Here is a 55,833-nt window from a genome sequence, read left to right as displayed (position 1 = left end):
GGTCAGCGGCTGCATGATCGCCACGCTCGGCATGACGCTGACCTTGACCCTGTTTCTGGGCGGCCTGTGGCATCCCTTGACATTCTTCGGCCCGATATTCTTCGTCGGCCTTGGAAACGGCGTCACCTTGCCAAGCGCCAACGCCGGCATCGTCAGCGTCCGCCCGCACCTGGCCGGATCGGCCTCGGGTCTCGGCGGCGCTATGATGATTGGCGGTGGCGCGGCGCTGTCGGCCATTGCCGGCGCGATCTTGTCGATCGAGACTGGTCCCTATCCGCTGATCATTGTCATGCTGGTATCCGGCGCTCTGGGTGTGCTGGCGTCGCTTTACGTGATCCGGGTCGAACGCAGTCTCGCGCCCGATGCAAGGATCGAGCAGACTCCCTGAAGAACATTACCTGCATTGGTTTTGGGTAACCCGGCATTTCCTGTTGCAATCTCCCTTGAAACAGTGGGAATATTCCCCCCAGCGCGGTGAACAACACCAGCGACCAAGCGGAATGCGGCGATCAACAAGCTGCAATCCAGCCAACAGAGAGGACACCCATGCGTATTTCAAGCCGTATAACCCTGGCAATCTCAGCCGCCGCCCTGGCTCTTTCGATGAGCACCGTTGCCCAGGCTGCCAGCCATGGTGGCATGAAGAAGGTCATCATCGGCACCGAAGGCGCTTATCCGCCGTTCAACAACCTTGAATCCGATGGAAGTCTTGTCGGCTTCGACATCGATATCGCCAACGCGCTGTGCGAAGAGATGAAGGTTGAGTGCGAATTCGTCACCCAGGACTGGGACGGCATCATCCCCGCCCTTCTCGCCGGCAAATTCGACGCCATCATCGCCTCGATGTCGATCACCGAGGAGCGCAAGGAGAAGGTCGACTTCACCAACAAATACTACAACACGCCACCGGCCATCGCCGTGCCCAAGGACAGCCCGATCACCGAAGCGACCGATGCCGGCCTGGCGGGCAAGATGATTGGTGCGCAGTCGTCGACGACCCACTCCAACTACGCCGAAGAGAAGCTTCCCTCGGCCGAGTTGAAGCTGTATCCGACGCCCGATGAGTACAAGCTCGACATTGACGCGGGTCGCGTCGACGCCGTCATTGATGACGTTATCGTGCTGTCCGAGTGGCTCAAGTCGGATACCGGCACCTGCTGCAAGCTGCTGGGTACCCTGACCCCTGATCCGGTGATCAACGGCGAAGGCGCCGGAATTGCCCTTCGCAAGGGCGAAACCGAACTGCAGGAGATGTTCAACACAGCGATCGCCGCAATCCGCGAGAATGGCACCTACAAGACCATCAACGACAAGTATTTTGACGTTGATGTCTTCGGTGACTGATCCGCAGATGAGCCGGTAGAGCCGCGCAACCGGACGGCGGATGAGCAATCGTCCGCCGTTTTGGCACCAAGACCGTAAACAAGACGGCAAGGTACAGGGAACAGCATGGAACCAACAGCAACGCTGGGAGAGCAGCTTTATCTGCTTGTCTCCCTGTTCGACCCGTTTTGCGGGCCGATAGGATTTCTCAACCTGCTGCCGGAAAACTCGCTTCTGTCCTGTGGCGATACCGGCTGGGGCGACGAGGTTGCACGCGGTTTCTTCGTCACCATCACGCTGGCAGCCTGCACCTTGCCGATCGGACTGATTATCGGCCTTTTCCTGGCGCTGGCACAGCAGACCGATATCCGCTCGCTGAGGATCTCGGCCAACATCTACACCACCATCTTTCGCGGCCTGCCCGAACTTCTGACCATTTTCATGATTTATTTCGGGCTGCAGATCGCCGTTCGCGAGGCGGCCCTTGCCCTGGGCTATGACCGCGGCTTTGACATCAATTCCTTTGTTGCCGGCACCGTCGCACTGTCGCTGGTCTTTTCCGCCTATGCCTGCGAGGTGCTGTCCTCGGCGTTCAAGGCGATCCCCAAAGGCCAGTATGAGGCAGGCTATGCGCTGGGTCTGCGTCCGGGCAAGACCATGCGGCTGCTCATCCTGCCGCAACTGGTCCGCATCGCGTTGCCGGGGCTGGGCAATCTGTGGATGATCCTGATCAAGGACACCGCCCTGATCTCGGTGATCGGGCTCGGTGACACGCTGCGTCAGACCGGCATAGCTGCCAAGGTCACCAAGGAAGCCTTCTTCTTCTATGGCATCGCCTGCCTGCTGTTTCTGTCACTTGCCATCCTGTCATCGGTGGCTTTCTCGAGGATCGAAACCCGGGTACGCCGGTCGGGGGTGAACCAGTGAGCATTGCCGATAACCTGCTTCCACCACAACCGGCGCCACCGGCCGCAGCATTCCGCTGGAGCCCGATGCGGGTGCTCGGCGCAACTTTGCTCGGCATCTGGGTGCTGGCGGGCATTGCCCTTGTGCTGTGGCTGATCGACGCCTGGGACATCGACAAGGTCACCACCTATGGCCCGAAGTTTCTCTCAGGCCTGGCCACAACGCTGACATTGGTGGGCATCTCGATCACCCTGGGTGCGCTTCTCTCGGTGCCCATCGCCTTTGGCCGGATGTCGTCCAACCGGTTTCTCGCCGCGCTCGCTTACGGCTATGTCTATTTTTTCCGCGGCACACCACTGATCGCGCAATTGTTCCTGATCTATTACGGTTTCGGCAGCTTCCGCGATCAGATGGAGGCCATGGGCCTGTGGGTGTTCTTCCGCGATGCCTGGAACTGCGCCCTGTTCGCCTTCACGCTCAACACCGCCGCCTATCAGGCCGAAATCCTGCGCGGCGCCATCGAAAGCGTTCCGCGCGGTCAGCACGAGGGCGCCGCAGCCCTGGGGCTCAAGCCGGTGCAGACCTTCCACCGCATCATCCTGCCCCAGGCCATGATCGTGGCGCTCAGGCCGTATGGCAACGAAATCATCCTGATGATCAAGGGATCGGCGATTGTCGCCATCGTCACCGTCTTCGACCTGATGGGCGAAACAAGGCGGGCCTATTCGCGCACCTTCGACTTCCAGACCTATATCTGGGCGGCGGTGCTCTATCTGGTCATAGTCGAGGCGCTGCGCAACATCTGGCAAAAGCTCGAACAGCGGTTGACCCGCCACCTCAAAAGGTAGCTTGAGCATTCGTGCCTTGCCGCACCGGCGCCGTGCTGTAAAAGGGGCGCGAAACCTGATCTGGAGCCTCCTATGGCAAAGACCGATGACGACGCCCTGGCGGAAGCCTACAACCGTGCGCTGACGCTGGAGAAATCCGGAGACTACGACCTTGCCGCCGCGGCCTACGCAGAGGTTCTGGCGCTTGATCCCGACGATCATGGCGGGGCCGCCGTGCGGCTTGCCTCAATGAAGCGCGGCGCCGTGCCCGCCCGGGCGCCCGAGGCCTATGTCACCACCTTGTTTGACCAGCATGCCGAAGTCTTCGACAAGGTGCTGGTCGAGGATCTCGGCTACCATGTGCCGCTGCTGCTGCGGCAGCGGCTGGTGGAGCTTGGCGAGACAAGCTTCGAGCATCTGCTCGATCTGGGCTGCGGCACCGGCCTGACCGGCGGCGCGCTGGAAGACATGGTCGACGATGCCGTTGGTCTGGATCTGGCTGAAAACATGGTCGAGATCGCCCATGAAAAAGGCCTCTACGACACGCTCTACGTCGCCGATGCGGTCGATTACCTCGAGGACAATGACGATGGCCCGTTCGACATAGTCGCGGCCACCGACGTGCTGCCCTATCTGGGCGAACTCGAGCCATTGTTTGCGGCGGTGGAAAAGAACGTTCTGACCGGTGCGCTGTTCTGTTTTTCCAGCGAGACCCTGCCAGACGCCGAGTTCGAAGGCCGCCCCTACACCGTCGGCCGCTTCCAGCGCTTCGCCCATCAGCAAGGCTATGTGCGCCGGGCGCTCCAATCCGCAGGCTTCGATTGCCTTGAAGCCGGCGACATCATCGTCCGCCACGAACAGGGCCGGCCGATTGCCGGGCACCTGTTCATCGCAAGGAAACTGTGATCCGTCGGCGAAACGCTTGGGCGAACCGGCCTACATCAGCTTGAACACCGACGGATCAGGGCCGTTGCGCAGGCCCACATCGAGGCCGGCGATGGCCTTCATCTCGTCACCGGTCAACGTGAAATCGAACACATCGAGATTTTCGGCCTGACGCCGCGGATTGACCGAGCGCGTAATCACCGCATGATCAAGCTGGAGATGCCAGCGCAGGATGACCTGCGCCGGGCTCTTGCCGGTTCGCGCCGCGGCAGCCTTGATCGGCTCGGCGTCGAAAGACTTGCCGCTGCCCAAAGGCGTCCAGGCCTGGACAACGATCCTGTGGGCATCGCAGACCGCGCGGAGCTCCGGCTGCTGCAGTTGCGGATTGATCTCGATCTGGTTGAGCACCGGTGCCTCGCCGGTCTCCTTGATCAACCGCGCGAGGTGATCGGCGTTGAAATTTGACACGCCAATCGAGCGCATCAGCCCTTCGTTGCGCATTTCGATCAAGGCCTCCCAGGTCTCCACATACAGGTCCTGGCTCGGCACCGGCCAGTGGATCAGCACCAGATCGAGCTGATCGACGCCGATGCTCTTCAGGCTGCGATCGACCGAAGCACGGGCCCTGTCGCGCCCATGCGCATCATTCCAGACCTTGGTGGTCACGAACACCTCTTCACGCGCAACATCTGAGCGTTTCAGCCCCTCGCACAGACCGGCCTCGTTGCCGTAGATGAAGGCGCCGTCGATCAGTCGGTAGCCGGTGTTCAACGCGCTTTCAACAGCCGCAGCGGTCTCATCTTGCGGGATCTGCCAGATGCCGAAACCGAGCTGCGGGATCGAGTGTCCGTCATGAAAGTCAATCAAGGGGGTGCTGGTCATCGGGGTCTCGCTTTTCTGACAGAAGGATGTTTGAGCCGGATATCGCATGGCTTTCTGGCTGATTTGGCCACCAGCCAGATCACCCGGTCGGCCCGCATTTGCTGTTGAGCTTATAACCGCACAGGTTCATCGGCTCAACCGCCGGAGGCCGCCTCCGCCGGGATGCCTTGCCCTGCTGGCTCAGCTTCCGGGACTGAGCGCCCACACCCCTTCCGGGTCGCTCACATCGGTTGCCGGGATCTCGATCGAGTTCACATCGGCCCAGAGCGGCGCGAAATCGCTGTAATGCCCCGAAAACAGATTGCCGGACTGACCGGTGGTCTGGATATAGGTCGCCCGGTCGAGATCGGCCATGTCGAAGATACCGCGGTAACTCGCCGCGTTGGTGTTGGCATAGGGGTCGTCATCATCCTGGATCTGGGTGCGGCCGCGATCCAGCGTGAACGGCCCGCCACCGCTTTCGACTTCGACGTTGAAGAATCGGCGAAGCGCCGCGACCTCGCCGAACGGGCTGTGTTTGCCCTTGGCGTAATGGGCCTGGCCCCAGCGCCACTTCGATGCATCCTCGCCATAGCGCGCGGTCAGGTCGCTTATGGCAGCCGCAAACGCCTCCGTGACAATTGCCTCGCAGCTTTCCTCTGCCTCAGTGGCTTTGTCATCGCACCAGTTGCGCGCAGTGGTTCCGTCGAGAAGCCGCTCGACAACCTTGCTGCGAATCTTGAACCAGTCCCTGAACAGCATCCCGAGATCATCCTCGAAGGTCTTGATCATGGTTTGCCGTACCCAGGCAACAAACAGCAGCGGCTCCATCCTGTCGCGCGCCATCCCGGCATCCCAGGCCGAAATCTGCTCCACCAGCGCCAGGTCAGACTGTGACAGCACCGCGCGGTCCAAAGCCTTGAGCATGCGCGGCTTCAGCCGGGCGAAAACCGGCGAGAACACATCCGCCTGCATCTGCCGCGACGTCGCTGCGGAGTGCTTGCCTTCAGCGCTGTCGATCAGCGCTTCAATCCGGTTCTGGCGGTCGGAACTTTCCCAATCGAAGGTCAGATGCACCGGATAGTCCGGCCCGACAATCTTGGTATTTGCGGTGGCGATCAGGCCGCTTTCGGGATTGGTCTGGCGCGGCAAATCCTTGTAGGGCACATAGCCGCGCCAGTCATAAATTGCGTTCCAGCCCGGTGCCGGCGCCCGACCCATCAACCGGTTGGCCGGGTCGCGGAGCGGCACCCGGCCGGCGGCGACGAAGCCGATATTGCCTGTAGTGTCGGCAACCACCATGGATTGCATCGGCGTCAGAAAGGCTTCGAACCCGGCCTGGAAATCGTCCACCGTACGCATGTCGAACAAACGCGTACCGGCCATCGCCGTGGTGTCGTCATGCGCAAGCGCCACCCATTGCAGCGCCGCCACCGTATTGTCCGGCAGCAATTTGTCGAACTTCTTGTAGCCCGCCGGAAACACCGGGCCATGTCGGGTCCAGCGACGGGTGAAGACCGTGTTCTCCCCCCCTCGAACCCTGATGATCTCCTCAGCCTGCCCGAACTGGGTCCAGCCGGTCGGCGTCAGGTATTCGTCCGGGTTGTCCGGATTGATCCGTTCGACAAACACATCCTGTGCATCGGTGGCGGTGTTGGTGAACCCCCAGGCAATGTCGTTGCCGCGACCCAGCAGCACATAGGGCGTGCCCGGCAGGGACGGGCCGATCAGATGCCGCGGCTCGTCAAATTCGTGGGTGACCTCGAGATGCGCCAGATACCAGACCGACGGCGCCGACAGCCCCAGATGCGGATCATTGGCGAGAACCGGCAGACCGGATGCGGTGCGCGCGCCGGAAAGAACCCAGTTGTTGGAAGCGCCGGTTGCCAGCATGCCGTCAATCGCGGCGAACGCGTCCTCCGCGAACACGTCCCCCGCGAACGCGTCCTCCGCGAACACGTCCGAGGCATCCGCCGTGGTCGGGTCTTCACCCAGCGGCGTGGTGTCCAGTCCCAGAAGACGTGTCAGATCCGGCATCGGCGGCGGGATGTCGGCATCGAGATAGGGCAACAAATCCTGGATCTCCGCCTCACTGAGGCCCATGCGGGAAAACCCGAGACGCAGCGCCTCCTCGCCCAGATTCTCCGCCAGCGAAATCGACATCATCTTGATCGCAGTCAGCGTATGCGCGGCGATCCAGGGTTCAGGCTTGACCCCAAGGATCAGATATTCCGGCGGCAGTCGCGCCGAAAACACCTGCGGCGTACGCTCCATCCAGGCGTTGACGCCGCGCGCATAGCCGTCGAGCATGGCCATGGTGTCTGCGTCCATGACCCGCAGCGACGCTTCGGCGGCCTCGTAAATCCCCATCGTCCTGAGCCAGATATCAGACCCGACAGTGGCCTCGCCGAACAATTCCGACAGCCGGCCCTGCCCGGCCATGCGGCTGATTTCCATCTGCCAGAGCCGCTCCTGTGCATGGGCAAAGCCAAGACCCGCCGCCACATCGGCCCGTGTTCTGGCCTTGATATGCGGCACCCCGTTGCGGTCGCGGGTAATCGTCACCTCCCCCGCCAACCCGGCAATCTGCATGGCTCCGTCAACCGGCGCTTGTGACCGGGACACCCACAGCATTCCCGCGCCCGCGGCCATCACCGCCAGCGGGATGAGAAAAAGAATGAGCTTGATAAGCCCTTTGAGGATGCGCATCATTGGTCTATGTCCCTCTCAGGGTCTCGCAGGTTACATTACGTAACTTGCAATCAGGTGAGGCGTAAAGCGTATTTGTGACAGAAGGATAGAGGTCATGGCAACAGTAGCATTCATTGGTCTGGGCGTTATGGGTTATCCCATGGCAGGACACCTCAAGGCCAAGGGCGGTCACGAGTTGCGGGTCTACAACCGCACAGCCGAAAAAGCCCGCAAGTGGGCCGACGAGTTCGGCGGCACCGCCTGCGAGACGCCGGCTGAAGCCGCCAAGGGTGCGGATTTCGTCTTTACCTGCGTCGGCAACGACGATGATCTGCGCGCTGTCACGCTCGCTCCCGGCGGGGCCCTTCATGGCATGAGCAAGGGTGCGATCCTGATCGACAACACCACGGCCTCGGCCGAAGTGGCGCGGCAACTGGCCGAAGCCTGTATCGACATGGGCTGCGGCTTTCTCGATGCCCCGGTGTCAGGCGGCCAGGCTGGCGCTGAAAACGGCGCCCTCACGGTCATGGTCGGCGGCGAGGAAGCGACTTTTGCAACAGCCCGTCCGGTGATCGACGCCTACGCCCGCATGGTCGGGCTGATGGGACCGGTCGGCAGCGGCCAATTGACCAAGATGATCAACCAGATCTGCATCGCGGGCCTGGTTCAGGGCCTCGCCGAAGGCATCCATTTCGGCAAGAAGGCAGGCCTCGACATTGAGAAAGTCATCGACGTGATTTCCAAGGGCGCGGCCGGGTCGTGGCAGATGGAAAACCGCTACAAGACCATGGATGCCGGCAAATATGATCATGGCTTTGCGGTCGACTGGATGCGCAAGGATCTCGATATCGTGCTCAATGAAGCCAAGCGCAACGGCGCCACATTGCCGGTGACGGCGCTGGTCGACCAGTTCTACGCTGACGTGCAGACCATGGGTGGCAAGCGCTGGGATACCTCGTCGCTGCTGGCGCGCCTGGAAAAATAACATCGCGCCCCGCCGGCCGCCCCAAAACACCGATTGCACCGTGCCGGATATCCCGGCACGGCTTGGAGCGAATGAGGTCGGCCGGCAACCTCGCCGGTATGGCCCGTGTCGCCATCCAGACCGGCTGCGCCTATGGGGTCGGCAAGGATGACGTCCGGGACCTGACGGACGGCAAATCCCGCGAGCATCTGGCATCAAGACAGCGCCCGACCCGGAACCCTACATCCCCTCGGCCGCGTCGGTGATGATGTCGGAGAGCAGCGCATTGACCGCATCACGCTGGCCACCCTCGGGCAGCAGTCTGAAACCGACGGCGACACGTCCCGGCGTTTCCGCCGCTTCATAGGCAAAGACCACATAGGGGCAATACGCGATGTCACCGATCTCGGCTTCCATCACCTTGCGCGACAGCACAGCCGAGCAGAAGGTGAAGAATTCGGCATCGGTGTACAGCGCCTTTTCGGCATCGACATCATCCGCCGTTCGCTTCAGCATGTCGCCAATAAAACCGTGGTAATCGACCTTGTAGCCACGGTTTAGAATGGCGTTTTCAATGCCGGATGCGACATCGGCAAAGGCCGCATCGCTTTCAATGATTTTCACATCCTCGCCCGCAGCCTGGGCACCAGCGGCGAGGCAAAGAAGAAGAGGTATCGCAGCAAGAAGCGCTCTCATGTCAAAACTCCGATCTTCGCCTGTTTCTCAACATATCGAAATTTTACCATACACCGAAAACGGTGCCGGACTGAGAGAATTCGGCGCAACGCATCGCCCCCTGGCAAGCATTTTGCCGCGATCGCGCCCGTCAGCCGCACCAACGCGCGATGTGGTTGCCGAGCGCGACCCCGGTTCTTACCCCGTCACGGTGCGCCCCGATTGTCAGTTGGCCTCGGCTTTTTCCTTGGCCATCTGCATGTAATCCAGTGGCAACTGGGTGGTGTACTTGATCTGCTCCATGGCAAATGATGACGAGACATCACGGATCTCTATTCTGGCAATCAGCCGTTTGTAGAACGCATCATAGGCGGCGATATCAGGCACCACGACGCGCAACAGATAGTCGACATCGCCGCTCATCCGGTAGAATTCCACCACCTCGGCAAATTCGGTGATCACCTCCGAGAACCGCTTCAGCCATTCGTTGGAATGGGAATTGGTGCGGATCGACACGAAGACAGTGACCTTGGCGTTGATCGCCACAGGGTCGAGCAGCGCCACGCGGCGCCGGATGACACCGTCCTCCTCGAGCTTCTGGATACGCCGCCAGCACGGGGTCGTCGACAAGCCGACCTTCTTGGCGACTTCAGCCACTGCGAGGGTGGCGTCTTCTTGCAACAGGCGCAGAATTTTGCGGTCGAGGCGATCCATTGAAATCTCCAGAAAGAAATATTCTCTCCTACTATCCCGCGGGCAGACTCAACACAAAGTAATATTTTTCACAATTTCACAGTTTGACAGAATCTCATTCCGATGAGGCGTCGACAAGCGATGCGACGCGGCGTTTCAGTTCGGGCAGCAACTCGGCCTCGAACCACGGATTCTTGCGAATCCATCCGCTGTTGCGCCAGGACGGATGCGGCAGCGGCAATACGGGAATCGTCTGGTCCTTGGCGTCAAGGATGGAGCGCCAGTTTCTCACCGTCTCCGTCAGGGACTTCTGTTTCAGCGACCCCAGATGCCAGGCCTGCGCATACTGGCCGATCACCAGGATCAGCTTGAGTTGCGGCATCTGGGCCATGACGCGGCCGCGCCACGCCGGTGCACACTCCTTGCGCGGCGGCAGATCGCCCCCCTTGGCGTCAAGCCCGGGGAAACAGAAGCCCATCGGCACGATGGCAAAATGTGCCGGATCGTAGAATTTGGTTTCATCGACGCCGAGCCAATCCCTCAGCCTGTCGCCGGAAGGGTCCGTGAACGGCATGCCGCTGGCATGCACGCGCGTGCCTGGCGCCTGACCCGCGATCAGGATTGACGCGCTGGAGGAAGCCACACAGACCGGACGCGGCTCATGCGGCAGGGCTTTGGCCGGCCCGCCCGCCGGCGTGTCGCGGCAGATCCGGCAGGCCGAGATTTCGGCAAGCAACGCTTCAAGCGCCACCTCGCTTGCCTCTTTCCGGGCTTCCGGCTCGGTCACAGCGCGGCACTCGGTCTGGACGAAACCGTCTGATACCAGCGCATCACATTGGTTAAATGGTCAGGCCGCTCGATTCGCGCCGGCTTCATGAAATCGAAGGCGATCATGCCGGTGATGTCGGCAATGGTGTAGCGCGCCCCGGCGATGAATTCGCGCTCTGCCAGTTCGGCATCCAGAAGCTCAAGGAAAGCCAGCGCCTTGGGACGGTTGATCTCACCCCATTCGGCAACCTGCGGCACTTCCCATTCCTTCATCGCCGGATGGGTGTGGCGGAAGGCGGCGGCAACGGCGGCGAGAAAGTTGAGCTCCATCCGCCGGTTCCACATCTCGACGATTGCCCGGTCGCGCGCATCCGTGCCCATCAGCGGCGGTTCCGGGTGCAGCTCTTCGAAATACCGGCATATAGCTACCGATTCCGTAATCACGGTTGCATCGTCAAGCACCAGCACCGGCAATCTTTGCAGCGGATTGAGCCGGGTCACCTCGTCGGACTTGTGGCCCAGTTGCCCCATGTCCACCGGTACCTTTTCGACGTCGATACCCTTCTCGGCCAGAAAGACTGTGACCCGGCGCGGATTGGGCGCGCGCCCGCCATCATAGAGTTTCATGCGATTTCCCTCTTTGAGTTTGATCAGGCTGATCAGACACCAAACAGCCGCCGCAGAAAAGCTGTCAGCATCGTCAAGCCGGCATGCAATTCCTCCTGCACGCCACCGTGGATGGCACGCCACTGCTTCGGCGGATCGAACTCACCGGCCCAGAGACCCGCACCCTGCTGCCGCGCTTGCGCCTCGTCAAGATTGTAATCGCCAAACGCAACCGCATGACCCGACCGCACCATCGCGGCATTGAGATCAACCTCGTTGGCAATGCAGCGCACCAGATCACGCCCATACCGGTCCCTCCCTTCGCTGCGGCACGCCACATCATGCCGGCCGATCAGCCCCCTGAGATGGGACGCCGCCTCCGTCCCGCATCCATAGTCAAAACCCTGTTTGCGGCAACGCTGCCTGAGCTCCGGCGCATCAATTCCCTTGAGCCGCAACCGCCTGTCTCCAAGCACCAGGCTGTCGCCATCCACAACCCTCACCTGGCCGCTGAGATCCGCACCGGCGAAGCGTTCGATACGGGCAACAAGAAGGGCAGCACCGGTGATGACGAGAGCCGCGAAACAGACATCAAGCAGCTTGCGTCGCCCTGAGCGACCACCGCGAACCGGCCGTGTCAAAAACTTCATCGTCAAAGATTGAACTCACCTGTTGGCCGGTTGCAAGGCGTTTCAAGCCGGGAGACGCCAAATTGCAAACCGGTTCTTAAGCATTGAGGGCTAGATTTCACACAGGAACCGAAAACATTGAAAGCACACGTGTCGACACCGCTCACCATGACCGACAAACATATTGTCGATCGTTCGCGCCCCCACAAGAACGCGGCGGTGATGAAAACCGTGCGCGCAACCCGCGAACAATTGCAGTACGGCCGTCAGAAGTCACCCGCTTTCGACAACGAGATGCTGCGGCTGCATATCAACGCTGTCCTGCAGGGGGCCGCGGCTCCGCCGATTCTTGTTCTGCTGACCGCGATCGGCGGCGTGTGGTTTGACGAAGCCTTGTGGCTGCTGGCCTGGGCGCTGATGGCGCTGGTCATCTATGCCGGCCTGATTCTGATCGCCCGGCGGGCATCACGCGAATCCTTCGATGAGGAGGCGACCATCCGCTGGCGCAAGCGATTCCTGGTCGTGTGCGCCATCATTGGCCTGGTCTGGGCCGCTTTCGCCTATCAGGAGTGCACCACCTGTCAGGGCGACACTTTCAATTTCTACAAATCGGCCGCCTTGCTGATTGCGCTTGCGGCAACGGCGATGACGACGTTCACCCTGCGGTTTGCGCTGTATCTGGTTGCTGCACCGATTATCGCGGCGCTGGCGCTGCGCGCCGGGATCGGCCGCGAGCTTGCTGATTTCTCGGTGCTGGCGATGATATCGGCGGCAGCTCTGTTCTTCATTTTCATGTCGCAACGGCTCTACACGACCAATCTGAAAATGCTCAGCTTCCAGACTGAAAAAGACGATCTTATTGCCGAGCTTGAAGTCGCCAATTCAATGTCGGACGAAGCCCGCCGCCGCGCCGAGGAATCGAACCTCGCCAAGTCACGTTTTCTAGCCTCCATGAGCCATGAGCTCAGAACCCCGCTCAATGCCATACTCGGCTTTTCCGAAGTCATGGCCGGCGAAGTGCTGGGCCCGATCGACAACAACAGCTACAAGGAATATGTCGGCGACATCCACACGTCAGGTCAGCACCTTCTCAACCTCATCAACGAAATCCTCGACCTGTCGCGCATCGAGGCGGGCCGCTATGAGCTCAACGAGAACTCCCTGGCGCTGGCTGACATCGCCGAGGATTGCATTGCGCTGGTCCAGCTCAAGGCGCGCAGCAAGAACATTCACATCATCAAAGCTTTCGAAAAAGACCTTCCGATGGTCTGGGCTGACGAAAAATCGATGCGCCAGGTGTTGCTCAATCTCTTGTCCAATGCCGTCAAGTTCACCCCCTCGGGCGGCGAGATCCGCGTCAAGATCGGCTGGACCGCCGGCGGCGGGCAATACCTCGCCATCAAGGACAATGGACCCGGCATCGCCGAGGAGGAGATTTCGGTCGTGCTGTCCGCCTTCGGCCAGGGCTCGGTGGCGATCAAGAGCGCCGAACAGGGCACCGGGCTGGGGCTGCCGATTGTCCAGGCTATCCTTGCCAAACACGGTGGCGAGTTCGTGTTCAAGTCGAGACTGCGCGAAGGCACCGAGGGCATCGCCATCCTGCCGCGTCAGCGCGTTCTCGAAAGCATGGCGCCGGTCGCGGGCCTGCCAAGTGCGACTCAGAAGAAGAAGCGCGTCTTCAGCTGAGCTTCAGCAACGGTGCAGCTGACGACGCTCAGTCCTTGCCGGTGACCCCGGCCTGGGCAAAAGTGGCCATTCCGGAATGACACAGCGCCGCTGACTTGACGATGCCCGCCGCCAGCGCAGCCCCCGTTCCCTCGCCCAACCGCATGCCGAGCGCCAGCAGCGGCGTCTTGCCGAGCTTCTCGATTGCCGTCATGTGGCCCGGTTCGGCCGAGACATGGCCGATCAGGCAATGGTCCAGTGCGCTGGAATCAGCCGCGTGCAGCACCGCCGCAGCCGCGGTCGCCACATAGCCGTCGATGATCACCGGGATACGCTCCATCCGTGCAGCCAGAATTGCCCCGGCCATGGCGGCGAGTTCGCGCCCGCCGAGGCGCCGCAGCAGCTCCAGCGGATCGCCCAGATGCGGTTTGTGCAAAGCCACCGCGGCTTCAACCGCAGCCACCTTGCGCCTGAGCACCTCGCCTTCTGCGCCGGTGCCGGGCCCGACCCAGTCGGCGGCCGCGCCGCCATAGAGGCCATGAAAGATCGCCGCCGCGATGGTGGTGTTGCCGATTCCCATTTCCCCGATGCACAAAAGGTCGGTGCCGCCGGCAACCGCTTCCATGCCGAATGCCATGGTTGCCGCGCAGGTTCGCTCATCCATCGCCGCCTCGACCGAAATGTCCCCGGTCGGCACTTCCAGGGCCAGATCAAAGATTTTCAGACCCAGATCATTGGCCACACAGATCTGATTGATCGCCGCCCCGCCAGCCGCAAAATTCTCCACCATCTGCGCGGTCACCGAGGCCGGAAAGGGCGAGACCCCTTGCGCGGTGACGCCATGGTTGCCGGCAAAGATGGCCACCAACGGACGTGTCACCTGGGGGCTCTTGCCTGTCCATGCGGCAAGCCAGTAGGCGATTTCTTCGAGCCGCCCGAGCGAGCCGGACGGCTTGGTCAGTTCCGAATCGCGCGCCCGAGCTTCAGCCAGCGCTGCCGTGTCCGGCCCCGGCAAATTGCGCAGGAGTTCGCGAAAATCATCAAAAGGCATACCGCTGGCACTCATTATTTTCTCCTGAACGTCTCTGGCGCATGACGCGCAACCAAACCCCGTGTAATTGTCTTGGCGCTCGAGGACAACAACGTTGACGACATCCAGCGTCTCGACCCGAACATCAGCGCGGCAGGAAGACTTATGCAGATCAAAGACTATCTCGACGACATTGCCCGCTCGACCGGGTTTCTGAGCCGGCTGCCGATGCCGGCTTCGCGCTTTGCCGGCCATGACGGAACGCTCTCGCGCGCCGCGGGCATGTTTCCTGTCGCCGGGCTGGTCATTGCCCTGGGCCCCTGTCTGCTGGTGGTGCTGTTGTCGGGCCTGAACGCCAACGCCGCGCTGACGATCCTGATTGCGATGTGTGCGATGACCGGTGTGACCGGCGCCCTGCATGAAGACGGGCTGGCCGATTCCGCTGATGCGCTCGGCGCACGCGGCGGACGGGAGCACATGCTCGAGATCATGAAGGACAGCCGCATCGGAACCTATGGCGTGCTGGCTCTCGTCGCCGGTTTCGCGCTGCGCGGTGTGGCGCTCACCATCCTTCTTTCCGTGTCGGGCGGATGGAATACGGCTCTGCTGATGCTGGCTGTCGCCGCCGCCTCCCGCACCGCCATGGTCTGGCACTGGAGCCAGCTTCCCGCCGCGCGCCAGGGTGGCGTTGCAGCTTCTGCCGGTGCACCCGATGACAGCGCGCTCACACACGCCCTGCTGTGCGGGGGCATCCTCTTCGCTCTGTTCGTGACCCTTGCTTCAGGCCCGGCAGCCGCCTTGCTCGGCCTGGCTGTCATTGCCGTGGCCGCCCGGCAATGGACCAATCTGGTGCGCTCCAGACTGCATGGGCATACCGGCGACACCCTGGGCGCAACCCAGCAAATCACCGAAACCCTCTGCCTGACCGCTCTTGCCCTTTTGGCCTGAAACCCCGATATGAAGACGGTAGCGTAGTTTCAAACCGAGCGAAATCACCGATGAGCATTGAATCACCCTGCATCCTGGTATGTTCGATGGATCTGAAAACCGGATATTGTTTCGGGTGCGGGCGAACGCGCGACGAAATTGCCGGCTGGATAGACTACGCACCGGAAACCCGCCGCGAGGTGATGGCCGACCTGCCGTCCCGGCTCGAGACCGTCGAACGCAGGCCGCGGCGTGAAACCAGGCGGCAGCGCATGGCGCGCGAGAAACAGGACACCGGAACCGGATGATCTTCATTCTTGCGCTGATCGTTGCAACGCTTGCTGTGCTGATTTTCAACCATGAGACCGGAATGAGTTTCGGGCTCCCCAATGATGATTTTGCCTCCATAGCCTATCTGGGACTGCTTGCCGCGGTCATAGGCGCCACTGTGGTCGGCGCCCATCGCAATATGGGCGAGATGATCAGAAATCTCCTGACCTGGGCCGCGATCATACTGGGTCTGGCGACGGGATGGCTGTATCAGGATCAGGCGCGGGACATGGTGTTGCGGGTTGCCGGTGGCCTGGCTCCAGGACGTCCCGTCACCGTGACCGATGAAAATGGTCAGGCAGTCCTGATCCGGAAATCGCTCAACGGACATTTCGAAGCGGCCGGCACGGTCAATGGCGAAGCCGTAAGCTTCCTCATTGATACGGGCGCAACCACGATTGCGCTGTCCCACGAGGACGCGCTCCGCATCGGCTTCACCGATAAAGACCTCAGCTATTCGCTGGTCATCAACACCGCCAACGGCCAGGGACGGGCTGCAGCGGTCCGGCTCGATACGGTCATCATCGGTTCGGTTGTCCGCAAGGGATTGCGCGCGCTGGTGGTCGAACCCCGGCAGCTCGAACAAAGCCTGTTGGGCATGAACTTCATGTCCTCGCTCACTGCGTTCGAGATGCGACGCGACGAGGTGGTCCTGCGCGACTGAGCCCCTGGCCTGCGGCCAGCCCTCCTTGCCCTCCACCATCCATTGATCCGGACCGACAGCTCAAGGCCATCGACCTTGCCTGAACGACAAGCCCCGCGCCCCGCGCCCCGCGCCCCGCGCCCGCGGGCGGGGTAAGGAAAGCCTCGGGCAAGCAACCGTGGGCAAGCTGCGCCGGACTCACCTGCAAAAGGTGCGATCCGGTCGGCTTGTCGACTGGTTGTTGAGCACAGGTCACATCATGATTTCGAGTTATCAATCCTTTACATTCTACGCACGCGACATGTCTCAGTCGTTGCAGCGGAAAGCCTCCGACCCGATCATTGCGCGCGATGCCAAATATTACCGCGACACCATCGGTTCAATCAAAACCATCGATGAATTCCTCAACAACGACCGGATCTACACCTATGCAATGAAGGCCTACGGGCTGGAAGAAATGACCTATGCGAAGGCGTTCATCCGCAAGATACTGGAAAGCGATCTGGCCGACTCCAACAGTTTTGCCAACCGTCTTGAAGACAACAGATACAAGGCTCTCGCCGCAGCCTATGATTTTGGCAAGACTGTTGCCACCAAAGTGGTCCAGACCAGCAGCCAGATTGAAAACCTGATCGGGACCTACGATCAGACCATCGCCAGCAATGACACTTTTCTCCAGCAGGAGACCGATTATTTCGTCGCGCTGACGAAAACCTTTACCAATGTCGATGATCTGTTCGCAAACACCCGCACCCGCGACTATGTCTTCAAGGCGTTCAACATCGACCCCAAAACATTCGACTATCAGACAATTAGGAATGTAATCACCAGCGACATCAGCGATCCGGCCAGCTACGTCAACACCGAATTCTTCCCCAAGCTTCTCGAGTGGGACACGATCTTGCTCGACCTGTACGATCAGCGGATCGAGCCCGGAAAAACGCCTGCGGAAAAAGAGAAAATCGACTATCTGATAACGCAGTATTCCAAGCGGATCGACACGGTCAACACCTATTTCGAGCTTGCCGCATCCTTCAACTTCAAGGCCGATGGCAGTCTTGATCCAGCCGTCAGCGTCCAATCCGACGCCCAGCAAAAACTGGTGACGGAACGGTATGTGTTCACGCAGCCGCGCCTGACCCAAACCGGGGCGCTGCTCAACAAGAGCTATTACGAGGAAAAAATTGCCTCCGTCACGTCAATCACCGAGCTGCTGAACGACGGCAGGCTCAGCAAGATGGTGCTGCAGGCCTTCGGAATCTCTCTCAACACCAGCAAGGCGGATGTCGAGTGGGCCTTGAAACAGGACCCGAGCGATCCGGCCAGTCCGATCCATGCCAAGGGAAAGGCATTTGTGGCCTTGGCCAGCGCCTTCAATTTTGAAGCCGACGGCAGTCTCACCCCGAGCAAAACAGCGCAGGATGAAACGCAAAAATATGACCTGCTGTCGAATTACATCGTCAGGTATGACGATGCCGATGAAGAAGCCGATGCCGAGGCCACCACGAAATACAAACGCTATATCGGTCTGACTGCGAATCTGGATGATTTCCTGTCCAGAACAGCGGCTGCCGGCCTCGTGCGCGAATACGCACTCAAGGCACACAACATTTCACCCGATGAGGTCTCGCTGTTCAAGCTCAAGCAGATCCTGACCAGTGACCCCTACGATCCGAAAAGCTATCTCAACAGCCTGAAGGATGAGCGCTTTGTCAAACTGGCCAAATCCTTCAATTTCGCCGCCGACGGGAGCATTGGATCGCCTCGTTTCGCCCAGTCGGAAAACGAGATCACCCGGATCGCGAAAGCCTATTATGCCGAGATGACACGGAATGATTCCAGCCAATCAGCCAAGGACAAGGCTGAAGCCGAGATTTCCTATTATCGCTCGAAAATGCAAACCCTGGAAACGGTGGACGAACTCGTCGCCGACGAGCGCATTTCAAGCCTGCTGCTGACCGCCGAAGGCTTCAAGTCGAAAGAAGTCAATTCGGAGACTCTGCGCAAGATCCTGATCTCGGACCTTGCCGATCCAACCAGTTATGCCAATACGCTCAACGATATCCGGTTTCAGAAAATCACCGGCTCCTTCAACTTCACCAAGGAGGGGTTCATCGATTCAAGCGTCGAGACAGGTGTCCAGACCCAGCGTGGGATCATCGAAACCAGCAACCTCTTTCTTACGCAAATGCTTGAACAGGAGGCTGGCGAGGACAATGTCGGCGCCCGTCTTGCCCTCTATTTCCAGCGCATGGCGCCTACCCTGCGAAGCGTCTATGAAATTCTGGCCGATACCGCCCTTGCCGATTTCGTTCGAACCTCTCTGTCAATTCCTGCTGAAACCGCTGGCGCCGATATCGATGTACAGAAGAAGCTGCTCGAGCGGTATCTCGATATCAATGATCTCCAGGACCCGGAGAAGGTCGACATCATGGTCCGCCGGTTTCTCGCCCTCTACGATATCGAGAACGGCACCCCCGACCCTCTGACGTCGCTTTTCAGCGGCAACAATTCGATAAGCTTCGAGACCGTGGCGGCGTTGTCGCAACTGCGCAACAGCTAAGGCTTCTCGCGCGCACCTGGCTTCAAGTGAGCGGCACCGGAGATGCTGGCATTCAAGGTCTTAGACCGTGGGGACACCGGCTGCAAAAACACCCCGCAACCGGCCTGAACTCACGATCGCCACCTCAGTCGCAGTGGCGGTAGCCGCGCTTGCGGGTTCTCAGATCAAAGTGGAAATGATCCTTGTGGTGGACATCGCTGCCCGGACCCAGCACCGTGGTGAAATACTTGCAGCTGTCGCTTCGAACCGTCTTGAGCAGGCTTTTCTCACGGAATGAGAAGAAACCCGGCTTTCGCACCGAAATCGATTGTCCGCTGTTGAGCGTGATTTTTCCCACATCAATGGCATTGCCGCTCGCATGTTCCGACATCGGCGCGCCGCGTTTCGAGTTCATCGTCCGGCAGGAGTACGACGACAATTGCCGGATCGAGCTCACGCCGGACAGGTAGCGGAGCCGGGCGGCTGGCGCCAGTTCGTTCTTCACCCATTGCGCGAAGGCATCGGTAATCTGGCAATTGAGCTTTGCTGCCGGCAGGATCTTGATCCCGCCGGACAACTGCGTCACCTCGATCGGATAAGGGATATGGCAGCCCTTGCCGCTGTTGATTGCCGGAAGATCCCGGTAGCTGACGCCAAGCCGTTTGAGACGGCTGCGGCAGGCTTTCTCGGCCGCCGGCATCCCGCCTGCCCATTGCGGCGTGCTGAGCGGATTGCTGATCCGCGGCATCAAGCCTGCCAGCCGGACCGGAGACTTCGAAACCGGAGCTTGAGAGACTTGCGCGTTGTCGTCCGGGGTGGCGGCCAGTCGCGGCGTGTCGGTGCCTATTCCCATCACCACCGGCTGGTCGACACGGCCTTCGGGCAAGGCCGACGTCATCTGGTTCATGTCGACCCCAGCCGACACCGGATAGGCCAGCACATTCTGCATCGGCGCATCCGGACCGGTGGGGATCAGCGCCGTGTCCTGCGCCATGTCCGGTCCACTGAACATGCTGCTTGCGACCGGGGCTGCCGACATCATCGGCGCGACGGGTTCACTGCGGATGATCGGCGGCGCCTGCTCCATTCCAAGCAGGTCTCCGGGAGGCGCCATATCGCCTGAACATCCGCCCGCCACAAGCACGACCGCCAGGGCCAGCCCCAGGGGCCGTCGTCCGGAGAGATGCAATCCGGCTACACAATACAACATGGATCGCTCCAGTTCGACGCAATACTGGCCCTATTTATTCATAGAAATGTGAAGGAAGCCTGAGGATGGGCGTTAATGCCTGGGGCAATATTGTGGCGCAAAGCGCCCGAGAGACGGTCTTCTGGGACAGGCCCACGACCCGGCCATCGGCTTGAGCCACTACCAGCCAGCCTTCCCCAGGTTCTCGCCGGCTGAGGCTTCAATTCGCGGCCCTGCCCGGCTACACCTGAGTGCAAGGCATCGAACAAGGATCTGATCATGACCACACCCGCCGGTGAACTGACATTGCGCACGCTGGCCATGCCGGCCGACGCCAACGCCGCAGGTGACATTTTCGGCGGCTGGGTGATGGCGCAGATGGATCTGGCCTGCGGCATCCGTGCCGCGGAGCGGGCCAGAGGCCGGGTTGTGACCGCCGCGGTCAACGAGATGGCCTTCGCCATGCCGGTGAAAATCGGCGACACCTTGTGCATCTACACCGACATCGTCAAGGTCGGCCGAACCTCGATGACGCTGCTGGTCGAAGCCTGGGCGCAACGCTACCTGACACCGCAGATGGACAAGGTCACCAACGCGCTGTTTGTCATGGTCGCACTCGACGCAAGCAACAAGCCGACACCGCTTCCGGCCGAGTGAGCCTGCTCGCCGGGGCCAGCGACACCGCCAATCCATGTCGCACTCAATAAACTTCGTCTGCACGTTCAGCCACATGCATAGGTTCAAAAAGATACAGCGCCGCGCACCCTGAATCTGATTGGCAACGTTCTGGCGCAAGCATTTGATGTCAAAGAGAGTTTGACGCCGAAGGTCGTCGCAACACCCATAGGCCGACAGGTGTCAGCCCGAGGGTTCAGCGCCGCCGTCAGCGGGCGCGCGGCTCTTCATTTCGTAGAGGTAAAGCCGGGTCTTGCGCCGGTCGGACAGCTCCCAGGTCTCGTCAGGCACGATCCCGGGCACCGCAAAGCTGTTGCAAACCAGCAGGCTGCCAGGCTTCATCTCACGCGTGGCCTTGGCATAAAGCGCCGGCATCGGCTCGGGCGAGAGAAAGGCATAGACAATGTCTTCGCGCGAGAGATCGGTCACCCAGATGTCCTGCCGCAGGATCTGGCCCCGCCTTTGAATCTTCGACAGGATGGCAGACAGCAACCACACCATCGGCGCGGATTCCACGCCCCTCGCCCGCCCGCCGCCGCCGGCAAGCGACCGCACCACGCCACCAAGCCCTGACCCCAGATCGGTGAAGCGTTCGGCATGGCGTTGCTGCATCAGCGACACCAAGGCCTGCGTCGTTGGCCGGTTGGTCAGATACAGCGGCACCCGTTCCCGCGCTGTGTTGGCAAACACCAGATACAGAATCACGAAGCCGACGCCGAACGGCCAGGCGGGCAGATCCCCGGCGTTGAGCGCCAGCCACACGGCGACAGGAAACAGCAGCCCGATCCAGACCCACCACACCGGCAGTCCGAGCAATCTCGTCACCATTGCAGCGACCACGCTTTGCACAATGAGCCCCAGCCAGAACAAGGCACGGCCATCAAGGATGCCGGCAAGCGCCAGCAAGGCCGCGATGACAACCGTCGCGGCTGCAATCTGGGCGATTGCCGCGCCGATGATCGGATAGGTGCGAAGTGCATTCATGGCAGATCCCGTAACTTGAGCCTGCAGCCCGAGGCTCTGGTCAGGCTGCGGCCATCAGATCAGCCGGGTCAATCTCCGCAAAGGCCGCGGCGATGACCTCCGGCCCGGCGCCCGGACGGACCGCTTCCGTTGACAGGATCTGCCGGAAGCGGCGCGCCCCGCGGACGCCCTGAAACAGCCCGACCATGTGACGCGTGACATGAATGAGCCGCCCGCCGGAGGCCAGATGCGCGTCCGCATGCGCCATCATTGCCGCACAGACGCGGTCCCAATCGATCTCGGCCGCGTCCAGTCCATAGATCTGCCGATCAACCCCGGCCAGCACGGATGTATTGTGATAGGCGGCGCGCCCGAGCATCACGCCGTCAACATGATTCAAATGCTCAAGCGCCTGATTCAGATCGGCAACACCGCCGTTTATCCCGATGAATAGATTCGGATATTCCCGTTTGAGGCGATAGACTCTGTCATAGTCGAGAGGCGGGATGTCGCGGTTTTCCTTGGGCGACAACCCTTCCAGCCAGGCCTTGCGGGCATGCACCCAGAGCGCATCCACGCCCGCATCGACAACCGCCTTGGCAAACGTTGCCAGCGCCGGTTCGGTATCCTGATCGTCCACGCCGATGCGGCATTTGACCGTAACAGCGACCTCGCTCACCGCTTTCATCGCCGCCACGCAGCGCGCCACCAGTTCGGGTTCGCGCATCAGGCAGGCGCCGAAAGCGCCGGACTGGACCCGGTCGGACGGGCATCCGACATTGAGATTGATTTCGTCATAGCCGTAGTCGCCGGCAATCCGCACCGCTTCCGCGAGCTTGTGCGGATCAGAGCCGCCCAGTTGCAACGCCACCGGATGCTCGCTGTCGTCATAGCCAAGCAGCCGCTGCCGCTCACCATGGATGATCGCCTCGGCCACCACCATCTCGGTGTACAGCAGCGCCCGGCGCGTCAACTGCCGATGCAGGAACCGGCAATGCCGGTCGGTCCAGTCCATCATCGGCGCCACGGCCAGCTTGTGTAACGGATAGCTGTTCATTCGTTGCTGCACATGTCCATTGTCACGTCGGATCTCTGACCCGAACCATCTGGCTGAAATCTGTTCATCGCCTGCCTTGAGCCCTGCGACGGCGACGGGCTGCCCCGCATATACCCCAGATATGGCCGGGACGAAACCACCGTGGAACGCGCTTCAGAGCGTTTTATGCGCGGAACCAATCGGCATCACTGCGCGTTTGAAATCACAAACCAAGGAGAGACCAATGCCAGTCATGAAACGCGGTTCCAACATTGATCCGGTCGACGCACAGGTTGGCGGTGACGCCGATCTGGACGGGATCGCACAGACCATCACGGCAGATGACATCAACGCCGTGCTGCTGTCGCCCGAATCCGTCGACCAGCGGCTCGAGACGCTCAAAGCAATGCGCGGTGAACTGGAAGCCCGCTCGCATGCCGATTTCGGCAACGAAATGGCGCCGCTGATCAACGACATTGACGCCGCCATCGAACAATTGTCGCACAGGCTCTGAGACAGCCACGACCAGACCTCAAGCCGGAGCCCTTCCCCCAACCAGAGAGACACTGACATGGCCAGCAAGGATCACGGACCATCCATCAAGGACGACGACACCTATGAAGCCCTGCGCGACGACGGCGCATCCAAGCAGAAGGCTGCCCGTATCGCCAATGCCCAAGCCAATGACAGCCAGCACCCGTCGGCCAAGGGCGGCAAGGCTCCACCCTATGAGGAGTGGACCAAGAGCGACCTCTATGAGCGCGCACAAGAGCTCGGCATAGAAGGCCGGTCGTCGATGTCGAAAGCCGACCTGATCACCGCCATGCGCAACTCATGACGCCATCGATGCCCATCCATGCCCATTCATGATTAGCGCTGTGACGGCTCGAGCCGGCCGCCCAATCGTGATGGCTTGACCGGTGCGCGCGCCTTACACGCCAAGGCTGGCGATCTGTGCCACCGCGTCGGCCGCTTCCCGGCCCTTCTGGACGAAGTGCGTGGTGTAGAACGCCTCGTGCTCACCCTTGGGCTGGAAGTGATGCGGCGTCAGCGACACCGAGAACACCGGCACCTCGGTCTTGAGTTGCACATCCATCAGCCCTGTGACCACGGCCTGGGCAACAAAATCATGCCGGTAGATGCCGCCGTCAACCACCAGAGCCGCCGCGACGACGGCGTCATACTCACCGGTCTTGGCGAGTTTTTGCGCCAGCAACGGCATTTCGAAGGCACCCGGCACGTCAAAGGCGATGACCCGGGCACCAAGCCCAAGTTCATCAACACGCGCCAGGAAGCCTGCATGCGCCTGATCGACGATATCGGCGTGCCAGCGGGCTTTGATGAAGGCAATTTTAAGGGATTTTGTCATCGCTCGGATCCTTTCACTCATGACAAGATCCCAGAGCGCACAAGCGTTCGGAACAGATCTGCTGATCTGAATCCTCACACCCATTCTCTACCATCCGGACTTTAACCGTCGGCCCTGGAATTCCACCAGTGTCTGCTGACCCACCCGAAGGCGGCGCTCGCGGGCTGTTACCGCCGGTGGGGAATTACACCCCGCCCTGAGAATAGTCTGGTGGTAGTGTTTTGCCCGGCGCAAGTCAAATCGATCCTGTACCTGGCGGGGGCCTTGATCACCCGGGTCCACAGCCCTATCCGACCCGGCGCAAGTCAAATCGATCCTGTACCTGGCGGGGGCCTTGGTCACCCGGGTCCACAGCCCTATCCGACCCGGCGCAGAAAATCGCCGGTGCGCGGATCGTGCGGCGCATCGAAAATCTGGCTCGGCGGCCCCTGCTCGACAATCCGGCCGCCTTCCATGAACACGATCCGGTCGGCGATTTCGCGGGCGAACTGCATCTCGTGGGTGACGATCAGCATGGTCTGGCGCTGCTCGGCCACCCGCCGCATCAAATCCAGCACCTCGCCGACCCATTCCGGGTCGAGCGCCGAGGTCGGTTCGTCAAACAACATCAGATCGGCGCCCAGCGCCATGGCGCGGCCGATTCCGACACGCTGCTGCTGTCCGCCTGAAAGCGCTGCCGGATAGGCGTCGGCCTTGTCGGACAGTCCGGTCTCCTGCAGCACCGCGTCGGCTCTGGCTTCTGCCTCTGCCCGCGATTGCTTCTGGACGGTGATGAGCGCTTCGGTGATGTTTTCGCGCGCGGTCTTGTTGGCAAACAGCGCATAATTCTGGAACACGAAGGCGGTGCGGCGGCGCAGCGCCAGAATGTCGGCCCTGCTGGCTTTCGCCACATTAACGCTCAGATCCCCAACCGTGATGATGCCTGCATCCGGATGATCGAGAAAATTGATCGAGCGCAGAAGCGTCGACTTGCCAGTGCCCGACGGGCCGATGAGCACAACCCGTTCCCCGTCCTTGATATCGAGGTCGATGTTGTCGAGCACGGTGTTGGTGCCGAAACGCTTGGTCAGTCCGCGAACACCGGTCATCGGGAATACGCCTGTTCCATGCGGCCCTCAAGCACGCGCTGGCCATAGGAAAGCACTTCCACGATGATCCAGTAGATGACAGCCACCACGATGAAGCTTTCGAAATAGAGAAAACTGCCGGCGGCTTCCTTCTGGGTGGCGCCCATCAGCTCGGTCACGCCGAGCGTGAAGGCCAAAGAGGTGCTCTTGATCATGTCGATGAAGTAATTCACCAGGGTGGGCGCAGCCACCCGGGAGGCCTGCGGCAGGACAATGCGCCTGAGCATCTGGCCGCGGGTCATGCCGACGGCCATCGAGGCTTCCCACTGGCTGCGGTCAACGCCGATGATCGCGGCCCGGATGCTCTCGGCCATATAGGCCGAGAAATGCAGCGTCAGCCCCATGATTGCCGCAGTGACGCCGTTGATCTGGGTGAGGAACGACACCAGTTGCGGCAGACCGTAGTAGAACAGGAACAGCTGAACCAGCAGCGGCGTGCCGCGGAAAAAGCTGATGAACAGCATCACCGCCTGATCAAGCACCGGAATCCGGATGACCCGTTCCACCGCAAGCAGGGCAGCGAGCACCAGCGCAAACGCCATCGATGCCAAGGCCATCCCCAGTGTCAGCGGCACATACCCGAGCAGCACCGGAACCAGCCCGAGCATGTAATCGACATCAAGCGCTTGCATGAGACTGCCCTATTTGGCCGACGTGATATCCGATGCGAACCACGTCTGCGAAATTTCCGCAAGCGTTCCGTTGTCCCGCAACGCTGTCAAGGCAGCATCAACCCTGTCCCGCTGGGCCTGCCCGGCCTCGTCCTTGCGGAACGGCAAGGCATTGCGGATTTCGGAGAAGGGCTGTCCTGCAAGCGCCAGCGGAAGCGGGCTTTTCTCGATCACCTGGGCCGAAGACACCCGGTCCATCACGAAGGCGTCGACCCGGCCGAGTGCCGTATCCTGCTCGATGTTGGATTCGTAGGTCTTGATGTTGATCTCGCTGGCATAGGGCAACGCGCGCAACAGCTGTTCGAAGTTCGAGCCCAGATTGACCGCCACCGTGCGCCCGCGCAGATCTTCAGGGCCGGTGATGGTGTCCTCATTGCCTTTTTTCACCACCACCTGGGCGCCGTCATAGACATAGGGCTGGGTGAAGACGAAGGCCGCCTCGCGTTCGGGCGTGATCGTGATCTGGTTGGCAATGGTGTCGATCCGCCCGGCATTCAATGCACCGATCAATCCGGAAAACGACATGGTGACGAAGTCGACCTCCATTCCGGCTTCCGCCGCAACCGCATTCATCACGTCAACTTCGAAGCCTTGCAGCTTGTCCTGCTGCACGAAGGTGAACGGGAAGTAGCCGCCGGACATGCCGACACGCAGCGTGTCTGTGTCCTGGGCAGCGGCAATGGAAACGAAACTGGCCGCAGCGAGGGCGGCAATGGCGATCGATTTGAGCATGACTGGTCCTTTGGTGTCAGGGGGCTGGCCCGCGACGGAGCTGTACGATGGAGGATGTGTAAACTGAACGCCTAAGATGGACCCTTGTTCCACTATTGCAATCCCGGGCGCTGCCTCCTCCGGCAATGTGATCGAACGTGACCGGCTGTGACATCAAGCCGGTTCTTTTTCGGTTGAAGCCGGAACTCAAACCTGAGGCATGCGTTGGGTGTCGGTAAGTTCAACGATGCAAGGAGCAAACCATGCCCAACATGGAAAACGCCAAGATCCTGATCATGTCGACCCATGGCTTCGAACAATCCGAACTCGACTATCCGCTGGAACACCTCAAGAAGGCCGGCGCCACGGTTCACGTCGCAACCCTCGACGGCAAGCCGATCAAGGGCTGGGACAAGGACGACTGGGGCACCAGCGTCGATGCTGATCTGAAGATCTCCGACGTCAAGGTGGATGATTACATCGCCCTCGTGCTGCCCGGAGGCCAGATCAACCCGGATCTGCTGCGGGTCGAGAAGGACGCCGTCAATCTGGTCCGCGACTTCGTCACAGGCAACAAGATCGTTGCAGCGATTTGCCACGCGCCCTGGCTGCTGATTGAAGCGGGCGTGATCAAGGGCCGCCAGGCAACCTCCTACCACTCCATCCGCACGGACATGGAAAATGCCGGTGCCAAGTGGCAGGACAGCGAGATTGCCATCGACAACGGCATCATCACCAGCCGCTCGCCCGAAGACCTGGAAGCCTTCGTTTCCAAGATCATCGAGGAAGTCCGCGAAGGCGAACACCGCCGCACCTCTGCCACCGCAGCCTGATGGAGCCAACGCCGCCCTGGTGTTGTGGGCTGCCATCGCGGCAACAGCCCACAACCCGCCACATTGGTCACCATACTGAATTGACCGATATCTGACGAACAGCGGGAGATCGCATGACCAACCTACCAGTTCCTCACAACACCCTCATCGTCGTGGGCACCGGAGAAGGCGCCAAATTCTACCGCAACGCCGGCAAGAGTGGCCAGCTCAAGCTGCAGCACGCCCGTGATCTCGAACCCGGAGATCTTGCCGATCAGGGCCCGGCCGGCAAGCAGCCGCCCGACACCTCCGACAAGGAGTCGATGGAAGCCACCTTCGCCAAGATCCTGGCAAATCATCTCTACGCCATGGCCCAGGACCACAAGTTTGAAAAGCTGATCCTGGTGCTCGACCCGGACACGCTGGGCGAGGCCCGTCCCTGCCTGCATGTCAGCGTCATCGACAAGATCATGCTGGAACTGCCCAAGACATTGATCAACAACACCACCGATCAGATCGAACGCTCCATTCTCGCCGCTCTCTGATCGGCAGCAAGTAGTCCGTGCGGATTCGACGCCCGGCCGGTTTGAGCGTCACACTGTGCTGCAAAGCCGGCAAGGCGGCACCGCCAGGTCTGTTGCCTCGCTGCCATCCGCATGCGAACCTGCAGATTGGAAAACTGTTGGGGGGATCATGAGCGTTAGCTACACAACCGACCGCATGCTGCATTTTGGCGACTGCGATATTTCCGGCACCGCCTATTACCCTTCCTACCTCAATCTGCTCAATGGCGTGATCGAGGAATTCTGGTCAGCCATCGGGTATCCCTGGCATGAGATCATCTGGAAGGAGCGCTGGGGCACGCCAACCGTGCATCTGACCTGCGACTTCTCAAAGCCATCGTTTTTCGGCGACACGCTGACATTCGAGCTGACGGTCACCAAGGTCGGCAAGTCGTCGATGACAGTCGAGCATGCGGTGCTGTGCGGCGGTGAACATCGCTGGTCGGGCAAACAGGTGCTGGCGGCGAGCTGGCTCGACAAGCACACCTCCATGCCCTGGCCCGACGATGTCCGCGCCAAGCTCCTCTCCTTCCTGCCGGCCGAGACCGCGGACTAGATCCACTGTGACATCCGCAGCCCGGCTAATCCGATCGGATCTTCGGTGATTTCTCCGGGATCAATCCGGAGCGGAACTTCTGCAGCACGAATTGCAGGAGCAGACCGACGAGCAGCATGCGGATATAGGACGAGCGGGTGATCCATTCCGGCGGCAACTGGCTGGTGAAGATCTCGGTTGCCGACCATATGAACCAGATGACGATGGCGCCGACGATGGCGCCCTTGTTGTTGCCCGACCCGCCTGCCATCAGCATCACCCAGACCAGAAAGGTGACCAGCAGCGGCTCGGTGGCCGAAGGCGACAGGAACTTGAAGTAATGCGCCGACAATCCACCGGCGAGCCCCATGATGGCGCAGCCGATGACGAAAGTCTGCAAGCGGAACCAGTCGACATCCTTGCCTGCAGCGCGTGCCGAATCCTCATTGTCGCGGATTGCCCGCAAGGTGCGGCCCCAGGGGCTGACATAGAGCCGCTGGCACAGAATATAGACGCCAATCACGCAGGCCCAGACGACGGCGAGATAGACCAGATCGGCCTCCCTGCCCTGCACCAGATTGCCAAACGGACGCGGCACGCCGGCAATGCCGAGACTGCCATTGGTGAGCCAGGATTCGTTGACGATCACCAGCCGCAGGATTTCGGCGATCCCGACGGAGGCCATCGCCAGGTAATCGCTTTTCAGCCGCACGCAGATCTTGGCAACAACCCAGCCGGTAATGCCGGCCACGATCATTGCAGCAGCCAGGCCGAACGGGATCGGCAGCCCAAAGCCGCCCAGATGTTTGGAAGACACCGCGGTGGTTACGATCGCAGACGCATAAGCGCCAACGGCGAAGAAGCCGGCAATGCCGGCATTGAACAGCCCGCCCATACCCCATTGCACATTCAGCGCCAGACACAGCACGGCATAAATTCCGCCGGCGATCAGGATGCTGACGATGTAGAAAATCAGCCCGGTCAATTCCATTACAGAAGCCTCCCCTTGAACAGGCCCTGCGGCCGGAACAGAAGCAGCGCGACCATGATGAAGAAGGCCACTGCGGATTTGTAGGACGGCGAGATGAACGGCTCGTCGGAAAACCAGGTGAACGTCGCGGTTTCCTCGGCAATGCCGATGATCAGCCCGCCGGCAATCGCCCCCATCGGCTTGCCAATGCCGCCCAGCACCGCTGCGGCAAACATGGCCAGCAGCAGGTTCCAGCCAAGATTGGGGTGCATGGACGTGTCCATGCCGGCAAAGACCCCGGCGATGGCCGCCATCGACGCGCCGATCACCCAGGTCCAGCGGACCACCTTTTCAGTGTCCAGCCCGGCCACGGCCGCAAGTTCCGGCTCGTCCGAGACGGCGCGCATGGCCCGGCCCAATTTCGAGCGGGTCAGGAAAAAGTGCAGCGCAATGGCGATCACCAATGTCAGCGATATAACCTGCATGTGCAATTCGGAAATCCGGAACGTGTCGAACAGCACCACCGGCATGCGAACGCCGGAGGTGAACACCTGATTGCCCGAATTCCAGAACAATTGCGCCAGCGAGCGGAAAATCAGCGCCACGCCGAATGATGCGATGACGGTGTAGATGGTCGGCAGCTTGCGCAGCGGCTTGTAGAAAAACTGGTCGACCGCCAGCGCAGAGACAATCGCCAGCGCGATGCCGAAGGGCAAGAGCAACAGCGGATGAATCGGAATGAACCAGACTGCCGTCAGCACGCCATAGCCACCGATGGTCATCAGATCGCCATGGGCGAAATGCGCAAACCGCAGGATGCCGAAAATCATCGAGATGCCCACCGCACCCAGCGCGTAAACGCTGCCGATGGTCAGTCCCGGAACCAGATAAAGATTGATGAAATCGATCACGCCGCCGCACCCCCGAGGAAAGACCGGCGCACCGCATCGTCCTTGAGCAGCGCATCCCCCGTTCCCGATATGAAATTCCTGCCGCTGACCAGCACATGGCCGTTGTCGGCGATCCTGAGCGCCTGCTTGGCGTTTTGCTCCACCATCAGGATGGTCACGCCACGTTTGCGAATGTCGAGCAACAGGTCGAAAATGATCTCGAGATAGGCCGGCGACAAGCCGGCCGTCGGCTCATCCAGAAGCAGCAATTTCGGCTCGCTCATCAAAGCCCGGCCCATCGCCACCATCTGCCGCTGGCCACCCGACAACTCTCCCGCCGCCTGGCCAAGCTTGCCGCGCAGATCGGGAAACAGCGACAGCACGTTTTCGCGCACGGCATTCTTGTCCCTGGGCGGCGCGGCATAGGTGCCGACGTCGAGGTTTTCGTCCACTGTCAGGGTTGGAAACACATTGTGGCTTTGCGGCACCATGGAAATCCCCAACGGTACAAGCTTTGCTGTCTTCAGCCCTGAAATGTCTTTTCCGGCAAAATTTACCGTGCCGTCCGACCGGGCAGTCAGGGCAAAGATTGTCTTGAGCAAGGTCGATTTTCCGGCGCCATTGGGGCCGATGATGACGGAGATCTCGTGATCTTCAACGTCAAGATTGATATCCTCGATAATCGGCACGCCGCCGTAACCGGCGACCAGTCCCTTGACCGACAACAACGCGCTCATGGCTGGGCCTCATATTTTCCGCCGCCGAAATAGGCTTCGATGACGCGGGCGTCCTGTCGCACCTCGTCCACCAGCCCACGGGTCAGCAATGTGCCCTGGGCCATCACGATGACTTCGTCGCAAAGCTTGGAGACATAATCGAGATCGTGCTCGATCAGGCAGAAGGTCAGCCCCTGTTCCTTGTTCAGCAGCAGGATCTTGTCGGATATCTTGGCAAGCAGCGTCCGGTTGATCCCGGCGCCGATCTCGTCGAGCAGGATGATCTTGGGCTTGCGCATCAAGGCCCGTCCGAGCTCGAGCAGCTTCTTCTGTCCCCCGGACAAATTGCCAGCCTTCTCGTCCTTGACCTGGTCGATCTCGAGGAAACTGACCATGTCCCGCGCCGCGCGGTAGGTCTGTTCTTCTTCTTCGGCGAAGCGTCCACGTCGGAAAATGACGTTGAACACATTTTCGCCAACCGGCGTGGCGGCCGCAGCCATGAAATTCTCGATCACGGTCAGTTGCGAAAATTCGTGCGGGATCTGGAATGTGCGCGCCAGGCCGCGCATGGCGCGCTGATGCGGTTGCAGCCCGGTGATGTCGCTGCCTTCGAGCAGAATCCGTCCGCCTGCAAGCCCGACATGACCGGCGATCGCATTGAACATCGTGGTCTTGCCCGCACCATTCGGGCCGATCAGACCGGTAATCCGTCCGGAAGGTATATCGAAGCTGACGTCATCAACGACATTGGGGCCGCCATAACTCACCTTCACATGTTCAACAGATATCATTTACGCCCCTTGTCGCGGCTGGTTCAGCCGCTGGCGATGCCTTTCACAACAGACCTTGGCTGCTCTGATGGCTCGCGCATTGAAAATGTCCCTCCCGCAGATGCAGGGAGGGACATTCTTACTGTATTAATCAGGCAGGATCACTCAAAAATGGCGATTTGCTTGTAGCCGGCGCCGTCGACAACGAATTTGCCAATGACGCCAGCGACATCACCATTCTTGTCGAACTCGTAGGTACCACCGGCACCATCATAATCGATGTCCTTGCCTTCCTTGATCAAGGCCTTGGCCTTTTCCCACTCGCCCGGACCAACTTTCTCGCCCGGTGCCGATGCAATGGCGCGCAGCGCCTCCGCCATCTTGGTGCGATCGGCTGAGCCGGCCTGTTCGATCGCCAGCAGCGCCATGAAGGTGGCATCGTAGGTCTGATCGACAAACGGCTTGTCGGCCGGCTCGTTATAGGCCGCGGTGTAAAGTTCGTGCAGCCTGGTCTGGTTCGGGTTGTCATCCGGCGACGTCGGCGCGGAGAAGAACGAGGTTGCCAGCGCTTCAGCACCGATATCGGCGATCAGGGCGTCATCGCGCAAACCGTCCGTGCCGATGAAGGTGGTGAACAGGCCACCCTCGATCGCCTGCTTGACGATCTTGCTGCCCGAATCGCCGGCATAGGCGATCACAACCAGCGCATCGCCGCCGGCTTTCGACAGTGTCGCCAGTTCCGAGCGATAGGAGTTCTTCTTCTCTTCGTGCTTGACTTCGGCAACCACTTCGCCGCCGAGCGCCTTGTAGGCTGCCACGAAAGTGCTGCCGATGCCGACGCCATAGTCATTGTTGACGAAGGTCACGGCGACTTTCTTGAGGCCTTCATCCATCACCATCTTGGCCAGGACTTCGCCCTGGAAGTTGTCTGATGGCACGATCCGGTAGAGCAGGTCATTGTCGTTGATGTCGGTCATCGCTGGTGACGTCGCCGTTGGCGAGATCTGCACGACGCCGGCCGGGATTGCGGCGGCTTCCGCTGCAGCAATTGTGGTGCCCGACATCAAGGCACCCATGATGATCGACACGTTCTCAACGTTGATCAGCTTGCCAGCAGCGTCAACCGCACCTTGCGAGGAGCCGGTGGTATCGCCGAACACCGCGACAGCCTGGCCATCGAGCAGCCCACCGTTCTCATTGACATGCTGAACTGCCAGATTGGCCGCATTCTGCAGCGGCGGAATAAAGCTTGCGATCGGACCTGTGATGTCCATCAGCAAGCCAATCTTGGTGTCGGCGGCAAGGGTCGCGGCGCTGGACGCGAGCAATGCGGCGATTGCCAATGCATATGTTGTTTTTTTCATTTTCAGCTCCCAATTCATTATTATGCCCGATGCTAGATGAGCGCCCCGCGGGCTGCCATTCAAAAGCGCTCAGATATTCTCCACAACGTTGGTCTGAAACGAACCGGGAAGCGAGACTTCCAGCAATTCAAGGTCATGGCTCGGCTCACTGTAGCGCGTTGCCATCCGTGGCGGAATGACAAAGGCATCGCCTTTTTCAAGACGGTACGGCTCCTTGCCTTCACCTTCCAGCACCATGGTTCCCGACATCACGAAGGTGAACAGGATATCGCCCTCGTGTCTGGTCCAGACCGGATTGCGGGGGCCGGAGGGCCGTGCCACCATCACCGAGGCAACGCCCTTGGTATTTGCGTTGATGGTCGTGTCGCGGGCCTCGAATCCGGGAATGCGGAACGGTTCGAAAACCCCGTCGCTGGCCAGATTGTGAACGAAGCGCTGGCCGTCCCATTCGCGTTCCGGCCGCTCCTGCGCCGTCGGCAATTCCATCACATGGTCAATCTCGGTCACATGATCGGCCGGGACGCCGATCTCGATGACCTCAATGCCATCGGCGGCATGCAGCACCTTGTGACGGATCTGCGGCGGCTGAATGAAACAGTCCCCGGCCGTCAGCCGCCGCACCCCGCCCTGGTCTTCATACAGCACATCTACCCAGCCTCTGATGCAGAAGATCAGCTGGAAGCCGACCTTGTGGAAATGCACCATGTCCGGAACCGGGCCGTCCGGCACCCGGATGTGAGAAGCAATCATCGCACCTCCCAGCCGGGTCGGAATCAGATCACGGTACTCCATGCCCGCCCGGCCGATCACCCACGGCGCCTGATCCGCCAGCCGCCGCACGACAAAGGCATGCTCGGTTTGCGGCATCACGATCGGCGGATTGAGGTCGTCAATCTCGATGCGGGTGCCATTGGGAGCGGTAAGCTCACGCTTGCCATTGGCAAACCCATCGGGATCTTCGCTCAGGATTCGAAGCGTGCCCGGCGCCTCAGGCGCTCCCTTCTGGATCCGAACCCTGAGCCCGTGACCGGACAAAACGGCGACCTCTGGATCGTCAGCAGGATAAATCATGTCGAGACGCATTTTCAGCGTCTTGGTGAAAAACGGCAGGTCATCGCGCAACTTTGAAGTCGGCAACCTGATTTCTGCGCGTGTCTCCACCTGTTCTCTCCCAAAAACACAGCTTGCCGGCTTTTTGCGCAGGCCACCCATCGTCGATGGCAAAAACCCGCACATTCCTATAGGATTTAATGATTACCGAACCACATAGTTATTTCAAGGCTAAAGTATATGTCGGGTGGTGCCTACAGCTCGGTGCGCACCCGCCACAATTCGGGGAACAGCTCCACATCAAGCATCCGCCTGAGATAGCTGGTGCCGCCGGTGCCGCCGGTGCCGCGCTTGAGTCCGATCACCCGCTCCACCGTCGTAACGTGGTTGAAGCGCCAGCGGCGGAAATAATCTTCCAGATCCACCAGTTTCTCAGCCACCTCGTAGAGCGCCCAGTATTTCTCCGGATCTTCATAGATGAGCTTCCAGCCCTGCGTCACCCCATCATGAACCGTGTGGGTGGTGCGCACGTCACGGCCAAGCACGTCTTCAGGCATGGCGATCCCGCGCCGTGCGGCCAGCCGGATCGCTTCGTCGTAGAGGCTCGGTTCGGCCAGTTCAGCCTCGAGCTTGGCTAGAACTCCGGGCACATGAGCATGGGGTCGCAGCATCGCGTGATTGCGGTTGCCGAGCGCAAATTCGATCGCGCGGTACTGGTAGGACTGAAACCCTGACGACTGGCCCAGCTTGCGGCGGAAATGGGTGTAGTCGCTCGGCGTCATGGTCCGCAGCACATCCCAGGCGGAATTGAGCTGCTCGAAAATCCGCGACACGCGCGACAGGGTCTTCATCGCCGGCTGCAATTGATCAGTCTTTATTGCCTCGCGCGCCGCGGTGATCTCATGGATCACCAGTCTCATCCACAATTCGGACGTCTGATGCTGAATGATGAACAGCATTTCGTCATGAGCATCGGTGCGTGGTCTTTGCGCGCCCAGAACCTGGTCGAGGCACAAATAGTCGCCGTAGGACATGCGCCCGTCAAAATCCATCTGCGCGCCTTCCTGCGCAGGATCGTAGTCGCTGTTCTCGCTCATGTGACAGCTTTCCGGGTTCTGAATGCCGGCTGATCCCACTCGCCGGTGGCGATGATGTCGCACAGGGCTGCCGCGGCATGGCTGACATCCTGCGATGTGTTGTAGAGCGGACAGAAACCGAACCGCATGATGTCGGGGGCCCGGAAATCGCCGATGATGCTGCGGGCGATCAAGGCCTGCATCGCGGCATAGCCTTCAACAAAGCGGAAAGAGACCTGCGAGCCGCGGGCCTGGGGATCGCGCGGACTGGCAAGTTCCACCTGTTTGCAGGTGGCCTCGACTTCACCGATGAACTGTTCGGACAGTTCGATCGAACGGGCGCGAAGCGCGTTCATATCGACGCCGTCGAAGGCATCGAGTGCGGTATCCAGAACCGCCATCTGGATGACTGGCGGCGTGCCGACCCGCATCCGGTTGATGCCCTGGCCTGGCCGGTAATCAAGATCAAAGGCAAACGGCGCCTCATGCCCGAGCCAGCCCGACAGGGCCGGGCGGACCTGGTCGATCAGATCAGGCCGGACATGGATAAACCCCGGCGCGCCAGGACCGCCATTGAGATATTTGTAGGTGCAGCCGACAGCGATATCGACATTGCATGCGGTCAGATCGACCGGCAGTGCGCCGGCCGAATGTGCCAGGTCCCAGATCATGATTGCCCCGTGGGTGTGGGCTTTGGCGGTGATCGCCTTCATGTCATGCAACCGTCCGGTGCGGTAGTCGACCTGGGTCAGCAGGACAGCCGCCACATCCTCATTGATATGATCGCTCACCGCTTCCGGATCGACGATCTTGAGTTCGTGCCCCTGTTTCAGGCTCCTGAGCAGCCCGTCGGCCATGTACAGGTCGCTGGGGAAATTGCCATTGTCCGACAACACGATCTTGCGTTCGGGACGCAGCTCCACCGCAGATGCAACCGCCTGATAGACCTTGATCGACAACGTATCGCCGACCATGGTGCTGCCGGCCGGCGCGCCGATCAGCCGGCCGATCCGGTCACCCAGCCGGGACGGCAGGTCCATCCAGCCCGCCTTGTTCCAGCCGGTGATCAGCATGGGACCCCATTCATCCGCGATGGCCGTGCGGGCGCGCTCGACGGCCGTCTTTGGCAGCGGCCCGAGCGAATTGCCGTCGAGATAGGTGATCCCGTCCGGCAACGCGAACATGCCGCGGCGTGTTTCGAATGTGGTCATGGGCTTACGCTTCCTTCTGCGACTTCCCGATTTCCGCCGATGCTTCAATCTCGATCAAGGCTTCATCTTCGATCAGCCCGGCAACGACAACAACCGACATGGTGGGGAAATGGCGTCCCAGAACCCGGCGGTAAGCCCCGCCGACCTCTTTCTGGTTGGCCATGTATTCCTTCTTGTCGGTGATGAACCAGGTCAGGCGGACAATGTCCGTCACGTCGCCACCGGCCGCGCGCACGATGGCCACGACGTTGTTCAACGTCTGTTCCAGCTGGCCAACGAAATCATGGTGCTCGAACACCTGATCCTTGTTCCAGCCGATCTGACCGCCGATGTACAACCGCTCACCGTCGACCAGCAGGCCGTTTGAGTACCCCTTGGGCTTTTCCCAGTCCGATGGGGTTATTGCTTCTATCATGATGAAATTCCTCGTTAGTACCTTGGGAGGTGGGGTGGTTCAGACAGCATCGTCCGGACGCAGCCGGAACCGCTGGATCTTGCCGGTTTGTGTCTTGGGGAGAGCATCGGTGAACACGACCGAGCGTGGATACTTGTAAGGTGCGATCACCGCCTTGACGTGATCCTGCAGGCGTTTGATGGTCATGTCGTCGGCAGCAATGCCTGATTTGAGCACCACATGCGCCTGCACAATCTGGCCACGCGCCTCGTTCGGCACACCAATCACGGCGCATTCGGCCACATCCGCATGCGCCAGCAACGCAGCCTCGACTTCCGGACCGGCGATGTTGTAGCCGGCAGACACGATCATGTCGTCGCTGCGCGCCGCAAAATGGAAGAACCCGTCCTCGTCCTGGACGAACGAGTCGCCAGTCAGGTTCCAGCCGTCACGCACATATTTCTGCTGCTGCGCTGGGTCGGCAAGATAGCGGCAACCGGTGGGACCGCGCACCGCCAGACGACCGATGGTGCCCCGTGGCACTTCGTTCATGGCGTCGTCGACAATGCGTGCCTGATAACCGCTGACCGGTAGGCCGGTGCAGGCCGCGCGTGAATTTTCGAACCTGTTCGAGATGAAGATATGCAGCATCTCGGTGGCGCCAATGCCATCCAGCATCGGCTTGCCGGTTTTCATCATCCACTGGTCATAGACCGGTCCAGGCAAGGTCTCGCCGGCCGAGACCGCAGCGCGCAGCGAGGACAAATCCGCCCCCTCGTCCATCGCCGCCAGCATGGCGCGGTAGGCGGTGGGTGCGGTGAAGCACACGGTCGCTTTGTGGGTCTGGATAATCTCGACCATATTGGCCGGGGTTGCCTGCTCAAGAAGTGCGGCGGCGGCGCCAAAGCGCAGCGGGAACACCGCCAGACCACCAAGCCCGAAGGTGAAGGCCAGAGGTGGCGAGCCGACGAACACGTCTTCGGGGGTGACGTCGAGGACTTCCCGGGCATAGCCGTCAGCGATAATCAGCATATCCCGATGAAAATGCATCGTCGCCTTTGGCATGCCGGTCGTGCCCGACGTGAAGCCAAGCAGGGCGACATCATCGCGCCCGGTTTTGACCGTCTCGAACCGCACCGGCTTGGACAGCGCCAGCCGATCGAGTTCGGCGTCATGATTGGCGGTGCCGTCAAACCCAACCACCTTGTCGAGGAAACGGTTATCCTTGGCGCAGGCCACCATCTCGTCCATCAGCCGCGTGTCGCACAGTGCCAGCGAGATTTCGGCCTTATCGGCGATCTTGCCTAGCTCAGCGGCACGAAACATCGGCATGGTGTTGACCACCACGGCGCCCGCCTTGGTGGCCGCCAGCCAGACCGCCACCATCGCCGGATTGTTGGCCGAGCGGACCAGGATGCGATTGCCTGGCTTGACGCCATAATCCTCAACCAGCGCATGCGCGATCCGGTTGGTCCAGTCGGTGAGTTCCTTGTAGGTCCTGATCCGGCCATTGCCGATCAGCGCAACATGGTCGCCAAAGCCCCTGGCCACCATCGCATCGGTCAGTTCATAGCCGCAATTGAGCCAGTCGGGATACTCAAATCCATCGAGCAAAAATTCCGGCCACTGATCGGCTGGAGGCAGATTATCCCGTGTGAACGTATCTGTATGCCCTGATGGTCCCAACATTTCACGCTCCCCCGAAATTTGCCAAAGTCTGCCGCGCGATCACCACTTTCTGGACGTCCGACGCGCCTTCATAAATGCGCAGGGCGCGGATTTCGCGGTACAGACTTTCCACGATATGGCCCTTGCGCACGCCATCTCCGCCGTGCAGTTGAACCGCCTTGTCGATCACGTCCTGAGCATGGTCTGTGGCATAAAGCTTGGCCATCGCCGCCTCACGGCTCACCCGCGGCGCGCCCTGATCCTTGAGCCAGGCCGCCCGGTAGACCAGCAGTGCCGCGGCATCGACATCAAGCGCCATATCGGCAATGTGTCCCTGCACCATCTGCAGATCGCTCATCGGCGCGCCGAAGAGCTGCCGCTCGCTGACGCGGGTGAGACTCTCGTCGAGAGCCCGGCGGGCAAATCCCAGGGCGGCCGCAGCAACAGTCGACCGGAACACGTCAAGCACCGACATGGCGATGCGGAAACCGTCTCCGGGTTTGCCGATCATCGCCGAGGCCGGAATCCGGCAACCGCTGAACGCCAGCCGTGCCAGCGGATGCGGCGCGACCACTTCCAGCCGCTCGGCGATCTCGAGGCCCGGCGTATCGGCGGCGACGACGAAGGCCGACAACCCCTTGGCGCCCGGCGCCTCACCGGTGCGCGCAAACACAGTATAAACATCGGCGATGCCGCCATTGGAGATCCAGGTCTTCTCTCCATTGAGGACATAGTCATTGCCATCGCGGCTTGCTGTCATGGCGATGTTGGCCACATCGGATCCCGAGGCCGGTTCAGACAGTGCGAAGGCAGACAACGCCTTGCCGGCGCGGGTCAAGGTCAGCCATTCGGTCTTCTGCTCGGGCGTGCCGAACAGCGACAGGGCACCGGTGCCCAGCCCCTGCATGGCAAACGCGAAATCAGCCAGGCCATCGTGCCGCGCCAGCGTCTCGCGCAAGATGCACAGGCTGCGCACATCGATACGCGAAGCCTCGTCAGCAGGATCGACCGCCGAATGCGTCAGCCAGCCTGCTTCGCCTAGCCGCTTGACCAGCCCCTTGCAGGTCTCATCGACATCGGAATGGTCAAGGCCGGCGAGCGCGCCACCGGCCCATTCATCGATGCGGTCCGCCAGGACGCGATGCGCTTGATCAAAAAACGGCCACTGTAGAAAACTGCGGTCGGCCATCAATTGCCCTCAAAGACGGGTTTCTGCTTGGCCGCGAAGGCATCATAGGCGCGGCGGAAATCCTGGGTCTGCATGCAGATTGCCTGCGCCTGCGCCTCGGCCTCGATCGCCTGTTCGATGCCCATGTTCCACTCCTGTGCCAGCATGGTCTTGGTCATCATATTGGCAAAGGTCGGCCCGTCGGCGATCCGTTTGGCAAGCTTGCGCGCTTCGGCGTCGATCTCGTCGGCCGCAACAACCCTGCTGTAAAAGCCCCAGCGCTCGCCCTCTTCCGCGCTCATCGAGCGGCCGGTGTACAAGAGCTCGGCAGCGCGGCCCTGGCCGATGATCCGCGGCAGGATGGCGCAAGCCCCCATGTCACAGCCGGCCAGCCCCACCCGGTTGAACAAAAACGCGGTCTTGGCTTCGGGCGTGGCGATCCGCAGATCGCTCGCCATCGCAATGATTGCGCCTGCCCCGACGCAGACACCGTCAACAGCCGCAATCACCGGCTTGCCGCAGCCCACAATCGCCTTGACCAGGTCACCGGTCATGCGGGTAAACGCCAGTAGGCCCTTCATGTCCTTGTCGAGCAGCGGTCCGATGATCTCGAAGACATCGCCACCCGAGCTGAAATTGCCACCGTTCGAACCGAAGATCACCACCTTGACGTCTTCCCGGTAGACCAATCCGCGAAACCAGTCGCGAAGCTCGGCATAGCTCTCAAACGTCAGAGGATTCTTTCGTTCCGGCCGGTCAAGCGAGACTTCCGCAATCCCGTCCGTCAGTGTCAGTCGAAAATTCCTGGGGGCTTCACTCGCCATGGGTTCAGTCCTCGTTCTTGGTGGTCTTGTGGGCAACATGCTCGAGCTGATCGGACAGATGCTGGACTTCGGCCACATCGATGCCATCGAGAAGCGTGTCGATCCAGGCTTCGTGCATTGCTGCCATTCGTGCGAATTGTTCGCGCCCGACCTTTGTCAGGCGCACCGTGGTTGCGCGGCGGTCATTGTCCACCGGAACGCGCACCAGAATGCCGTCATCGACCAGACGATCAACAATACCGGTGACATTGCCGTTGGAGACCCGCAGCACACTCGACAACTGGCTCATCTTGAGGCCGGGCTCGACCCGGTAGAGCGCCGCCATCACATCAAAGCGCGGCAACGTGGTGTCAAAGTTGGTGCGGAAGTTCTCCCGCAACTCGGCTTCGACATGTTTGGTGGCCTTGAGAAGCTTGAGCCAAAGCCGCAACCGGACTTTCGATGACGCTGCGTCTTTCGCGCCCGCTTCGAGTGTGCCCGACGGCACCAATGCTGCATGTTCGCTCATGTCTCCCCCCCCGATAGCGATATTGCCTGACCGGTCACAGAGGCCGCTGCATCGCTGCAAAGCCAGATCGCGGTTTCGGCAATTTCTTCTGGTTGAATGAACCGCCCTTGCGGATTGACGTCCCGCAGTGAAGCTTCGGCTTCCTCCCGCGACCGTCCGGTTTTCTCCACAATGTTGTCAATGGATCTGTGAAGCATTGGCGTGTCGGTAAAGCCCGGACAGATGGCATTGACGGTAACGCCGGTCTGCGCCAGTTCCTGCGCCAGGCTGCGCACCAGGCCCACGACCCCGTGCTTGGCCGCGCAATAGGCGCCGACATAGGCATAGCCCTTCAGGCCAGCGGTCGAAGCAATGGCGATCAGCCGCCCCGGCTTGGCCCGATCCATTTTCAGATATGCGGACTGGAAAGTGTTGAAAACACCGGTCAAATTCACATCCAGCGTCGAGCGGAACAGCTCCGCGTCCGTTCGGTGGAACGGTGCGCTTTCAGCCGACCCGGCGTTGGCGATGACGATTGTCGGCGCACCGTTCTTGGCCACGGCCTGTGCCATTGCGGCACTCATTGCAGCGGCATCGGTGACATCGGCGGAGACCGCGACGATCCGGTCATTCTGCGCCGCCAGGGCTTCCAGTGGCGCCAGACGCCGGCCAATTGCGGTTACCCGCGCGCCCTTGTCCGCCAGCGCCAGCGCAATCGCCTCCCCGGCCCCCGAACCGGCGCCGGTGACAATTGCATGGTGACCCATCAGCTCCGACATGGTCAGACCTTTCCGAGCATGGTCTCGGCGCGCTCCGCCAGCCGCCACATCTGGTCCCGTCCCGGATGGTAGGGATCAGGCCAGTGCTCGGCCTGGTCTCCCAGCGCACTTGCTGCGTGCAGCGTCCAGTAGGGATTGGCCAGATGCGGACGGGCAAGACAGACGAGATCGGCCCGACCCGCCATCAGGATCGAATTGACATGGTCCGGCTCGTAAATATTGCCCACCGCCATGGTCGCCATATGCGCCTCGTTGCGGATACGGTCGGCAAACGGGGTCTGGAACATGCGGCCATAGACCGGCCTGGCCAGCTTGGATGTCTGCCCCGCGGACACGTCGCAAATATCGACGCCGGCCTGCTTGAGCATGAGCGCAATCTCAACCGCTTCCTGCGGCGTCACGCCGTCGCCTTCAACCCAGTCGCTGGCCGAGATGCGCACCGAAATCGGCTTGGCGAGCGGCCAGACCGCCCGCACCGCGTGAAACACTTCCAGCGGGAACCGCATCCGGTTCTCCAGACTGCCGCCATACTCGTCGCCACGCGTGTTGGTCAGCGGCGTGATGAAAGACGACAATAGATAGCCGTGCGCCATGTGCAGCTCGACCATGTCGAAACCGGCACGCTCAGCCATTTCGGCTGACTTGACGAACTGATCGCGGACCATGTCCATATCGGCACGCGTCATTGCCTTGGGCGTCTGGTTGGCGGACGACCAGGCCACATCGGAAGCCGACAGCAATGGCCAGTTTCCATCCTTGAGCGGCGCATCCATGATCTCCCAACCCAGCTGGGTCGATCCCTTGGCGCCCGAATGACCGATCTGCATGCAGACCTTGGCCTCGCTCTCGCTGTGGATGAAATCAACGATCCGTCGCCACGCCGCCTCCTGCTCCGCCGTGTAAAGTCCCGGGCATCCAGGTGTAATCCGGCCTTCCGGCGAGACACAGGTCATTTCGGTATAGACCAGACCGGCACCGCCCTTGGCCCGTTCGCCATAATGAACCAGGTGCCAGTCGGTCGGACAGCCGTCGACGGCCTTGTACTGCGCCATCGGCGACACGACGATGCGGTTCTTGAGTTCCATCTCGCGCAATTTGTAAGGGGCAAACATCGGCCGCCGCACAGGCGCCTGCGCCGACACCTGCGCCTGGATCTGGAACCAGCGTTCGGCATCTTCCAGCCATTCGGCGTCGCGCATGCGAAGGTTTTCGTGGCTGATCCGCTGCGAGCGGGTCAGCAGCGAATAGTTGAACTGCACCGGGTCGAGGTGGAAATAGCGCTCGACTTCCTCGAACCACTCCATCGAGTTGCGGGCTGCCGACTGCAGCCGCAGCACTTCAAGCCGGCGATCTTCCTCATATTTTTCAAAAGCCTTCGGCATGGTCGGCTCGGAATGCAGATAATCGGCCAGCGCGATGGCGCTTTCGAGCGCCAGCTTGGTGCCCGATCCGATGGAGAAATGCGCGGTTGCCGCCGCATCACCCATCAGCACGATATTCTCGTGGCTCCAGCGCGCACACAGCACCCGGGGAAACCTGATCCAGGCCGAACCGCGGATGTGGTTGGCGTTGGTCATCAGGCTGTGACCGCCCAGATGCCTGGCGAACACTTTTTCGCAGATTGCGATGGTTTCCTGCTGGCTTTTCTCGCCAAAGCCATAGGCGTCGAAGGTTTCCTGGGTGCACTCGACGATGAATGTCGCCGTCTCGTCATCGAACTGATAGGCATGCGCCCACAGCCAGCCCTTGTCGGTCTCCTCGAAGATGAAGGTGAACGCGTCGTCGAATTTCTGGTGCGTGCCAAGCCAGACGAACTGGCATTTGCGCACATCGACTTCGGGCTGGAACGCATCGGCAAACTCGGTTCGCGTGCGCGAGTTCAAACCATCGGCGGCCACCACCAGGTCGAATTCCTTGGCGTAGTCGGCGGTGCTGGTCGCGTTGGTCTCGAACCGCAATTCGACGCCAACCTCCCTGGCTCGCGCCTGCAGCAGCAACAGCAACTGCTTGCGGCCAATGCCGCAAAATCCATGCCCGGTAGAGACCGTTTTGGTCCCCTTGAAGTGGACAGCGACGTCGTCCCAATAGGCGAAATGCTCGCGGATCGCGGCGGCGCTTGCGGCGTCGTTTTCCGCCAGGTTGACCAGCGTTTCATCCGAAAGCACAACGCCCCAACCGAAGGTGTCGTCTGGTTTGTTGCGCTCGATCACCACCACTTCGTGCGCAGGATCGCGCAACTTCATGGAGATCGCGAAATAGAGACCGGCCGGCCCGCCACCCAAACAAACGACTCTCATTTCCGCGCCTCCGGTTTTCTCCAAGTGATGACAACTCTACGCTCCAGAGAAGATATTTCAAGCATAAAATTTATATGTCACGATAAACTCGGATTGCAATCTGTGCATATTGTTTGCGGTTGGGCAGACGGGCAGGAAAAGCCTGTTTTCAGGCTCTGACGATCTTGTGTTAGATGTCGCCTGCCAAGGCAGATGTCAGCCGCCTCACACCGGCTTCGGTGGTCATGAAGCCGGGCGAACAGCGCAGAATCGGTCCGCGCGCGTCAGCAAACACTGCCGCGGCCCGCAACCGCTCGAGCAAGGCCTGCGCCTGGTCGCTATCGGACAGACGGACCATGACGCTGCCGCCCCTTTGTGCCGGGTCACGTGGCGAGGCCAGCGTGAAGCCGGCCTCGTCGGCAGCGGCGATGATCATGTCGCTGAGCGCACGGTTTTTCTCAAGCTGTTTGGTCCAGTCCTGTGCGGCATGCCATTCGAGCGCCGGCACCGAGGCCACACAGGCGACCACCGATGGCGTGCCGTTGTCAAACCGGCGAATGTCGGGCGCGTAGGAAAAGGCATTGATGTCCCACGAAAAAATATCGTCCTGGCTGAACCAGCCACGCAAGCCCGGCTGACATCTGGCGATCACATCCGGCATCACCTGGAGAATGCCGCCGCCGGGAGATCCGCACATCCACTTCAGGCTGGTCGAAATCGAGAAGTCCGCGGCCACTGCCATGCAGTCATAATCAAACAGGCCCGCAGCCTGGGTGATATCAACGCCGATCACCGAGCCCTGCTTGCGTCCGTGCGCCATCAGCGCCGTCAGATCACAGCGGTGCGAGGAGGTGGAGCTGACCCAGGTCAGCAAGGCCAGGCCGACCTCGGGGCCCCAGGCGGCCACAACGTCCTCGTCCTCAACCCAGCTTGCGCCATCGCGCAACGGCACGGTGCGCAGCGTGAACCCATATCTGTCGGCGAGCCCCGTGAGCAGGAAATGCAGGCTGGGGAAACAGTCGCCCGCCACCAGCACCACCCGGCCCTCAAGATCCTCCCGTGGCAGCGCCATAATCAGCGCAGCCAGCGCCGATGTCACATTCTCCGTGGTCGTCAGTGACGCCGACGGTGCCTTGAGCAACTGGCTCCACAGATCGATGAAGCGCTGCCGCTGACCCAGGGCATAGCCCCATTGCTCGTCATTGGGCGTGCCCCAGCATGTGGCAAAAGCCGACAGGGCCGCAGCCATGTCCGTCACCTTGCCCGGATACTGCCCGATCGAATGGTAAAGCATGTAGCCCGAGCCGTCATTGCCGGTTGCCTTCGAAATCTCTGCCACGTCTGTCTCCCCGGCCATGCACCTTCAACCAAAGCTCTGGCCTGCTCTCGCTATGAATGATTACCTACCAGTTCGCCTGCTGCGGATCCGGCAGCGGAATGGCGTCCAGCAATTCGCGTGTATACGCCGCTTGCGGCGCATCAAACACACGGTCAACATCGCCATACTCGACGATGCTGCCGCGCTGCAACACCATCACCTGGTCGCAGATACGCCGGATCACCGACAAGTCATGACTGATGAAGGCCAGTGTCAGTCCCAGTTCCCCGACCAGGCCGGCCAGCACATTGAGCACCTGAGCCTGCGACGACACATCAAGGCCCGAAACAATCTCATCGGCCAGAATGAACTCCGGCTCCAGCGCAATCGCCCGGGCAATGCCGACGCGCTGACGCTGCCCGCCCGAAAGCTCGTGCGGGTAGCGGCTGCGGAAGCCGCGCGGCAGGCCGACATGATCAAGCGCGTCATCAATGCGGCCATCAATGCGGTCAAAGCCATGCATCTGCATCGGATCGGCGATAATCGCACCCACCCGCCTGCGCGGATTAAGCGAGGACATCGGGTCCTGAAAAATCATCTGCATGCGCCGGCGGACCGGCCTCAGCGCGTCTTCGCCCAGACGAGTAATGTCCAGGCCGTCGAACTCGATGGTTCCGGCAGCGGGCTCGATCAGGCGCAAGAGCGCCCGTCCCAGCGTTGACTTGCCCGACCCGGAACCACCGACGATGCCGAGAACGGAGCCGCGGGCAATGTCCAGATCGATGCCATTGATGATCCGGATCAGCGGCGCCCGGCCGAACACCGGCTTGGCCGCCATATCCGGCAGCGCCACGTCCAGCGCCTTGGCCGAGACCAGGACGCCAGCGGCAGCCGGGTTTTTCGGGGCCCCAGAGCTATCGTGCATGACGCCACTCCTCATCGGCAGCAGCAACCTCGGCCGCCACCGCTTCAATCACCGCCTCATCGACCGGCACCAGGGATGCGTCGGGATCGGTGTATTTCGGCGTCGCCGCCAGAAGCGCCCGCGAATAGGCATGTGTGGGACCGGCAAAGAAATCCGGCACGCTGGCATTTTCCACAAACTTGCCGCCATACAGCACCGACAGGCGCTGACAGACCTTCGACACGACGCCGAGATCGTGGGTCACAAACACCATTGCCGTGGCGTGGCGTTGCTGCAGGTCCCGGATCAGTCTCAGGATCTGCTTCTGTACGGTCACATCCAGCGCCGTGGTCGGCTCGTCGGCAACCACCAGCTTGGGATTGGCGGCAAAAGCCGAGGCAATCAGAACCCGCTGGCGCATTCCACCTGACAATTCATGCGGATAGCTTGCCATCACCCGTTCCGGATTGTCGATATGAACCTCGTTGAGCAGTTCCAGCGCCCGCACCCGGGCGTCGGCCTTGCTCCAGCCCAGAATATCGACCAGCCGGTTGGTGATCTGCGGTTCGATCCGTCGCGACGGGTTGAGCGCGGTCAGCGGGTCCTGCGGGATCAACGCCGCCGTGGCGCCGATCAGCCGGCGGCGGTCGGCGGGCAGCATCGTCTGCAGATCCTGACCATCAAGCACAATCTCGCCCTCGATGATCTCGATCGCCGATGGAAGGATGCCCAGGATCGCCTTGCCGATCATGCTCTTGCCGGCACCGCTTTCACCGACCAGCCCCAGCACTTCGCCGGTGTCGATGCTGAAGGAGACAGAGCGCAGCACGCGTTGCCGGTTGCCCCGCAGAACCGCCGACAGATTGCCCACAGTCAGAAACGCACTCATCGCAGCACCGGATCAAAACGGTCCTTGAGACCTTCGCCAAACTGGCTGAAGGACAGGACGGTCAGGAACAGGACACCAAGCGGGAACGCCAGCACCCACCAGGCCTGATGGATCGAGGTGCGGCCCTCGGCGATCATCCCGCCCCAGGTCGGCGCGTCGGTGGAGATCGACAGGTTGACGAAGGACAGGATGGCTTCGACAATCACCGCAATCCCCATTTCCAGGGTCAGCAGAACCACGATGGTGGGCAGCACATTGGGCAAGATTTCCCGCCACAGGATGTCGCGTCGCGGACGTCCTGCGACGATCGCGCTCGAGACGTAATCCATGGCCGACTGGTTCATCGCCTCGGCCCGGACAACGCGGCAGAACCGTGTCCAGTCGATCACCACGATGGCTATGATGATCGAGGTCAGTCCGGTGCCAAGCACCGCAATCAGCAGGATCGCGAACAGAACCGGCGGAAACGCCATCCAGATTTCGACCAGCCGCGAGATCAGCACATCGACCCAGCCCCGCATGTAGCCTGCGAGCAGACCCAGAACCGAGCCGACGAAAGCGGTTGCGAGCCCGGCAATCAACGCCACGGCGAACGCAATCCTGGCGCCATGGATCAGCCGCGTCAGCACATCACGTCCAAGGCTGTCGGTGCCGAGCAGGAATGCCGGATCGGAGCCCCTCACCCAGAACGGCGGCAGCCGACCGGCGAACAGGTCCTGGGCCAGGGGATCATGCGGACTGATCAAGGGTGCAAACAGCGCCAGCAGCGCCATGATGCCGAGCCAGCAGCCCGACAGCCACAACCGGGCCCCCAGGGGGCGTCGAACTGTGCCGCGGCCATCAAGCATGACGCAGCCTCGGATTGAGCAGGGCATAGGTCATGTCGACAACCAGATTGATGATGGTGAACAGCAGCGCAAAGACAATGACGATGCCCTGGATCAGCGGCAGATCCCGATTGATGACGGCGTCAATCGCCATGTTGCCGAGCCCTTCGTAGGAAAACAGCCGCTCGATGATTACGGTGCCGCCGATCAGGAAGGTGAACTGCACCCCGATCAGCGTCAGTGTCGGCAACATTGCATTGGGCAGCGCTTCGGACAGGATGACGTGATTTTCGCTGTAGCCCTTGGTCCGCGACAGCGTCACATAATCAAGATGCATGGTTTCCTTCAGCGATTGCTTGAGCAACTGGCTGATGATCGCAGCCAGGGGAATCGCCAGCGCCAGAGCCGGCATGAACATGTGCTTGAGCAGATCCCACCACAGATCGAACCGCAGCCGCGCAAAGCTCTCGAACACGTAAAACTGGGTGACGAACGGCAGATCGAGCGACGGCGAAATCCGGCCGGAAATGTGGAACACCGGCATCAGCACGCCGAACAGAACAATCAGGATCAGCGCCCAGAGGAAGTCGGGAATCGACAGCCCGATGCCGTTGGCGACGTCGATCGCCGTTTCCGTGCGGGTTTCGCGGTGCCTGACCCCTGTCAAAGCCAGAACACCGCCGATCACGACGGCAATCACCAGCGCAAAGATTGCCAGTTCCAGGGTTGCAGGCAGGCGCCCCAGCACCAGCGGCATCACCGGCTGGCGCAGCGAAATCGAGGTGCCGAAATCACCCCGGAACACACCGCTCAGCCAGATTCCGAACTGCTCGAATAGGGTCTTGTCGAGACCGTAATGCGCGGTCAGGCGGGCAATATCGTCCTCGCTGGCGCCGGGTGGAAGCATCATCGCGATAGGGTTGCCCGGCACCACGCGGATGACGAAAAACACCACCACGGCAGCCCCGATCAAGGTGACCGACATGGTCGCAAGGCGAACGAGGATTGCGCGCAACAGTTTCAAAGGGGAATGTCCTGCAAAGGGGACCGCCACCTCAAGTCGGGGTGGCGGCCCGTGCACGAGATTGAGACTTACGAAGCCCGCTTCATCAGATGCGGAAGCAGCGCGCCCGATGCATGCGGCGTGACGGTGACGCCCTCCGCATGAAGGATCGGCTGCACATACTGCAACAGCGGGATCACCAGCGCATTGTCGGCAATGTGCTTGTCAACGGCCTTCCAGCCCTCGATCCGCTGCTCCTCATCCGCCTCGCCCCAGAGCGGACTGATCATGTCGATCAGATCCTGACCGTCCCACACCGAGTGCGGCGACGGGCCGAACATGGCAAACCCCGTCGAGGTTGACGGGTCGCCCACCGAGTTGCCCCAGTTGTAGAACGCCGCTGGCGCCAGCTGATCGGCCGCGCGCAATTCGAAATGCTTGGCAATCTCGTAGACTTCGATCTCGGCCTCGATTCCGATCTTGCGCCACAGACCGACAATCGCCTGGATCATTTCGTAATCCTTCGGCTTGAAGCCGCGCGTCGTCTGGATCTTGAACTTGACCGGGTTTTCCGGCGAGAAACCGGAAGCAGCCAGCAGTTCCTTGGCCTTTTCCGGATCATAAGGCACCTTGATCGAGGCATCATAGGCTTCGTATTCGGGAGTTTGCAGCGTGTCGATGGCGACGCCGTAACCCGACAGCAGACGGTCGATGATCAACTGCTTGTCGATCGACATGGCTGCGGCCATGCGCACGTTCGGATCCAGCATCGCTTCGATGTCATTGAGGAAGATCATGCCGATATCGGAAATCGGCGCGTCGGTGCCGGCAAGGCCGCTGCCGCTCTTGAGCCGGTCATACTCTTCATAAGGCATTTCCAGTGTGACGTGCGAATTGCCCGATTCAATCTCGGCGACGCGCGAAGCGGCATCGGTGACGAATTTGATGGTCACGGTATCAAAGTCCGGCTTGCCGCCCCAATAGGTCGGGTTGGCCTTCAGCCGCACGAACGCATTGCGCTCGAACTTGTCGACCATATAGGGACCGGTGCCGATCGGGGCTGCTTCGAACCCGTCCGCGCCGACCTTCTCATAGTAAGCCTTGGGCAGCACATAACCGGTGAGGAAGTACATCCATTTGAAGATCGTCGGCTCGAACCGGGCGACATCGGCGGTCACCCTGTTGCCGTCGGCCTGGATATTGGCCAGCGTCGACCAGATGAACTGGATCGGATTGCCGGTTGCCTCGTCGGCAGCGCGGCGCAGCGACCAGGCCACGTCCTCGGCGGTAAACGGCGAGCCGTCATGCCAGGTCACGCCTTCGCGCACGGTCATGGTCACCTTGGTCTTGTCGTCGTTCCAGCCCCATTCGGTGAGCAGGCCGGGCGCCGGCGACAGGTCGGGCTGCTGCAGGATGAACTGGTCGAACACCGACTGGTAAATCCCCTGGATCGTCGGATTGACGGCGGACGGCCCAACGGTCGGATCCCAGGACGGCAGGTTGACGTTGTAGGCGATAACGAGCTCTTCAATGCCTTGAGCAAGCGCCGGTCCGGCAAAAGCGCTGACGGCCAGTGCCGCTACCGAGCCCTTGAGCACTGTACGGCGTGAAATCTGTGTCATGGTGTTCTCCCTGTTTTTTGCTTCATTTCCCACCCAGTTTCTGAGCGAGCATAAACCCTGCACCCGCGCCTGTGCCCGCACCGGGCCAGACACTGGCGCCGGTGAGATGCAATCGGTCGACGGGGGTCTTTCCAGTGGCGTGGCCCAAGGCCGGACGGAACAGGAAATTCTGAGAAAGGTGATGACTGCCGGCAATCTGGTCGCCGCCGACAAGGTTCGGATTGTCAGCTTCGAGGTCAAGCGGCGACACCACGGTGCGGCCGATGATCTTCGCCTTCAGCCCCGGCGCATGCCGTTCGATCATGTCCAGCGCCCGGTCCGCATAGATCTCTTTGACCGTGGGCCAGCCGGTGTCTGTAATGATACCGGCCGCATCGCCGCGGATCTCGCCCGGCACCATGCGGACCTGCACCCACAGCACATGCTTGCCGTTCGGCGCCCGGCTTGGATCGATCGCTGTCGGCTGCCCGACCACCAGCACCGGCTCATCGGGCAACTGGCCTGCGACCGCCTGCTGATAGGTGCGCGCCATCTGATCGAGCGACGGCGCGATATGGACATAGGCAAATTTCTTCAGCTCTTCGCTGGCTGTCCAGTCGGGCAGCCCATCAAGCGCCAGATGGATCATCATGGTGCCCGGCGCATGGGTGAATCTGGCCATCTTGGTGTCAAACACGGCGTCTCCGGATTGACCGTCGAGCAACGTCATCAGTCCGCCCGGCGCGACATTGGCGATCACCGCCCGCCCCGCCGTAATCTCGGAGCCGTCTTCAAGCGCGATTCCGGTCGCCTTGCCGCCAGCGCGCAGGACACGCGCCACCCGCTTGCCGCAATGAACCTCGCCACCGGTCGCCTCTACTCTTGCCACCAGCGCCCGTGTCAGCGTGTCGGCACCGCCTTTGCCGATGACCATGCCGAAATTCTGGTTGGCCATCGCTTCAAGATAGGGAAACACCGCACCGCCAGCCATGTCAGGCGCGAAATCAAGATGCATGCCCCAGGCTGCCATGGTCGCGCGCACTTGATCGGATTCGAAGGTCTCGCTCAGCCATTTGCGCGGCGACGACACCAGCAGCCGAACCAGATCCGCCGTCCATGAAAAACCTTTGCGCAACAAGGCCTTTGCCAGCAACCTGCCTTGTACATGCATTTGCATGGAATTCCCCAGCAGAGCAAAGACATATTCCGCAGTGCCGGGAAAATCCGCGTTCAGCCGGTCCCAGGCCCGCGCATCGGCGTCCGAAAAAGCCGCGATCCGGGCCCGCGTCTCGCCTGGACCGGTGCTCACGCCCATCCACCTGCCATCATCAAAAACACTGGCAAAACAATGCGATACCGGTGCGAACTCAAGCCCGCGGGTCACCAGGTCATCACCATATAACTTGAAAAATGCCGAGCCGGCAAAGAGGCTGAGATTCATCGCCGCCCAGTCATGACGGAACCCCGGCGCGGTCAGCTCCGCGGTCTTGACCGCACCACCTGCCGTTGCGGCCTGTTCGAAAACACCAACCCGCCAGCCCTTCGCGCACAGGTGCACCGCACACGCCAGGCTGTTTAGTCCAGCCCCTACAATAATGGCGTCATATCTGTGCGACAAAGCCATCCCCCCGGTCGAGATTTATAATTGCAAATGCATATTATTTTGTCTAGCATCAATTTGGTGCAGACACACAACCCGCCATCCGGGATGCAGTTTTCAGACACTTGTACGCCTGCCTGAGGAGGATCATTCATGAACGCCACGGAAACACTTGGTAATCTCGCCGGACTGTTGATTGAGGGAAAAGTGGAGGTGGTCGATCTCTCCGGCCCGCTCGGTCCCGACACACCGCTTCTGCAACTGCCGGAAGACTTCGCCAAGAACACGCCGAAAATCGAAATTCACAAGATTTCCGAATATGACAGTGACGGGCCTTTCTTTGCCTGGAACTGGCTCAAGCTCGGCGAGCACTCCGGCACCCATTTCGATGCGCCGCATCACTGGATCACCGGCAAGGACTATGTTGATGGCTACACCGATTCCATTCCGCCGCAGAATTTCGTGGCACCGGTCAATGTGATCGACTGCTCCGCTGACGTGGCAAAGAATCCTGATTTCCTGCTCGATGCTGCTGGCGTCAAAGCCTGGGAAGCCAAGCATGGCGAGATCAAGGCCGGCGAATGGGTGGTGATGCGCTCCGACTGGGACTCCCGTGCCGGTGATGAAGCGGCCTATCTCAATGCTGATGAAACCGGCCCGCACTCGCCTGGCCCGACGGTCGATTGCATTGAGTACATTCTGTCCAAGGGCGTGATTGGCTGGGGCAATCAATGCATCGGCACCGACGCCGGGCAGGCCGGCGGAATGGAGCCGCCCTACCCGGCCCACAATCTGCTGCACGCGGCCAACAAATACGGTCTTGCTTCGCTGGCCAATCTCGACAAGCTGCCGCCCAAGGGCGCAATCCTGATCGCTGCGCCGCTGAAGATCGTCAAGGGCACGGGAAGCCCGATCCGCGCCATGGCACTGGTCGCACGCGGTTAAGACACACCGCGCCGGGGACCAGGGCAATGGCAGACTATGACCACATCATTGTCGGCAGCGGCATCAATTCGCTCGTTGCTGCAGCCATGCTGTCCTCAAAGGGCAAGCGTGTCCTGGTTCTCGAGCGCGAGAGCCGATTCGGCGGCTGCATGCGCACCGAGGACGTCACTCTGCCCGGCTTCCACCATGACGTGATGGCGGCAACTTTCGTTCTGTTCCTCACCTCTCCCGCCCATGCCGCACTCGGGTCCGACCTGGCCCGGCATGGGCTTGAGTTCTGTCACACGCCGCATCCGACCGGCGTCTTGCGGCCCGACGGCTCGTCACTGGTGCTCAGTACGGACCGGGCCGCCAACATCGAGACATTCAATACCCTTGTGCCCGGTGATGGCGACCGGCACGGTGCCGACGTCGGGGCCATCGAGGCTGACGCGCCGTTCTTGTTCACGCTGCTGGGCGGCGAATTGTGGAGCTGGCCGACCGCCAGGCTGCTGGCCAGGCAGGCGTGGAAACGCGGACCCCGTGGGCTCGCGGCCTGGATGGGCCAGGCCCTGCGCCCGACCCGCGCCTGGCTCGAAGCCACCTACGCCTCCGAACTGGTTCAGGCCTTGTGGGCGCCGTGGGCACTGCACACCGGCCTGACGCCCGAATCCGCCTATGGCGGCCAGATGGGCAAGGTTATCGCCTTTGCGCTGGAAGCCGCCGGTGCGCCGGTGGTCAAGGGCGGCGCCAGTCAGGCAGTCGCTGCCTTCAAAAGCCTGATTGAGGCAAACGGCGGCGAACTGCGGGCCGATGCCGATGTCGACCAGATTCGTGTGCGCAACGGCAAGGCCGTCGGGGTCCGGCTGGCAGACGGAATTGAACTCACCGCATCCCATGTCATTTGTTCCGTCGCGCCGGGTCAGCTTTACAACCGGCTGCTCCGCGACGACACCAAAGCCGTTTCAGAGGGTGAGGCAACCGGGCTGAGCCAGTTCCGCCACGGCCGCGGCAATTTTCAGCTCCATTACGCTCTCGATGGGCCGATCCGCTGGAAAACAGATGGATTGGAGGACGTCGCGCTCATCCACCTCGCCGATGGCATCGATTCCGTCTCCAAGTCGTCCAATGAAGCCGAGCGCGGCCTGCTGCCGGTGACGCCGACCGTCTGCGTCGGCCAGCCGCACCGCCTCGATCCGTCCCGCTGCCCCGAAGGCAAGTCCATTCTCTGGCTGCAGATCCCCGATGCACCACGCACCATCAAGGGCGATGCGGCAGGCGAAGTTGAGACCGACGGCGTCTGGAATGAGGCCACCCGCGAGGCCTTTGCCGACCGCATCGAAGCGATCCTGGCCGCTCATATTGACGGCTTCGCCGACAGCATTCTGGCGCGAAAGGCCTATTCGCCGGTGGATCTTGAAACCATGAACATCAATCTGGTCGGTGGCGACCCCTATGGCGGCTCCTGCGCGCTCGACCAGTTCTTCATCTGGCGTCCCTTCGCCCACACCAGGAACAACGCAACCGCGATTTCAAACCTGCATCATATCGGCGCCTCGACCCACCCGGGGCCAGGTCTTGGTGGCGGTTCGGGCTTTCTGTTGGCAAAGAGGTTGGCTGGATGAACGACATCAAATCTGCAGTTTCCGAAAAATCAGAACCGATACCGCGGCTGGGCGAAATCGGCCTGTCCAATTTTGCGCCTTACCTGATGAACCGGATCATGGGTCGCTACAACGCCGATCTGCGGCAGGAAATGACCGGTCTGGGCTTGACCACACCGAAAATGCGGGCGCTGGCGGTGCTCTCGGTCATCGATGCCCTGCCGATCACCGAGCTCGCCGTTTACGCAGTGGTCGAACAATCAACACTCAGCCGTTCGCTCGAGCAACTGGCCTCGGACGGTCTGGTCCGGCGCGACCCCGATCCCACCGACAGCCGGGTCACCCGCATCAGCATAACCGAAGCAGGCCGCGCAGCCCTCGATCAGCTCTGGCCTTCAATGGTTCGGGTCTACGAACAGATGTTCAAGGACATTCCGGCTGAAGAGCGCCAGGCCTTTGTCACCACCCTGCAGAAGATGCTCAACAATGTCAGGAAACACGATTTTTGACCGCCTGAAGCCAGTTTTTTGAACCAGATCGACGCAACCCGGGAGAAAACCAATGAAGCATAGCATTCTGGCTGTCGCCGCATTCGCCGTGAGTATGGGGATCTCGGGCGCGGGGGCTGAAACCCTGCCTGGTGTGCGCGGCATCAACCACATTGGTCTCACCGTTCCAGACATCGACGAGGCAGAGAGTTTTTTCACCGACGTGCTCGGCTGCGAGAAAGCGACCTCATTCGGTCCTTTCCGGGATGACAGCGGCACCTTCATGCAGGATCTGCTCGATGTCGACCCGCGTGCGGTGGTCAACCAGATCACGCTGATGCGCTGCGGTTTTGGCAGCAATATCGAGCTGTTTTCCTATGATGCGCCGGACCAGCAGACGGTCCGGCCGCGCAACA

Annotated in this window: 58 protein-coding genes and 1 riboswitch (2 of these 59 running past the window's edge); of the genes, 21 read left to right on the top strand and 37 right to left on the bottom strand. The window is 61.0% G+C overall.

The window, feature by feature from the left end:
- From PZ897_RS15165 to PZ897_RS15145, 5 genes are all read left to right on the top strand, one after another.
- On the top strand, positions 1-388 hold the end of the coding sequence (locus tag PZ897_RS15165; protein WP_275753347.1) for a multidrug effflux MFS transporter. The gene continues 842 nt to the left of window position 1, outside the view; only the last 388 of its 1,230 coding nucleotides appear in the window; its start codon lies beyond the left edge, outside the window; the stop codon is at positions 386-388.
- Between the two features lie 158 nt (positions 389-546).
- Entirely contained in the window at positions 547-1,344 is a 798-nt protein-coding gene (locus tag PZ897_RS15160; protein ID WP_275753346.1) for an ABC transporter substrate-binding protein, read from the top strand.
- Positions 1,345-1,449: 105 nt separating this feature from the next.
- The gene (locus PZ897_RS15155) at positions 1,450-2,250 is read left to right on the top strand and encodes an ABC transporter permease (RefSeq protein ID WP_275753345.1); all 801 of its coding nucleotides are present in this window, start codon (positions 1,450-1,452) and stop codon (positions 2,248-2,250) included.
- Positions 2,247-3,077 (top strand): ABC transporter permease, encoded by an 831-nt coding sequence (locus PZ897_RS15150; RefSeq protein WP_275753344.1) that lies wholly within the window; start codon positions 2,247-2,249, stop codon positions 3,075-3,077. The genes PZ897_RS15155 and PZ897_RS15150 overlap by 4 nt, the downstream gene beginning before the upstream one ends.
- A gap of 72 nt (positions 3,078-3,149) precedes the next feature.
- Positions 3,150-3,962, top strand: a complete 813-nt coding sequence (locus tag PZ897_RS15145; protein WP_275753343.1) for a methyltransferase domain-containing protein — start codon at positions 3,150-3,152, stop codon at positions 3,960-3,962.
- Positions 3,963-3,992: 30 nt separating this feature from the next.
- On the opposite strand, the gene PZ897_RS15140 is transcribed toward PZ897_RS15145, so the two are convergent.
- Together PZ897_RS15140 and PZ897_RS15135 are read right to left on the bottom strand one after the other, a co-directional pair.
- Positions 3,993-4,823 carry an aldo/keto reductase gene (locus PZ897_RS15140; protein ID WP_275753342.1) on the bottom strand — a complete coding sequence of 277 codons (831 nt, stop codon included), beginning with the start codon at positions 4,821-4,823 and terminating at the stop codon, positions 3,993-3,995.
- Positions 4,824-5,003: 180 nt separating this feature from the next.
- Positions 5,004-7,514, bottom strand: a complete 2,511-nt coding sequence (locus PZ897_RS15135) for a penicillin acylase family protein (RefSeq protein ID WP_275753341.1) — start codon at positions 7,512-7,514, stop codon at positions 5,004-5,006.
- A gap of 94 nt (positions 7,515-7,608) precedes the next feature.
- Between PZ897_RS15135 and PZ897_RS15130 the strand changes: the two genes are divergently transcribed.
- Positions 7,609-8,478, top strand: a complete 870-nt coding sequence (locus PZ897_RS15130) for an NAD(P)-dependent oxidoreductase (RefSeq protein WP_275753340.1) — start codon at positions 7,609-7,611, stop codon at positions 8,476-8,478.
- Positions 8,479-8,697: 219 nt separating this feature from the next.
- Here the strand turns inward: PZ897_RS15130 and PZ897_RS15125 are convergent, their stop codons facing one another.
- The 5 genes from PZ897_RS15125 to PZ897_RS15105 all read right to left on the bottom strand — a co-directional run bounded on the left by PZ897_RS15125 (position 8,698) and on the right by PZ897_RS15105 (position 11,849).
- Positions 8,698-9,153, bottom strand: coding sequence for a DUF302 domain-containing protein (locus PZ897_RS15125; protein ID WP_275753339.1), 456 nt, complete (start codon positions 9,151-9,153; stop codon positions 8,698-8,700).
- 204 nt (positions 9,154-9,357) lie between these two features.
- Complete coding sequence (locus tag PZ897_RS15120) at positions 9,358-9,846, bottom strand: Lrp/AsnC family transcriptional regulator (RefSeq protein ID WP_275753338.1); 489 nt, start codon at positions 9,844-9,846, stop codon at positions 9,358-9,360.
- A 94-nt stretch (positions 9,847-9,940) separates the two neighbouring features.
- Complete coding sequence (locus PZ897_RS15115; protein ID WP_275753337.1) at positions 9,941-10,612, bottom strand: uracil-DNA glycosylase family protein; 672 nt, start codon at positions 10,610-10,612, stop codon at positions 9,941-9,943.
- A complete protein-coding gene (locus PZ897_RS15110) occupies positions 10,609-11,220 on the bottom strand; it encodes a glutathione S-transferase (protein WP_275753336.1) in 612 nt (203 codons plus the stop codon). Before PZ897_RS15110 ends, PZ897_RS15115 begins: the two co-directional genes overlap by 4 nt.
- Before the next feature lie 32 nt (positions 11,221-11,252).
- Positions 11,253-11,849 (bottom strand): thermonuclease family protein, encoded by a 597-nt coding sequence (locus PZ897_RS15105; RefSeq protein WP_275753335.1) that lies wholly within the window; start codon positions 11,847-11,849, stop codon positions 11,253-11,255.
- 129 nt (positions 11,850-11,978) lie between these two features.
- Here PZ897_RS15105 and PZ897_RS15100 point away from each other — a divergent pair, with 129 nt between their 5' ends.
- Positions 11,979-13,514 carry a HAMP domain-containing sensor histidine kinase gene (locus PZ897_RS15100; protein WP_275753334.1) on the top strand — a complete coding sequence of 512 codons (1,536 nt, stop codon included), beginning with the start codon at positions 11,979-11,981 and terminating at the stop codon, positions 13,512-13,514.
- A gap of 28 nt (positions 13,515-13,542) precedes the next feature.
- Here PZ897_RS15100 and cobT read toward each other — a convergent pair whose 3' ends face one another.
- Positions 13,543-14,559: a nicotinate-nucleotide--dimethylbenzimidazole phosphoribosyltransferase gene (cobT, locus tag PZ897_RS15095; protein ID WP_275753333.1), complete on the bottom strand. Its 1,017-nt coding sequence runs from the start codon at positions 14,557-14,559 to the stop codon at positions 13,543-13,545.
- 129 nt (positions 14,560-14,688) lie between these two features.
- Here cobT and PZ897_RS15090 point away from each other — a divergent pair, with 129 nt between their 5' ends.
- The 4 genes from PZ897_RS15090 (at position 14,689) to PZ897_RS15075 (ending at position 18,986) form a co-directional block, all read left to right on the top strand.
- Positions 14,689-15,471 (top strand): adenosylcobinamide-GDP ribazoletransferase, encoded by a 783-nt coding sequence (locus PZ897_RS15090; protein WP_275753332.1) that lies wholly within the window; start codon positions 14,689-14,691, stop codon positions 15,469-15,471.
- 50 nt (positions 15,472-15,521) lie between these two features.
- A complete protein-coding gene (locus PZ897_RS15085) occupies positions 15,522-15,758 on the top strand; it encodes a DUF1289 domain-containing protein (protein WP_275753331.1) in 237 nt (78 codons plus the stop codon).
- The gene (locus PZ897_RS15080; protein WP_275753330.1) at positions 15,755-16,444 is read left to right on the top strand and encodes a TIGR02281 family clan AA aspartic protease; all 690 of its coding nucleotides are present in this window, start codon (positions 15,755-15,757) and stop codon (positions 16,442-16,444) included. The genes PZ897_RS15085 and PZ897_RS15080 overlap by 4 nt, the downstream gene beginning before the upstream one ends.
- A gap of 238 nt (positions 16,445-16,682) precedes the next feature.
- On the top strand, positions 16,683-18,986 hold the full coding sequence (locus PZ897_RS15075; protein WP_275753329.1) for a DUF1217 domain-containing protein: 2,304 nt from the start codon (positions 16,683-16,685) through the stop codon (positions 18,984-18,986).
- A gap of 124 nt (positions 18,987-19,110) precedes the next feature.
- Here PZ897_RS15075 and PZ897_RS15070 read toward each other — a convergent pair whose 3' ends face one another.
- Complete coding sequence (locus PZ897_RS15070; protein ID WP_275753328.1) at positions 19,111-20,175, bottom strand: extensin family protein; 1,065 nt, start codon at positions 20,173-20,175, stop codon at positions 19,111-19,113.
- A gap of 258 nt (positions 20,176-20,433) precedes the next feature.
- Here PZ897_RS15070 and PZ897_RS15065 point away from each other — a divergent pair, with 258 nt between their 5' ends.
- Positions 20,434-20,811: an acyl-CoA thioesterase gene (locus PZ897_RS15065; protein WP_275753327.1), complete on the top strand. Its 378-nt coding sequence runs from the start codon at positions 20,434-20,436 to the stop codon at positions 20,809-20,811.
- 201 nt (positions 20,812-21,012) lie between these two features.
- On the opposite strand, the gene PZ897_RS15060 is transcribed toward PZ897_RS15065, so the two are convergent.
- Entirely contained in the window at positions 21,013-21,813 is an 801-nt protein-coding gene (locus tag PZ897_RS15060; protein WP_275753326.1) for a hypothetical protein, read from the bottom strand.
- A gap of 40 nt (positions 21,814-21,853) precedes the next feature.
- Positions 21,854-22,849, bottom strand: coding sequence for a tRNA dihydrouridine(20/20a) synthase DusA (gene dusA, locus PZ897_RS15055; RefSeq protein WP_275753325.1), 996 nt, complete (start codon positions 22,847-22,849; stop codon positions 21,854-21,856).
- 223 nt (positions 22,850-23,072) lie between these two features.
- Between dusA and PZ897_RS15050 the strand changes: the two genes are divergently transcribed.
- Together PZ897_RS15050 and PZ897_RS15045 are read left to right on the top strand one after the other, a co-directional pair.
- Positions 23,073-23,342 carry a hypothetical protein gene (locus PZ897_RS15050; protein ID WP_275753324.1) on the top strand — a complete coding sequence of 90 codons (270 nt, stop codon included), beginning with the start codon at positions 23,073-23,075 and terminating at the stop codon, positions 23,340-23,342.
- Positions 23,343-23,399: 57 nt separating this feature from the next.
- On the top strand, positions 23,400-23,666 hold the full coding sequence (locus PZ897_RS15045) for a Rho termination factor N-terminal domain-containing protein (RefSeq protein ID WP_275753323.1): 267 nt from the start codon (positions 23,400-23,402) through the stop codon (positions 23,664-23,666).
- A gap of 93 nt (positions 23,667-23,759) precedes the next feature.
- Here the strand turns inward: PZ897_RS15045 and PZ897_RS15040 are convergent, their stop codons facing one another.
- The 4 genes from PZ897_RS15040 to PZ897_RS15025 form a co-directional block, all read right to left on the bottom strand.
- Complete coding sequence (locus PZ897_RS15040; RefSeq protein WP_275753322.1) at positions 23,760-24,218, bottom strand: 6,7-dimethyl-8-ribityllumazine synthase; 459 nt, start codon at positions 24,216-24,218, stop codon at positions 23,760-23,762.
- Between the two features lie 57 nt (positions 24,219-24,275).
- A riboswitch (FMN riboswitch) is annotated at positions 24,276-24,405 on the bottom strand.
- 148 nt (positions 24,406-24,553) lie between these two features.
- Positions 24,554-25,285 carry an amino acid ABC transporter ATP-binding protein gene (locus PZ897_RS15035; protein WP_275753321.1) on the bottom strand — a complete coding sequence of 244 codons (732 nt, stop codon included), beginning with the start codon at positions 25,283-25,285 and terminating at the stop codon, positions 24,554-24,556.
- A complete protein-coding gene (locus tag PZ897_RS15030; protein WP_275753320.1) occupies positions 25,282-25,956 on the bottom strand; it encodes an amino acid ABC transporter permease in 675 nt (224 codons plus the stop codon). The genes PZ897_RS15035 and PZ897_RS15030 overlap by 4 nt, the downstream gene beginning before the upstream one ends.
- A 9-nt stretch (positions 25,957-25,965) precedes the next feature.
- Positions 25,966-26,727 (bottom strand): amino acid ABC transporter substrate-binding protein, encoded by a 762-nt coding sequence (locus PZ897_RS15025; RefSeq protein ID WP_275753319.1) that lies wholly within the window; start codon positions 26,725-26,727, stop codon positions 25,966-25,968.
- Positions 26,728-26,969: 242 nt separating this feature from the next.
- Between PZ897_RS15025 and PZ897_RS15020 the strand changes: the two genes are divergently transcribed.
- The 3 genes from PZ897_RS15020 to PZ897_RS15010 all read left to right on the top strand — a co-directional run bounded on the left by PZ897_RS15020 (position 26,970) and on the right by PZ897_RS15010 (position 28,637).
- Positions 26,970-27,539 (top strand): type 1 glutamine amidotransferase domain-containing protein, encoded by a 570-nt coding sequence (locus PZ897_RS15020; protein ID WP_275753318.1) that lies wholly within the window; start codon positions 26,970-26,972, stop codon positions 27,537-27,539.
- 113 nt (positions 27,540-27,652) lie between these two features.
- Positions 27,653-28,063 (top strand): host attachment family protein, encoded by a 411-nt coding sequence (locus PZ897_RS15015; protein ID WP_275753317.1) that lies wholly within the window; start codon positions 27,653-27,655, stop codon positions 28,061-28,063.
- Positions 28,064-28,211: 148 nt separating this feature from the next.
- Positions 28,212-28,637 carry a thioesterase family protein gene (locus PZ897_RS15010; protein ID WP_275753316.1) on the top strand — a complete coding sequence of 142 codons (426 nt, stop codon included), beginning with the start codon at positions 28,212-28,214 and terminating at the stop codon, positions 28,635-28,637.
- Between the two features lie 25 nt (positions 28,638-28,662).
- Here PZ897_RS15010 and PZ897_RS15005 read toward each other — a convergent pair whose 3' ends face one another.
- The 22 genes from PZ897_RS15005 to PZ897_RS14900 all read right to left on the bottom strand — a co-directional run bounded on the left by PZ897_RS15005 (position 28,663) and on the right by PZ897_RS14900 (position 52,425).
- Positions 28,663-29,607 (bottom strand): branched-chain amino acid ABC transporter permease, encoded by a 945-nt coding sequence (locus PZ897_RS15005; RefSeq protein ID WP_275753315.1) that lies wholly within the window; start codon positions 29,605-29,607, stop codon positions 28,663-28,665.
- Entirely contained in the window at positions 29,607-30,497 is an 891-nt protein-coding gene (locus tag PZ897_RS15000; RefSeq protein ID WP_275753314.1) for a branched-chain amino acid ABC transporter permease, read from the bottom strand. The genes PZ897_RS15005 and PZ897_RS15000 overlap by 1 nt, the downstream gene beginning before the upstream one ends.
- Entirely contained in the window at positions 30,494-31,213 is a 720-nt protein-coding gene (locus tag PZ897_RS14995; protein ID WP_275753313.1) for an ABC transporter ATP-binding protein, read from the bottom strand. Before PZ897_RS14995 ends, PZ897_RS15000 begins: the two co-directional genes overlap by 4 nt.
- The gene (locus PZ897_RS14990) at positions 31,210-31,983 is read right to left on the bottom strand and encodes an ABC transporter ATP-binding protein (RefSeq protein WP_275753312.1); all 774 of its coding nucleotides are present in this window, start codon (positions 31,981-31,983) and stop codon (positions 31,210-31,212) included. Before PZ897_RS14990 ends, PZ897_RS14995 begins: the two co-directional genes overlap by 4 nt.
- Before the next feature lie 140 nt (positions 31,984-32,123).
- Positions 32,124-33,326 (bottom strand): ABC transporter substrate-binding protein, encoded by a 1,203-nt coding sequence (locus PZ897_RS14985; RefSeq protein ID WP_275753311.1) that lies wholly within the window; start codon positions 33,324-33,326, stop codon positions 32,124-32,126.
- 69 nt (positions 33,327-33,395) lie between these two features.
- Positions 33,396-34,487 (bottom strand): cupin domain-containing protein, encoded by a 1,092-nt coding sequence (locus tag PZ897_RS14980; protein ID WP_275753310.1) that lies wholly within the window; start codon positions 34,485-34,487, stop codon positions 33,396-33,398.
- Between the two features lie 143 nt (positions 34,488-34,630).
- Positions 34,631-35,473 carry a tryptophan 2,3-dioxygenase gene (gene kynA / locus PZ897_RS14975; protein ID WP_275753309.1) on the bottom strand — a complete coding sequence of 281 codons (843 nt, stop codon included), beginning with the start codon at positions 35,471-35,473 and terminating at the stop codon, positions 34,631-34,633.
- Positions 35,470-36,663 carry a kynureninase gene (gene kynU, locus PZ897_RS14970; RefSeq protein WP_275753308.1) on the bottom strand — a complete coding sequence of 398 codons (1,194 nt, stop codon included), beginning with the start codon at positions 36,661-36,663 and terminating at the stop codon, positions 35,470-35,472. The genes kynA and kynU overlap by 4 nt, the downstream gene beginning before the upstream one ends.
- Before the next feature lie 4 nt (positions 36,664-36,667).
- On the bottom strand, positions 36,668-37,078 hold the full coding sequence (locus tag PZ897_RS14965; protein ID WP_275753307.1) for a RidA family protein: 411 nt from the start codon (positions 37,076-37,078) through the stop codon (positions 36,668-36,670).
- 39 nt (positions 37,079-37,117) lie between these two features.
- Entirely contained in the window at positions 37,118-38,746 is a 1,629-nt protein-coding gene (locus tag PZ897_RS14960; RefSeq protein ID WP_275753306.1) for an AMP-binding protein, read from the bottom strand.
- 1 nt (position 38,747) lies between these two features.
- Complete coding sequence (locus PZ897_RS14955; RefSeq protein WP_275753305.1) at positions 38,748-39,914, bottom strand: acyl-CoA dehydrogenase family protein; 1,167 nt, start codon at positions 39,912-39,914, stop codon at positions 38,748-38,750.
- Positions 39,914-40,717, bottom strand: coding sequence for an enoyl-CoA hydratase family protein (locus tag PZ897_RS14950; protein ID WP_275753304.1), 804 nt, complete (start codon positions 40,715-40,717; stop codon positions 39,914-39,916). The genes PZ897_RS14955 and PZ897_RS14950 overlap by 1 nt, the downstream gene beginning before the upstream one ends.
- 4 nt (positions 40,718-40,721) lie before the next feature.
- Positions 40,722-41,225 carry a MarR family transcriptional regulator gene (locus PZ897_RS14945; RefSeq protein ID WP_275753303.1) on the bottom strand — a complete coding sequence of 168 codons (504 nt, stop codon included), beginning with the start codon at positions 41,223-41,225 and terminating at the stop codon, positions 40,722-40,724.
- A complete protein-coding gene (locus PZ897_RS14940; RefSeq protein WP_275753302.1) occupies positions 41,222-41,983 on the bottom strand; it encodes an SDR family NAD(P)-dependent oxidoreductase in 762 nt (253 codons plus the stop codon). The genes PZ897_RS14945 and PZ897_RS14940 overlap by 4 nt, the downstream gene beginning before the upstream one ends.
- A 2-nt stretch (positions 41,984-41,985) precedes the next feature.
- Positions 41,986-44,280, bottom strand: coding sequence for a bifunctional salicylyl-CoA 5-hydroxylase/oxidoreductase (locus tag PZ897_RS14935; protein ID WP_275753301.1), 2,295 nt, complete (start codon positions 44,278-44,280; stop codon positions 41,986-41,988).
- A 169-nt stretch (positions 44,281-44,449) separates the two neighbouring features.
- Entirely contained in the window at positions 44,450-45,598 is a 1,149-nt protein-coding gene (locus PZ897_RS14930; RefSeq protein ID WP_275753300.1) for an aminotransferase class V-fold PLP-dependent enzyme, read from the bottom strand.
- A 64-nt stretch (positions 45,599-45,662) separates the two neighbouring features.
- A complete protein-coding gene (locus PZ897_RS14925) occupies positions 45,663-46,502 on the bottom strand; it encodes an ATP-binding cassette domain-containing protein (RefSeq protein ID WP_275753299.1) in 840 nt (279 codons plus the stop codon).
- Positions 46,492-47,370, bottom strand: coding sequence for an ABC transporter ATP-binding protein (locus PZ897_RS14920; RefSeq protein WP_275753298.1), 879 nt, complete (start codon positions 47,368-47,370; stop codon positions 46,492-46,494). The genes PZ897_RS14925 and PZ897_RS14920 overlap by 11 nt, the downstream gene beginning before the upstream one ends.
- Positions 47,367-48,218, bottom strand: coding sequence for an ABC transporter permease (locus PZ897_RS14915; protein ID WP_275753297.1), 852 nt, complete (start codon positions 48,216-48,218; stop codon positions 47,367-47,369). The genes PZ897_RS14920 and PZ897_RS14915 overlap by 4 nt, the downstream gene beginning before the upstream one ends.
- Entirely contained in the window at positions 48,211-49,221 is a 1,011-nt protein-coding gene (locus PZ897_RS14910) for an ABC transporter permease (protein WP_275753296.1), read from the bottom strand. Before PZ897_RS14910 ends, PZ897_RS14915 begins: the two co-directional genes overlap by 8 nt.
- A 68-nt stretch (positions 49,222-49,289) precedes the next feature.
- Positions 49,290-50,822 carry an ABC transporter substrate-binding protein gene (locus tag PZ897_RS14905; RefSeq protein WP_275753295.1) on the bottom strand — a complete coding sequence of 511 codons (1,533 nt, stop codon included), beginning with the start codon at positions 50,820-50,822 and terminating at the stop codon, positions 49,290-49,292.
- 22 nt (positions 50,823-50,844) lie between these two features.
- Complete coding sequence (locus tag PZ897_RS14900) at positions 50,845-52,425, bottom strand: NAD(P)/FAD-dependent oxidoreductase (protein WP_275753294.1); 1,581 nt, start codon at positions 52,423-52,425, stop codon at positions 50,845-50,847.
- 129 nt (positions 52,426-52,554) lie between these two features.
- Here PZ897_RS14900 and PZ897_RS14895 point away from each other — a divergent pair, with 129 nt between their 5' ends.
- The 4 genes in view from PZ897_RS14895 to PZ897_RS14880 are tightly spaced (at most 52 nt apart) and all read left to right on the top strand, a layout consistent with a single transcriptional unit that may run on beyond the window.
- On the top strand, positions 52,555-53,346 hold the full coding sequence (locus PZ897_RS14895; protein ID WP_275753293.1) for a cyclase family protein: 792 nt from the start codon (positions 52,555-52,557) through the stop codon (positions 53,344-53,346).
- A gap of 26 nt (positions 53,347-53,372) precedes the next feature.
- The gene (locus PZ897_RS14890) at positions 53,373-54,950 is read left to right on the top strand and encodes an NAD(P)/FAD-dependent oxidoreductase (RefSeq protein ID WP_275753292.1); all 1,578 of its coding nucleotides are present in this window, start codon (positions 53,373-53,375) and stop codon (positions 54,948-54,950) included.
- Positions 54,947-55,438: a MarR family transcriptional regulator gene (locus tag PZ897_RS14885; protein WP_275753291.1), complete on the top strand. Its 492-nt coding sequence runs from the start codon at positions 54,947-54,949 to the stop codon at positions 55,436-55,438. Before PZ897_RS14890 ends, PZ897_RS14885 begins: the two co-directional genes overlap by 4 nt.
- Positions 55,439-55,490: 52 nt before the next feature.
- Positions 55,491-55,833, top strand: partial view of a VOC family protein gene (locus tag PZ897_RS14880; RefSeq protein ID WP_275753290.1) — the 5' portion only. The gene runs 254 nt beyond the window's last position; only the first 343 of its 597 coding nucleotides appear in the window; the start codon lies at positions 55,491-55,493; the stop codon falls past the right edge of the window.

Origin of the sequence: Hoeflea sp. YIM 152468, from assembly GCF_029210485.1 — a bacterium.
Lineage (GTDB): Bacteria > Pseudomonadota > Alphaproteobacteria > Rhizobiales > Rhizobiaceae > Hoeflea.
This window is presented reverse-complemented; position numbering and strand designations above follow the sequence as displayed.

Coding starts and splice junctions, on each gene's coding strand:
- PZ897_RS15160 (WP_275753346.1), top strand. CDS start 547: ATGCGTATTTCAAGCCGTATAACCCTGGCAATCTCAGCCGCCGCCCTG.
- PZ897_RS15155 (WP_275753345.1), top strand. CDS start 1,450: ATGGAACCAACAGCAACGCTGGGAGAGCAGCTTTATCTGCTTGTCTCC.
- PZ897_RS15145 (WP_275753343.1), top strand. CDS start 3,150: ATGGCAAAGACCGATGACGACGCCCTGGCGGAAGCCTACAACCGTGCG.
- PZ897_RS15140 (WP_275753342.1), bottom strand. CDS start 4,823: ATGACCAGCACCCCCTTGATTGACTTTCATGACGGACACTCGATCCCG.
- PZ897_RS15135 (WP_275753341.1), bottom strand. CDS start 7,514: ATGATGCGCATCCTCAAAGGGCTTATCAAGCTCATTCTTTTTCTCATC.
- PZ897_RS15130 (WP_275753340.1), top strand. CDS start 7,609: ATGGCAACAGTAGCATTCATTGGTCTGGGCGTTATGGGTTATCCCATG.
- PZ897_RS15125 (WP_275753339.1), bottom strand. CDS start 9,153: ATGAGAGCGCTTCTTGCTGCGATACCTCTTCTTCTTTGCCTCGCCGCT.
- PZ897_RS15120 (WP_275753338.1), bottom strand. CDS start 9,846: ATGGATCGCCTCGACCGCAAAATTCTGCGCCTGTTGCAAGAAGACGCC.
- PZ897_RS15110 (WP_275753336.1), bottom strand. CDS start 11,220: ATGAAACTCTATGATGGCGGGCGCGCGCCCAATCCGCGCCGGGTCACA.
- PZ897_RS15105 (WP_275753335.1), bottom strand. CDS start 11,849: ATGAAGTTTTTGACACGGCCGGTTCGCGGTGGTCGCTCAGGGCGACGC.
- cobT (WP_275753333.1), bottom strand. CDS start 14,559: ATGAGTGCCAGCGGTATGCCTTTTGATGATTTTCGCGAACTCCTGCGC.
- PZ897_RS15090 (WP_275753332.1), top strand. CDS start 14,689: ATGCAGATCAAAGACTATCTCGACGACATTGCCCGCTCGACCGGGTTT.
- PZ897_RS15085 (WP_275753331.1), top strand. CDS start 15,522: ATGAGCATTGAATCACCCTGCATCCTGGTATGTTCGATGGATCTGAAA.
- PZ897_RS15080 (WP_275753330.1), top strand. CDS start 15,755: ATGATCTTCATTCTTGCGCTGATCGTTGCAACGCTTGCTGTGCTGATT.
- PZ897_RS15075 (WP_275753329.1), top strand. CDS start 16,683: ATGATTTCGAGTTATCAATCCTTTACATTCTACGCACGCGACATGTCT.
- PZ897_RS15070 (WP_275753328.1), bottom strand. CDS start 20,175: ATGTTGTATTGTGTAGCCGGATTGCATCTCTCCGGACGACGGCCCCTG.
- PZ897_RS15065 (WP_275753327.1), top strand. CDS start 20,434: ATGACCACACCCGCCGGTGAACTGACATTGCGCACGCTGGCCATGCCG.
- PZ897_RS15060 (WP_275753326.1), bottom strand. CDS start 21,813: ATGAATGCACTTCGCACCTATCCGATCATCGGCGCGGCAATCGCCCAG.
- dusA (WP_275753325.1), bottom strand. CDS start 22,849: ATGAACAGCTATCCGTTACACAAGCTGGCCGTGGCGCCGATGATGGAC.
- PZ897_RS15050 (WP_275753324.1), top strand. CDS start 23,073: ATGCCAGTCATGAAACGCGGTTCCAACATTGATCCGGTCGACGCACAG.
- PZ897_RS15045 (WP_275753323.1), top strand. CDS start 23,400: ATGGCCAGCAAGGATCACGGACCATCCATCAAGGACGACGACACCTAT.
- PZ897_RS15040 (WP_275753322.1), bottom strand. CDS start 24,218: ATGAGTGAAAGGATCCGAGCGATGACAAAATCCCTTAAAATTGCCTTC.
- PZ897_RS15035 (WP_275753321.1), bottom strand. CDS start 25,285: ATGACCGGTGTTCGCGGACTGACCAAGCGTTTCGGCACCAACACCGTG.
- PZ897_RS15030 (WP_275753320.1), bottom strand. CDS start 25,956: ATGCAAGCGCTTGATGTCGATTACATGCTCGGGCTGGTTCCGGTGCTG.
- PZ897_RS15025 (WP_275753319.1), bottom strand. CDS start 26,727: ATGCTCAAATCGATCGCCATTGCCGCCCTCGCTGCGGCCAGTTTCGTT.
- PZ897_RS15020 (WP_275753318.1), top strand. CDS start 26,970: ATGCCCAACATGGAAAACGCCAAGATCCTGATCATGTCGACCCATGGC.
- PZ897_RS15015 (WP_275753317.1), top strand. CDS start 27,653: ATGACCAACCTACCAGTTCCTCACAACACCCTCATCGTCGTGGGCACC.
- PZ897_RS15010 (WP_275753316.1), top strand. CDS start 28,212: ATGAGCGTTAGCTACACAACCGACCGCATGCTGCATTTTGGCGACTGC.
- PZ897_RS15005 (WP_275753315.1), bottom strand. CDS start 29,607: ATGGAATTGACCGGGCTGATTTTCTACATCGTCAGCATCCTGATCGCC.
- PZ897_RS14995 (WP_275753313.1), bottom strand. CDS start 31,213: ATGAGCGCGTTGTTGTCGGTCAAGGGACTGGTCGCCGGTTACGGCGGC.
- PZ897_RS14990 (WP_275753312.1), bottom strand. CDS start 31,983: ATGATATCTGTTGAACATGTGAAGGTGAGTTATGGCGGCCCCAATGTC.
- PZ897_RS14985 (WP_275753311.1), bottom strand. CDS start 33,326: ATGAAAAAAACAACATATGCATTGGCAATCGCCGCATTGCTCGCGTCC.
- kynA (WP_275753309.1), bottom strand. CDS start 35,473: ATGAGCGAGAACAGCGACTACGATCCTGCGCAGGAAGGCGCGCAGATG.
- kynU (WP_275753308.1), bottom strand. CDS start 36,663: ATGACCACATTCGAAACACGCCGCGGCATGTTCGCGTTGCCGGACGGG.
- PZ897_RS14965 (WP_275753307.1), bottom strand. CDS start 37,078: ATGATAGAAGCAATAACCCCATCGGACTGGGAAAAGCCCAAGGGGTAC.
- PZ897_RS14960 (WP_275753306.1), bottom strand. CDS start 38,746: ATGTTGGGACCATCAGGGCATACAGATACGTTCACACGGGATAATCTG.
- PZ897_RS14955 (WP_275753305.1), bottom strand. CDS start 39,914: ATGGCCGACCGCAGTTTTCTACAGTGGCCGTTTTTTGATCAAGCGCAT.
- PZ897_RS14950 (WP_275753304.1), bottom strand. CDS start 40,717: ATGGCGAGTGAAGCCCCCAGGAATTTTCGACTGACACTGACGGACGGG.
- PZ897_RS14945 (WP_275753303.1), bottom strand. CDS start 41,225: ATGAGCGAACATGCAGCATTGGTGCCGTCGGGCACACTCGAAGCGGGC.
- PZ897_RS14940 (WP_275753302.1), bottom strand. CDS start 41,983: ATGTCGGAGCTGATGGGTCACCATGCAATTGTCACCGGCGCCGGTTCG.
- PZ897_RS14935 (WP_275753301.1), bottom strand. CDS start 44,280: ATGAGAGTCGTTTGTTTGGGTGGCGGGCCGGCCGGTCTCTATTTCGCG.
- PZ897_RS14925 (WP_275753299.1), bottom strand. CDS start 46,502: ATGCACGATAGCTCTGGGGCCCCGAAAAACCCGGCTGCCGCTGGCGTC.
- PZ897_RS14920 (WP_275753298.1), bottom strand. CDS start 47,370: ATGAGTGCGTTTCTGACTGTGGGCAATCTGTCGGCGGTTCTGCGGGGC.
- PZ897_RS14915 (WP_275753297.1), bottom strand. CDS start 48,218: ATGCTTGATGGCCGCGGCACAGTTCGACGCCCCCTGGGGGCCCGGTTG.
- PZ897_RS14905 (WP_275753295.1), bottom strand. CDS start 50,822: ATGACACAGATTTCACGCCGTACAGTGCTCAAGGGCTCGGTAGCGGCA.
- PZ897_RS14900 (WP_275753294.1), bottom strand. CDS start 52,425: ATGGCTTTGTCGCACAGATATGACGCCATTATTGTAGGGGCTGGACTA.
- PZ897_RS14895 (WP_275753293.1), top strand. CDS start 52,555: ATGAACGCCACGGAAACACTTGGTAATCTCGCCGGACTGTTGATTGAG.
- PZ897_RS14890 (WP_275753292.1), top strand. CDS start 53,373: ATGGCAGACTATGACCACATCATTGTCGGCAGCGGCATCAATTCGCTC.
- PZ897_RS14885 (WP_275753291.1), top strand. CDS start 54,947: ATGAACGACATCAAATCTGCAGTTTCCGAAAAATCAGAACCGATACCG.